We start from the raw sequence: 57,098 nt of genomic DNA, 5'->3' as shown, positions 1-57,098 counted from the left end.
GAGGGCGGTGATCCAGGTCACGCCCAGACCGACCGAACTGGCCATGTCGCCGAAGCCGACGCTCGGACAGTTGCGCTTGGAATCGCAGTTGGTGTCGAACACGTTACCCACGTCCCAGAAGACCGAGGTGCGCAGCGAACGCTGGTCCTTGACGAAGGGCAGCGGGAAGAGCAGTTCGGCGCCGCCCTGGACGAGGACGTTGCCGCCGAAGGCCAGTGGATCCTGGTCTGGGTCTTTGAGCGTTCCGCGATCCTTGTTGCCTTGACTCGGTGTGCTGCGCGGACCCAGCGTATTGTCCTTGAAACCACGCACCGAGTTGAAGCCACCGGCGTAGTAGTTCTCATAGAACGGCAGGCCCGAGGTCGACCCATAACCGTCGCCATACCCCAGCTCGGTATGCAGACGCAGGGTGTAGTTGTTGGTGATCGGCTTGAACACCTGACCACGGTAGTCGAGCTTGTAGAACGACAGGTCGCTGCCGGGAATGGTGGTTTCGAAGGTCAGGCTCTGGGAGTGACCACGCGTCGCCAGCACGCCCTTGTTCAGGGTCGATTCCGACCAGCCGACCGAGGCCTTGAAGTTGGTGAAGTCCTTGCCTTCCTTGTCGAGGAAATCGAAGATCTCCTCCACGGTGTATTTGCCGGTCTTGATCTCGTCCTGCTGCACGCTCAACCCATAGGTCAGGCGCGAGGTCTCGCTGATCGGGTAGCCGATGTTGACACCCATGCCCAGGCTGTCCACCGCGTAGCTGGCCACGTCGACGTCGAGGTCGTCGTAGTCGGTGGTGCGGTAGAAGGCGTTGTACCCCAGGCTCACGCCGTCGGCGGTCCAGTAGGGGTCGACGAAGCCGAAGTTGTAGCGGGTCTGGTATTCGCTGCGGTTCAGGCCGATGGAGACCTTGTTGCCGGTACCGAGGAAGTTGCTCTGGCTGATCGAGCCGCCCAGGATCAGGCCGGCGCTCTGGGCGAAGCCGACGCTGGCGGTGATCGAACCGGAGGCCTGCTCCTCGACGCTGTAGTTCACGTCGACCTGGTCGTCGGTGCCCGGCACCGGCGGCGTCTCGACGTTGGCTTCCTTGAAGAAGCCCAGACGCTCCAGACGGGTCTTGGACTGGTCGATCAGGTAGGTCGAAGCCCAGCCGCCTTCCATCTGGCGCATCTCGCGACGCAGTACCACGTCGTCGGTCTTGGTGTTGCCACGGAAGTTGATGCGGTTGACGTAGGCACGCTTGCCCGGATCCACCACGAAGGTGATGTCGACGGTGTGGTCCTGGTCGTTCGGTTGCGGCACGCCGTTGACGTTGGCGAAGGTGTAGCCTTCGTTGCCCAGGCGGCGGGTGATCAGCTCGGACGTGCTGGTCATCACCTTGCGCGAGAACACCTGGCCCGGCTGCACCAGCAGCAGCGACTTGACCTGGTCTTCGGGCAGCTTGAGGTCGCCCGAGAGCTTCACGTCGCGAACGCTGTACTTCTCGCCTTCGTTGATGTTGACGGTGATGTAGACGTGCTTCTTGTCCGGCGTGATGGACACCTGGGTGGAAGCGATGTCCATGTTGATGTAGCCGCGGTCCAGGTAGTAGGAACGCAGGCGCTCCAGGTCACCGGAGAGCTTTTCACGGGCGTACTTGTCGTCGTTGCGGATGAACGACAGCCAGTTGGTGGTCTTCAGCTCGAACAGGCTGTTCAGCTCGTCGTCATCGAACACGGTGTTGCCGACCACGTTGATGTGCTGGATGGCCGCGACTTCGCCTTCGTTGATCTTGATCTTCAGGCCCACGCGGTTGCGGGGCTCTGGCACGACCTCGGCATTGACCTCGGCCGAGTAGCGGCCCTGGGCCACGTACTGGCGCTGCAGCTCGTTGCGCACGCCTTCGAGCGTGGCACGCTGGAAGATCTCGCCCTCGGCCAGGCCGGACTGCTTGAGCCCTTTCATCAGGTCGTCGGTGCTGATGGCCTTGTTGCCTTCGATCTCGATGCTCGCCACCGACGGGCGCTCGACCACGTTGATGATCAGGACGTTGCCGTCACGGCTGAGTTCGATGTCCTGGAAGAAGCCGGTCCGGAACAGCGAACGGGTCGAGTCCACCAGGCGCCGATCGTCGGCCTGGTCGCCCACGTTCAGGGGCAAGGCGCCGAACACGCTGCCGGCGGACACCCGCTGCAGGCCATTGACACGAATATCGGAGATGGTGAAGGACTCGGCGTGAACTTCAGCGATCATCAATGCGGAAAGCACCGCAGTTAGCAGCAGACGTTTCATGAAGTCCTTTTATTCCAACTGGCAATAAACAACCTGCCGCACGGGGGCGGCAGGTTCGCAATGCGCGTAGCGTTAAAGTCGACCCAGATCGTTGATCAGGGCGAGTAGCATCACCCCCAGGACCAAACTGACTCCGATCTGGACCCCCCAACCTTGCACCCGATCCGAGAGCGGACGACCGCGCGTCCACTCGATCAGGTAGAACAGCAAATGCCCCCCATCCAGCACAGGAATGGGCAGCAGGTTCAGAACTCCCAGGCTTATGCTCAGGTAGGCGAGGAAATTCAGGAAATCACCGACGCCGGACTGGGCTGAAGCGCCCGCCACTTTAGCAATGGTTATCGGTCCACTCAAGTTTTTTACCGAGAGCTCGCCGAACAGCATTTTCTTCAGCGACTCGAGCGTCAGCACGCTCATCGACCAGGTCCTGGACAGCCCTTGACCGACGGCGTCCAGCGGCCCGTAGCGGACTTCGCGCAGCATCTCGGCAGGCCACTGGCCGCCCTTCACACCCGCGCCCAGGTAGCCGGCGGCCGCACTGCCTTCGCCGCGGTGCGTCAGCGTGATGCTGCGCTCGATGACCTGACCGTCGCGCTCCAGACGCAGCTGCACCGTGCTGTCGGCACGCCCGCGGACCGTGTCGACCACCTGCTGCCAGTCGTCGAGCGCCTTGCCGTCCAGCGTCAGCAGTCGATCGCCGGTCTGGAGGCCGGCCTGGGCGGCAGGCCCCTTGGGGTCGAGCTCGGCCAGCACCGGCGCGATGGCCGGCCGCCAGGGGCGAAGCCCCAAGGACTGGATCGGGTCGGGCTCACCCTCCCCCTTGAGCCAGTCCTTCAAGGTGACCGCATGCGACGACTCGGTACTGCTGCCCGGTTCGAGCACACCGACGCGCACGGTGCCGGTTTCGCCGAGGCGCCGGACCAGCTGCAGGTTCACGGCCGACCAGCCGGTCGTCGGCTCGCCATCGACCGACACGATTTCCTGACCGTCGCGCAGGCCGGCCTGCGCTGCCAGGCTGCCCGGCTCGACCGCGCCGATGACCGGGCGAATCTGCTGGCTGCCGAGCATGGCCAGCAACCAGAAGAACACGATGGCCAGCAGGAAGTTGGCGATGGGCCCGGCTGCGACGATGGCGATGCGCTGCCCCACCGACTTGCGGTTGAACGCCTGGTCGAGCTGGGCCTGCGGCACCGCCGCCTCGCGCTCGTCGAGCATCTTCACGTAGCCACCCAGCGGGATGGCGGCGATCACGAACTCGGTGCCCTGGCGATCATGCCAGCGCACCAGGGGCGTGCCGAAGCCGACCGAGAAGCGCAGCACCTTCACCCCGCAGCGGCGGGCCACCCAGAAGTGGCCGAACTCGTGGAACGTGACCAGCACGCCCAGGGCGACCAGGGTACCGACAATCATGTAGAGCGCAGTCATGGGAATCTCCGAAGGCGTTCAGCCAAGGTCAGCGCACGGTGAAGGCCTTATCGGCCCTGCCGCTCCAGCCAGTGCCTCGACAGCTCGCGGGCGCGCCGGTCGGCTTCGAACACGGCCTCCAGCGACGCCACCGGCTCGACGGGCTGCTGCTCGAGGACCTGCGCAATGATACGCGCGATCTCGGGAAAGCGGATACGCCCCTGAAGAAACGCCTCCACGGCGATCTCGTTGGCCGCATTGAGCGTCGCCGGAGCACTGCCACCGGCTTGCGCCGCGTCTCGCGCCAGGCGCAGGCAGGGGAAGCGCTGGTCGTCCGGCGTCTCGAAATCCAGCCGCGCGATGGCGAACAGGTCCAGCGGCGCCACGCCCGAGTCGATTCGCTTGGGCCACGCCAGCGCATGGGCGATGGGCGTGCGCATGTCCGGGTTGCCGAGCTGGGCCAGCACGGACCCATCGACATAGTCGACCAGCGAATGGATGACGCTCTGCGGATGCACCACCACCTCGACCTTCGAGGGCGGCGCGTCGAACAACCAGCAGGCCTCGATCAGTTCCAGGCCCTTGTTCATCATGCTCGCCGAATCCACGGAGATCTTGCGCCCCATGGACCAGTTGGGGTGTGCACAGGCCTGCTCGGGAGTGACGTCGAGCAAGGCCTCGGCCGACAGCGCACGGAACGGTCCGCCCGATGCGGTGAGCAGGATCCGGCGCACACCCACGGCGTCCAGACCGCGGCCGTAGTCCGCAGGCAGGCACTGGAAGATCGCGTTGTGTTCGCTGTCGATCGGCAGCAGGACCGCGCCGCTGCGCTGGACCGCCTGCATGAACAGCGCACCGGACATCACCAGCGCTTCCTTGTTGGCCAGCAGCACCTTCTTGCCCGCCTCGACCGCCGCCAGGGTCGGTCGCAGCCCGGCGGCGCCGACGATGGCCGCCATCACCGTGTCGACCTCCGGTGCCGAGGCCACCTGGCACAGGCCGGCCTCGCCCACCAGCACCTCGACGGCCACACGCGCCGCCGCCAGGCCCTGGCGCAACTGCACGGCTGCCGTGTCGTCCGGCACCACGGCGCAGACGGGACGGTGCCGCACGCACAGGGCGAGCAGTTCGTCGATGCGGGAGAACCCGCTCAGGGCGAAGACCTGATACTGCTCGGGGTGCCGGGCGATCACGTCCAGCGTGCTCAGCCCGATGGAGCCGGTGGCCCCGAGAACGGTGACCCGTTGCGCGCGACTCACATCACACCCCATTCGGCGGCCCACAACAGCACGGCGAACAGCGGAATGGCCGCCGTCAGGCTGTCGATGCGATCGAGCACGCCACCGTGGCCTGGCAGCAGGTTGCTGCTGTCCTTGATGCCGGAGCGACGCTTGAACATGCTTTCGGTCAGGTCACCGATCACCGACGCCATCACCACCAGCGCCCCGCCCAGCACACCGATCAGCAACTGACCCAGGCTCCAGTCCCGGTACAGACCGACTGCCACCACGATCGCCAGGCTCACCGCCAGCCCTCCGTAGACCCCTTCCCAGCTCTTGCCCGGGCTCACCTGGGGCGCCAGCTTGCGCTTGCCGAAGGCCCGGCCGGAGAAGTAGGCGCCGATGTCCGCCGCCCAGACCAGCACCATCACCGAAAGGATCAGCCAGTTGCCCATCGACCAGTGCTTGAGCAGGATCAGCCCCTGCCAGGCAGGCAGCAGCACCAGCACGCCGATCAGCAGGCGGCACGCCGCGCTGGCCCACAGTTCGCTGCTGCGCGGGTAGGTCAGCACCAGCCAGGTGGCCACCCCCCACCAGATCACCGACGCGCCCAGTACCCAGGGTGCCAGGTCCGGCATCAGGTGCAGCACCATCAGCGAGCCGGCGATGACCGCCGCGTAGGCAAGTCGCAGGGGCTGCGCCTCGAGCCCGGCCAGGCGTGCCCACTCCCAGGCGCCCAGGCTCACCACCAGACCGATGAACAAGGCGAAGTCCCCACCCTGCAACAGGAAGAAACCGCCCAGGGCGATCGGCAGCAGGATCAGCGCGGTGATGATGCGTTGTTTAAGCATTAGGCACGAGCTCCAGGTTCGACCTGCTCGCTCGTCTTACCGAAACGACGCTGGCGCGAAGCGAAATCGGCCAGCGCGGTGCGCATGGCGTCGTGTTTGAAATCCGGCCAGTACAGGTCGGAAAAGTACAGCTCGGCATAGGCCAGCTGCCAGAGCAGGAAGTTGCTGATGCGGTGCTCGCCACCGGTGCGGATGCACAGGTCCGGCAACGGCAGGTCGCCGGTGACCAGGCAGGTCTGCAGCAACCCTGGGGTGATGTCTTCCGGGCGCAGGTGCCCGGCCTGGACTTCGCGCGCCAGGCGCTGGGCGGCCTGGGCGATGTCCCACTGGCCACCGTAGTTGGCGGCGACCTGCAAGGTGAACCGGGTGTTGCCCGCCGTCAGCGATTCGGCCTCGCGGATCGCCTGCTGCAGCTCGGGATGAAAGCGCGAGCGATCGCCGATGATGCGCAGGCAGATGCCGTTCTCGTTGAGGCGTCGGGCCTCCCGGCGCAGGGCCGAGAAGAACAGCTCCATCAGCGCCCCCACCTCGTCGGCGGGGCGCTGCCAGTTCTCGCTGGAGAAGGCGAACAGGGTCAGCACCTCGACCCCGGCCTCGGCACAGACTTCGATGACCGCGCGAACGGCGTCGACACCCGCCTTGTGCCCGGCGACGCCTGGCAGCAGGCGGCGCTTGGCCCAGCGGTTGTTGCCGTCCATGATGATCGCGACGTGACGCGGCACCGAGGACGGGGCCGCTGGCTTGGTCTTTTCCATTGAAAAACCCTGGCCTTAAACGGCCATCAGGTCCTTTTCCTTGGCTTTGAAGGCGGCATCGACCTCGGCAACGTACTTGTCGGTCAGCTTCTGGATCTCGTCAGCGGCACGACGCTCTTCGTCTTCGCTGATTTCCTTGTCCTTGGTCAGCTTCTTCAAGTCGGCCAGGGCATCGCGACGCACGTTGCGCACGGCGACCTTGGCATCCTCGGCGACGCCGCTGGCCTGCTTGGTGTAGCCCTTGCGGGTTTCCTCGGTCAGGGCCGGCATCGGCACGCGAATGGTGGTGCCGGCGCTGGACGGGTTCAGGCCCAGGTCGGAGGTCAGGATGGCCTTCTCAATCGCTGCACTGAGGTTCTTGTCGTGGGCGACGATCTTCAGGGTGCGCGCGTCCTCGACGCTGACGGCGGCGACCTGGTTCAGTGGCATCTCGCTCCCCCAGGCCGGGACCTTGACGCTGTCCAGGATGCTGGGGTGGGCACGGCCGGTACGGATGGCCGCCAGGTTGCGACCCAGGGCTTCGAGGGACTTGCCCATGCGGTCCTGGGCGTCTTTCTTGATGTCGTTGATCATGCTTGGCCTTCCTCGATCAGGGTTCCTTCAGCGCCGCCCACCACGATGTTCAGCAGGGCGCCAGGCTTGTTCATGTTGAAGACACGCAGTGGCATCTTGTGGTCGCGGCACAGGCAGATCGCGGTCAGGTCCATGACGCCGAGCTTGCGATCGAGGACCTCGTCGTAGGTCAGGCGATCGAACTTCTCCGCGTGCGGATCCTTGAACGGGTCGGCAGTGTAGACGCCATCGACCTTGGTCGCCTTCAGCACCACGTCGGCATCGATCTCGATGGCACGCAGGCACGCTGCGGAGTCGGTGGTGAAGAACGGGTTGCCCGTACCGGCGGAGAAAATTACCACATCGCCGGACTTGAGTTGACGGTTGGCTTTGCGGCGATCGTAATGATCGGTCACGCCCACCATGGAAATCGCCGACATGACGATGGCCGAGATGTTCGAGCGCTCCAGGGCGTCGCGCATGGCCAGGGCGTTCATGACCGTGGCCAGCATGCCCATGTGGTCACCGGTGACGCGGTCCATGCCGGCGGCACTCAGCGCAGCGCCGCGGAACAGATTACCCCCGCCGATCACCAGGCCGACCTCGACGCCGATGCCGACCAGCTGCCCGACTTCCAGGGCCATGCGGTCCAGGACCTTCGGGTCGATGCCAAACTCTTCCGAACCCATCAGGGCCTCGCCGCTAAGTTTGAGCAAAATGCGTTTATAGCGAGGTTGGCGACCACTCACCTGCTGAGCCATTGCGAGTCTCTCCTGCGGCGTTGTATAGAAAATTCAGGGCGGGCTGGATGCAGCCTGCCAAAGACTGTAGCGCGGCGCTGCTTCAGCGCCAACGCCTGCCGGCAGGGTAAACCGGCGGGCGCTTTGAAAAAGAGGCTGCGCGCGTGAGCGGGCAGCCTCTTGGGGGCGACAGAAAGGTCTGTCTTACTGCTTGGCAGCAGCCACCTGTGCGGCAACTTCGGCAGCGAAGTCGTCGACTGGCTTCTCGATGCCTTCGCCAACCTTGAAGTAGGTGAAGGAAACGATTTCAGCGCCGGCTTTCTTGGCCAGCTCGCCAACCTTGACTTCCGGGTTCATGACGAACGCCTGCTCTTTGAGCGAGGCTTCGGCCTTGAACTTGGTGATGCGGCCGTTGATCATGTTTTCAACGATGTTTTCCGGCTTGCCGGCGATCTTGTCGGCGTTCAGCTGCAGGAAGACACCCTTCTCGCGCTCGATGGCTTCGGCGGAGATTTCCGACGAATCCAGGAACTCGGGGTTCGACGCGGCGACGTGCATGGCGATGTTCTTGGCCAGCTCGACGTCACCGCCGTTCAGAACAACGACAGCACCGATCTTGTTGCCGTGCAGGTAGGCACCGACCACGTCACCTTCAACACGCACCAGACGGCGGATGTTGACGTTTTCGCCGCACTTGGCGACCAGGGCTTCACGAGCAGCTTCGCGCGAGGCGATCAGCGGCGCGGCGTCGGTCAGCTTCTGGGCGAAGGCTTCTTCCAGGCTTTCGGCGACGAATTGCTTGAAGTCGTCTTGCAGGGCCAGGAAGTCGGTCTGCGAGTTCACTTCCAGCAGGACGGCCGACGTGCCGTCGGTCTTGACGGCGATGGCGCCTTCGGCGGCAACGTTGCCAGCCTTCTTGGCGGCCTTGATGGCGCCCGAGGCACGCATGTCATCAATGGCTTTCTCGATGTCGCCGCCAGCCTTTTCCAGGGCTTTCTTGCAATCCATCATGCCTTCGCCGGTACGCTCGCGCAGTTCTTTGACCAGCGCTGCAGTAATTGCTGCCATTTCAAAATCCTCTTGGAAAGTTTTTCAACCATTCCACCCGTCGATGACGGGCGTTCAATACTGCGAATCCGCTGTCTGCGCCTGCATGCCCAGGGAAGGGGACGGCTGCCGACAGCAGGATTTCAAGGTGGCAAAAAGGGGGCATAGCCCCCTTTTCGCGTGCCAAGTCGACGCTAGCGTCTATTACTCGGCAGCAGGTGCAGCCGCTTCTTCAGCGTAGACTTCGGTACCGCCAGCCACGTTGTTGCGGCCACGGATGACGGCGTCAGCCATCGAAGTCATGTACAGCTCGATGGCGCGGATGGCGTCGTCGTTGCCTGGGATGACGTAGTCAACGCCTTCCGGGCTGCTGTTGGTATCGACAACGCCGATGACCGGGATGCCCAGCTTGTTGGCTTCGGTGATGGCGATGCGCTCGTGGTCGACGTCGATCACGAACAGTGCGTCCGGCAGGCCGCCCATGTCCTTGATGCCGCCCAGGCTACGGTCCAGCTTTTCCAGGTCGCGCGAACGCATCAGCGCTTCTTTCTTGGTCAGCTTGGTGAACGTGCCGTCTTCGGCCTGGGTTTCCAGGTCGCGCAGACGCTTGATCGAAGCGCGGATGGTCTTGTAGTTGGTCAGCATGCCGCCCAACCAGCGGTGGTCGACGTACGGCGAACCGCAACGGGCCGCTTGCTCGGCGACGATCTTGCCCGCGGAACGCTTGGTGCCGACGAACATGATCTTGTTCTTGCCCTGGGCCAGGCGCTCGACGAACGACAGGGCGTCGTTGAACAGCGGCAGGGTTTTTTCCAGGTTGATGATGTGGATCTTGTTACGCGCGCCGAAGATGTACTTGCCCATCTTCGGGTTCCAGTAACGGGTCTGGTGGCCGAAGTGCACACCGGCCTTCAGCATATCGCGCATGTTGACTTGGGACATGATTGTTCCTTGATAAGTCGGGTTGGGCCTCCACGCATCCCAATGACCAACCGCGAATCCGAGGATCCGGGGCACCCAGGCCATCGTGCCGACACGTGTGTGGGTTCAGGCTGACGGGGTCGTCCCCGAAAGCGGCGCATGTTATACCACAGCCGACCGGGGAACGGAACCAGAACCTTGCGCCGGGCGCACAGGACGTGGCACGCGGGCGGAAGGTCCAGAAACGGCGCCAGGTCTGCTAGAATCGCGGCTTTCCGTTTGTCAGCGCCCTGGCGGCGCCGTAGAGAGCCTGCAATGACCGTAACCATCAAGACCGCCGAAGACATCGAGAAGATGCGGGTCGCCGGCCGCCTGGCCGCCGACGTGCTCGAAATGATCGAGGCGCACGTCAAGCCCGGCGTGACCACCGAGCACCTCGACCGGCTGTGCCACGACTACATCGTCAACGTGCAGAAGGCCATCCCCGCGCCCCTGAACTACAAAGGCTTTCCCAAGTCGATCTGCACCTCGATCAACCATGTGGTCTGTCACGGCATCCCCGGTGACAAGCCGCTCAAGGACGGCGACACGCTCAACATCGACGTCACCGTGATCAAGGACGGCTACCACGGCGACACCAGCCGCATGTTCCACGTCGGCACCGTCGCGCCCTGGGCCGAGCGCCTGTCCCAGGTCACCCAGGAATGCCTGTACAAGGCCATCGAGCTGGTGCGTCCGGGCTGCCGCCTCGGCGACATCGGCGAGGTGATCCAGAAGCACGCCGAGAAGAACGGCTTCTCCGTGGTACGCGAGTTCTGCGGCCATGGCATCGGCAAGGTGTTCCACGAAGAGCCGCAGGTGGTGCATTACGGCAAGGCCGGCACCGGCATGGCGCTCGAGGAAGGCATGACCTTCACCATCGAGCCGATGATCAACCAGGGCAAGGCCGACACCAAGGTGCTGGGCGACGGTTGGACCGCGATCACCAAGGATCGCAAGCTGTCGGCGCAATGGGAGCACACCCTGCTGGTGACGGCCACCGGCTACGAGATCTTCACCCTGCGCAAGGACGACACCATCCCGCGTACGTCGGCCTGACCCCAGGCCGGCTGCCCAGACAGGAACCCGACGATGCCCCAGGTGGATCCCGAACTGTTCGACCGCGGCCAGTTCCAGGCCGAGCTGGCGCTCAAGGCCAGCCCCATCGCGGCCTTCAAGAAAGTCATGCGCCAGGCCGGCGAGGTGCTCGACCGGCGCTTTCGCGACGGCCGCGACGTGCGTCGGCTGATCGAAGACCGCGCCTGGCTCGTCGACAACCTGCTGCAACAGGCCTGGAACCAGTTCGACTGGGGCGAGCCGGGCGGCATCGCCCTGGTGGCGGTGGGCGGCTATGGCCGTGGCGAGCTGCACCCCTACTCGGACATCGACCTGCTGATCCTGCTGGGCGAGGACGACCATGAGCGCTACCGGGGCGCGATCGAGCAGCTGCTCACCCTGCTGTGGGACATCGGCCTGGAGGTCGGCCAGAGCGTGCGCAGCGTCGCCGACTGTGCCGAGCAGGCGCGCGCCGACATCACGGTCATCACCAACCTCATGGAAAGCCGCACCATCGCCGGCCCCGAGGCCCTGCGCAAGCGCATGCTCGAGGCTACCGGCACCGCGCACATGTGGCCGAGCAAGGCGTTCTTCCTGGCCAAGCGCGCCGAGCTGCAGGCCCGCCACCACAAGTACAACGACACCGAGTACAACCTCGAACCCAACGTCAAGGGCTCGCCCGGCGGGCTGCGCGACATCCAGACCGTGCTCTGGGTCGCCCGGCGCCACTACGGCACGCTGAACCTGCACGCCCTGGCCGGGGAAGGCTTCCTGCTCGAGAGCGAGAACGAACTGCTGGCCTCGTCCCAGTCGTTCCTGTGGAAAGTGCGCTATGCCCTGCACATGCTCGCCGGCCGCGCCGAGGATCGCCTGCTGTTCGACCACCAGCGCAGCGTGGCCACCCTGCTCGGCTACAGCGACGAGAACCCCAAGCGCGCCATCGAGCAGTTCATGCAGCAGTACTACCGGGTGGTGATGAGCATCAGCCAGCTGTGCGACCTGATCATCCAGCACTTCGAAGAGGTGATCCTGGCCGATGACAACGGCACGACCCAGCCCCTGAACCCGCGCTTTCGCCTGCACGATGGCTACCTCGAGGCGGTCAACGCCCAGGTGTTCAAGCGCACCCCGTTCGCCATGCTGGAGATCTTCGTGCTGATGGCCCAGCACCCGGCGATCAAGGGTGTGCGTGCCGACACCGTGCGCCTGCTGCGCGAGCACCGGCACCTGATCGACGACGCGTTTCGCCACGACATCCGCAACACCAGCCTGTTCATCGAGCTGTTCAAGTGCGAGGTGGGCATCCACCGCAACCTGCGGCGCATGAACCGCTACGGCATCCTCGGGCGCTACCTGCCCGAGTTCGGCTTCATCGTCGGGCAGATGCAGCACGACCTGTTCCACATCTACACGGTCGATGCGCACACGCTCAACCTGATCAAGCACCTGCGCAAGCTGCAGTACACGCCCGTGTCGGAGAAATTCCCGCTGGCCAGCAAGCTGATGGGACGCCTGCCCAAGCCGGAGCTGATCTACCTGGCCGGCCTGTACCACGACATCGGCAAGGGCCGTCAGGGCGACCATTCGGAGATCGGGGCCGAAGAGGCCGAAGCGTTCTGCCGGCGCCATCACCTGCCGGCCTGGGACAGCCGCCTGATCGTCTGGCTGGTGCGTCACCACCTGGGCATGTCCACCACGGCCCAGCGCAAGGATCTGTCCGACCCCCAGGTGATCCATGACTTCGCGCTGCTGGTCGGTGACGAGACGCGCCTGGACTACCTCTACGTGCTCACCGTGGCCGACATCAACGCCACCAACCCGAGCCTGTGGAATTCCTGGCGTGCCAGCCTGCTGCGCCAGCTCTACACCGAGACCAAGCGCGCCCTGCGCCGCGGCCTGGAAAACCCGCTGGACCGCGAAGAGCTGATCCGCCAGACCCAGAGCGCCGCGCTGGACATCCTGGTGCGCGAAGGCACCGACCCGGACGACGTCGAGCAGCTCTGGTCGCAGCTGGGCGACGACTACTTCCTGCGCCACACCTCGGCCGACGTCGCCTGGCACACCGACGCCATCCTCCAGCAGCCGGCCGACGGCGGCCCGCTGGTGCTGATCAAGGAAACCACCCAGCGCGAGTTCGAGGGCGGCACGCAGATCTTCATCTACGCGCCCGACCAGCACGACTTCTTCGCCGTGACCGTGGCGGCCATGTCGCAGCTCAACCTGAACATTCACGATGCGCGGATCATCACCTCCAGCAGCCAGTTCACCCTCGACACCTACATCGTGCTGGACACTGACGGCGGCTCGATCGGCGACAACCCACAGCGCGTCCGCCAGATTCGCGAGGGGCTGACCGAGGCGCTGCGCACGCCCGAAGACTACCCGACGATCATCCAGCGACGGGTGCCGCGCCAGCTCAAGCACTTCACCTTCGCCCCTCAGGTGACCATCCACAACGATGCGCAACGGCCGGTGACCGTGCTCGAACTGATCGCCCCCGACCGCCCCGGGCTGCTGGCGCGCATCGGCCGGATCTTCCTGGCGTTCGACCTCTCCCTGCAGAACGCCAAGATCGCCACCCTGGGCGAACGGGTCGAGGACGTGTTCTTCATCACCGATGCCGACAACCAGCCGCTGTCCGATCCGCAGCTGTGCAGCCGCCTGCAAGAGGCGATCGTGCGCCAGTTGCAGGCCGGCCAACAGAGCGATGGCACCCCTACCCGCGTCACCTTTTGACGATTGACGAGACCTTGCGCCGATGAACCATGCCCTGACCCAGCTTCAGCCCTACCCTTTCGAGAAACTTCGCGCCCTGCTCGGCAGCGTGAAGCCGGCGGCGGACAAGCGTCCCATCGCCCTGTCGATCGGAGAGCCGAAGCATGAATCCCCTGCCTTCGTCACCCAGACCCTGGCGGATCATCTCGGGGACTTGGCGGTGTACCCCAGCACCCTCGGCCTGCCTGCGTTGCGCCAGTCGATCGCGCAGTGGTGCGAGCGGCGCTTCGGCGTGCCCAGCGGCTGGCTCGATGCCGAGCGCCACGTGCTGCCGGTCAACGGCACCCGCGAGGCGCTGTTCGCGTTCACCCAGGCCGTGGTCAACCGGGCCGACGAAGGCCTGGTGGTGAGCCCCAATCCGTTCTACCAGATCTACGAAGGCGCCGCGCTGCTGGCCGGTGCCACGCCGCACTACCTGCCCTGCCTCGAGGCCAACGGCTTCAACCCTGACTTCGACGCCGTGCCGGCGCAGGTCTGGCAGCGCTGCCAGATCCTCTTCCTCTGCTCGCCAGGCAACCCGACGGGCGCCCTGGTGCCACTGGAGACCCTGAAGACCCTGATCGGCCTGGCCGACCAGTACGACTTCGTGATCGCCGCCGACGAGTGCTACAGCGAGCTGTACTTCGACGAGGACAGCCCGCCCGCCGGCCTGCTGACGGCCTGTGCCGAACTGGGCCGCCAGGACTTCCACCGTTGCGTGGTGTTCCACAGCCTGTCCAAACGCTCGAACCTGCCAGGCCTGCGCTCGGGCTTCGTCGCGGGCGATGCGCGCATCCTCAAGCCGTTTTTGCTGTACCGCACCTACCACGGATGCGCCATGCCGGTACCGACCCAGCGCGCGAGCATCGCGGCCTGGGGCGACGAGGCGCACGTGCGCGCCAACCGCGACCAGTACCGCGCCAAGTTCGACGCGGTCCTGGACATCCTGCAGCCAGTGCTCGACGTCCAGCGCCCGGACGGCAGCTTCTACCTGTGGGCCAAGGTGCCCGGGGATGACGCCACCTTCGCCCGTGACCTGTTCGAGGCCGAGCACGTGACGGTGGTGCCCGGCTCGTACCTGTCGCGTGAAGTGGACGGGGTCAACCCAGGCGCCGGACGCGTGCGCATGGCCCTGGTCGCCCCGCTGGCCGAGTGCATCGAAGCGGCCGAACGCATTCGCCAGTTCCTGTCGCGCTGATCGCCTGCGGCCCGGTATTCGCCTGCCTCGACACGCCGTGAGCGCCGGGTCGCGCCTTGACCACTCGGTAGTCGGTACCGGCGCGATGCGCCCAGGGTGCTCGGCGCCTCCTGGACATGGCCAGCGTCGAGCGCACCGTCACTTGTTGCGCGCCAGGTTGGCCTCGCTCAGGTCCAGTTCGCCGAGGATCTGCCGGACCACCTCGTTGCCGACCTGGTGCCGGCGGTGCAGCGCGTAGAGTTCCAGGCGCTGGGCACGCAAGGCCTTGAGCCGCAGGTGTCGCTCGAGCTGGTCCATGCGCTCGGCCAGGGCGCGACTTTCGTCACTGTGGTTGTAGCGTTCGAGCTGATCGCGGTATTCGGCCATCAACCGCCCCTTGAGCTCGACCGCGAGCGTGGCCAGGTCGGCGTTCTGCGGCGCGTCGGCCTCGCTCAGGTCTTCCGCCTCCAGGGCATGGATGGCGGCCTCGGCCGTGAGGCGCCAGGCTTCCTGCACTTCCTGGTCCATGCGCTCGTCGGCGCTCTTGTCGATCCCACGCAGCAGCACCGGCAGGGCGATGCAGGCGCTGACCAGCGACAGCAGGATCACCCCGGCGGCGATGAAGATCAGCAGGTCGCGTTCGGGGAAGGCCTGGTCGGCGCCGATCAGGAGCGGCACCGACATGACACCGGCCAAGGTCACCGCCCCGCGCACCCCACCCAGGGTCAGCAGCCAGCAGGAGCGCGCGGTCGGCAGCATCACCAGGGCCGGCTTGCCGCGCCAGTGGCGGACCCGGCCGATGATGCGCCAGACGCTCTGTACCCAGATGAAGCGCAGCAGCACCAGCGTGGCGAAGATCGCCAGCACGTCCAGGCAGCGCCAGGCCAACGTCGGCCAGAGCGAGGTCTCGTGGCTGGCCACGGCCTTGACGATGTCGGGCAACTGCAGGCCCAGCAGCAGGAAGATCAGCCCGTTGAAGGCGAACTCCAGCAACGACCAGACGCTGCGGTTGAGCAGCCGGGTGCTGGTCTGGCGCGGCAGCAGGTCGAGCCAGCTCTGCATCATGCCGGCCGCCACGGCCGAGAGGATGCCCGAGGCACCCAGGCGCTCGGCCAGCACGTAGGCGGCGAACGGCAGCAACAGCATGAACACCACGTGGGTGGCCGGATCGTCCCAGCCGCGCCCGATCATCCACATGCGCAGCCGCCCGATCAGCCAGCTCAGGGCCACGCCTACCGCCAGCCCGCCGAGCGCCACCAGCAGAAAGGTCACACTGGCCTCGGCCAGCGAGAAGGCGCCCGTGATCGCTGCCGCCAGGGCGAACTTGAAGGTCACCAGGCCGGAGGCGTCGTTCATCAACGCCTCGCCCTGGAGCATGTGCATCAACGGCTTGGGCAGGCGATCCTGGGTAATCGCCGAGACCGCTACCGCATCGGTGGGCGAGAGGATCGCCGCCAGGGCGAACGCGGCCGCCAGCGGAATGCTCGGCAGCAGCCAGTGGATGAAGTACCCGGCGCCCACGACGGTGAACAGCACCAGCCCGACCGCCAGCCCCACCACCGGGCCACGCAGCCGCCACAGCGCACGCTTGGGGATGCGCCAGCCGTCGACGAACAGCAATGGCGGCAGGAACAGAAAGAGGAACAGTTCAGGGTCCAGCGCCACGTGCAGCCCCAGGGTCGGCCAGGCCAGCAAGGCCCCGGCGGCGATCTGGATCAACGGCAGCGGCAGCGGAACGACGCGAACCAGCAATTTGGAGAGACTTACCAGCGTCAGCAGGATAAGCACGGTGTAGGCTGACTGCATTGGAGCATGTGTCCTGTGTGAGCGAAGACCAAGGGCGGGCGGCGCCATGGTAAGGGCGAAAGGCCAGGCAGGCCGTGCGACCAACGTCGTAACCCTGCACTCACCCATGTCGCCGGGCGCGACGACCAGCAGTGGACCACGGCACGGGCTTCAGGTGCCGCGCTCATGGCATCCACGCCGTCGATGACGCATAATCGGCCGTCCACTGTTCAAGGAGCACCGAGGCGGCACGCCCAGGCTCGGGCAGGGGTCGGTCGAGTTGCCCTGTACCGTTCGGAGACGGTAGAGCCCGTTGCGGTTCCCTTCCGGTCGGTCAGCCTCCCCGCACCGCTTCCTGCCCGTTCGAACCGCGTATGGCCTCCCTACCCGCGATGACCCCGACTCTCTACGGCATCAAAGCCTGCGACACCATGAAGAAGGCCCGTACCTGGCTCGACGAGCAGGCCATTGCCTACACCTTCCACGACTACAAGACCCAAGGCATCGACCGTGACAGCCTGGTGCGCTGGTGCGACGAGCACGGCTGGCAGACCGTCCTGAACCGTGCCGGCACCACCTTCCGCACGCTCGACGAGACCAGCAAGGCCGATCTCGACCAGGCCCGGGCCATCGAACTGATGCTGGCCCAACCCTCGATGATCAAGCGCCCGGTGCTCGACCTGGGCGAACGCACCCTGGTCGGCTTCGCACCTGATCGGTATGCCGCCGCGTTGACCTGATTTTCGCTTTCCCTTATTCGCAAGAGGTAACCGCATGTCCACTACCCTGTTCAGCCTGGCCTTCGGCGTCGGCACCCAGAACCGCCAGGGCACCTGGCTGGAAGTCTTCTACGCGCAGCCCCTGGTGGCGCCCTCCAGCGCCCTGGTCGAGGCGATCGCTCCGCTGCTCGGCTACGAAGGCGGCAATCAGGCCATCACCTTCAGCACGACCCAGGCCGCCCAACTGGCCGACGCCGTGCGCACGATCGACCCCGCCCAGGCCGCCCTGCTGACGCGCCTGGCGGAAAGCCACAAGCCGCTGGTCGCGACCCTGCTGGCCGAGGACGGCGCGCTGACGTCGACTCCTGAAGCCTACCTGAAGCTGCACCTGCTCTCGCACCGCCTGGTCAAGCCCCATGGTGTGAGCCTGGCCGGCATCTTCCCGCTGCTGCCGAACATCGCCTGGACCAGCCAGGGCGCCATCGACCTGGCCGAGCTGGCCGAGCAGCAGCTCGAGGCGCGACTGCGCGGTGACCTGCTGGAAGTCTTCTCGGTCGACAAGTTCCCGAAGATGACCGACTACGTGGTCCCGGCCGGTGTGCGCATCGCCGACAGCGCGCGGGTCCGCCTGGGCGCCTACATCGGCGAAGGCACCACCATCATGCACGAGGGCTTCGTCAACTTTAACGCGGGCACCGAAGGCCCGGGCATGATCGAAGGTCGCGTCTCGGCCGGCGTGTTCGTCGGCAAGGGCTCGGACCTGGGGGGCGGCTGCTCGACCATGGGCACCCTCTCCGGTGGCGGCAACATCGTCATCACCGTCGGCGAAGGCTGCCTGATCGGCGCCAACGCCGGGATCGGCATCCCGTTGGGCGACCGCAACACCGTCGAGGCGGGCCTGTACATCACCGCCGGTACCAAGGTGCAGTTGCTGGACGAGCAGAACCAGCTGGTCAAGGTGGTCAAGGCGCGCGACCTGGCGGGCCAGACCGACCTGCTGTTCCGCCGCAACTCCGTCAGCGGCGCCGTCGAGTGCAAGACCCACAAGTCGGCCATCGAGCTGAACGAGGCCCTGCACGCCCACAACTGAGGCCTGCAACGACCTGAAGTGATAAGATCGGGCCTGGCTTCTTGCCAGGCCCGTTTCTTTTCCAGGTCCACCATCATGTTCCAGCCCTCCCCCTGGCGCGCCGACTTCCCCGCCGTCGCCGCCCTGCACCGCCAGCACCAGACCTACCTGGACAGCGCGGCCACCACCCAGAAGCCCCAGGTCATGCTGGACGCCCTCAATCGTTACTACGGGGGTGGCGCCGCCAACGTGCACCGGGCCCAGCACGTGCCGGGCGCCCTGGCGACCCAGGCGTTCGAGGCGACCCGCAGTGCGCTGGCTGCCTGGACAGGCGGCGGCGAGGCCCAGCAGTTCATCTTCACCCACGGGGCCACCTCGGCGCTCAACCTGCTTGCCTATGGCCTGGAACATGGCTTCGAGGCCGGCGACGAAATCGCCGTCAGTGCCCTGGAGCACCATGCCAACCTGCTGCCCTGGCAACAGTTGGCGCGACGCCGTGGCCTGCGCCTGGTGATCCTGCCGATTGATGAACGCGGCCAGATCGACCTGGAGCAGGCGTTGCAGTTGATCGGACCGCGCACCCGTCTGCTGGCGGTCAGCCAACTGTCCAATGTGCTGGGCACCTGGCAGCCCCTGGCGCCCCTGCTGGCGCATGCCCGGGCCCAGGGGGCGCTGAGCGTGGTCGACGGCGCCCAAGGGGTGGTGCACGGGCGTCCCGACCTGAGCCAGCTGGGGTGCGACTTCTACGTGTTCTCCAGCCACAAGCTGTACGGGCCGGACGGCGTGGGCGTGCTCTACGGTCGCCAGCCGGCGCTGTCGCGCCTGAGGCATTGGCAGTTCGGCGGCGAGATGGTGCACCTGGCCGGCTATCACGACGCGAGCTTTCGCCCTGCGCCCCTGGGTTTCGAGGCAGGCACGCCGCCGGTGGCCGGGGTGATCGGACTGGGAGCGACCCTGGCATACCTGAACGGCCTGGATCCGTCGGCCGTGGCGGCGCACGAGGCCGCGCTGCACCGCATGCTGTGCGAAGGCCTGGTCGCGCGCGAAGGCGTGCGCCTGTTGGGCGACCCTCAGGGGGCGCTGGCCAGTTTCGTGGTGGACGGGGTGCACAATGCCGACATCGCCCACCTGCTGACCGAACAAGGCATCGCCGTGCGCGTGGGGCACCATTGCGCCATGCCGCTGTTCGAGCGACTGGGCCTGGAGGGCGCGATTCGCGTGTCGCTGGGCCTGTACAACGATGGCGACGACCTGGTGCGGTTCTTCGACGCCTTCGATCAGGCCCTGGAGCTGTTGCGATGACGCTGCCGACCGCGGCCCGCGAGGCTTTGCAGGGGTTCGAACAGGCCCAGGGCTGGGAACAGCGGGCACGCCTGCTGATGCAGTGGGGCCAACGGCTGCCGCCCCTGGCGCAGGCCGACAAGGTCGAGGCCAACCGGGTGCATGGCTGCGAAAGCGTGGTCTGGCTGACCGCGCAGGCCCTCGACGGACGCTGGCAGTTTCAGGCCGACAGCGAGGCGCGGCTGCTCAAGGGGCTGCTGGCGGTGTTGCTGGTGCGCGTGCAGGGGCTCGAGCGGGACGAGCTGGGCCGCGTCGACCTGGCCGACTGGTTCGCCCAGCTGGGCCTGGCGCGCCAGCTCACTCCCTCACGCAGCAACGGCCTGCACGCCGTGCTGCAACGCATGGCTCAACTGGCCGCAGGCACCTGAGCCACGGCGCGCTCCGAAGGGCGGCGCGCCCCACCGACCAGTTTTTCCACCAGCTTGCTGGCGGCGACCATGCCGAAGGTGGCGGTGACCATCATCACTGCGCCAAAACCGCCCGAGCAGTCCAGGCGCACGCCTTCGCCCACGAAGCTTTTCTGCAGGCAGACGCTGCCATCGCCTTTCGGGTAGCGCAGCTGTTCGCTGGAGAACACGCACGGCACGCCATAATTGCGGCTGACGTTGCGGGAGAACTGGTAGTCGCGACGCAACGTCGAGCGCACGCGCGAGGCCAGCGGGTCGTTGAAGGTCTTGTTGAGGTCGCCGACCTGAACCTGGGTCGGGTCGATCTGCCCACCGGCACCGCCCGTGGTGACGATGGCGATCTTGCGCCGCCGGCACCAGGCGATCAACGCGGCCTTGGCGTTGACGCTGTCGATGCAGTCGACCACACCGTCGAAGCCTTCGTGGATGTACTCGACCATCGTGTCGCGCGTCACGAAATCGGCCACCGCGTGCACCATGCAGGCCGGGTTGATCGCACGCAGCCGCTCGGCCATGACCTCGACCTTGGCACGCCCGACCTGGCCTTCGAGCGCGTGGGCCTGCCGGTTGGTGTTGCTGACGCAGACATCGTCGAGGTCGAACAGGGTGATCTCCCCCACGCCGCTGCGCGCCAAGGCCTCGGCCACCCAGGAGCCGACCCCGCCGATGCCGACCACGCCGACGTGGGCGCGGCGCAGGCGCTCGAGGCCCTCGTCGCCATACAGCCGGGCGATGCCGGCGAAGCGTGGATCTTCTGTGCTCATGTCGCCCAACCCTGGAAAAAACCGGCGCGCAGTATAAAGCAGTTGGCCGGATGACGAACCACCGGCGGGCCGACTGCGTGCCGCTCGCCCCCCGGAAGCGCGCCGGTCAAGGGGATTAATCCGCATAACCCTGCTTTAATAGGTCGTTACCTACAAGGACATGTCCGTGCTCCGGGCAGGACGGAACCCTCACCTTCGCACAGCCGCCCATGCCCTCGCCGGCCAGGGCGTTGGAATCTCACACGCTTATGTCGTCACGCAAATTCGGCCTCAACCTGGTCGTGGTGCTGGTCATCGCCGCCCTGTTCACCGGCTTCTGGGCCCTGGTCAATCGGCCGGTGTCCGCCCCCGCCTGGCCCGAGCAGATCTCGGGCTTCTCGTACTCGCCGTTTCGCCTGAACGAAAGCCCGCAACGGGGTCAGTACCCCAGCGAGCAAGAACTGCGCGAGGACCTGGCGCAGCTGAGCACGCTGACCGACAGCCTCCGGATCTACACCGTCGAGGGCAGTCAGGCGCAGATTCCCCGGCTGGCCGAGGAGATGGGCCTGCGGGTGACCCTGGGCATCTGGATCAGCCCGGACCTGGAGCGCAACGAACGCGAGATCGCCCGGGCCATCGAGCTGGCCAACACCTCGCGCAGCGTGATCCGTGTGGTGGTCGGCAACGAGGCACTGTTCCGCGAGGAGGTCACCCCTGAAGGGCTGATCGCCTACCTGGACCGGGTGCGCGCCGCCGTCAAGGTCCCGGTCACCACCAGCGAACAGTGGCACATCTGGAAGGCGCATCCCGAGCTGGCACGGCATGTGGACCTGATCGCCGCGCACATCCTGCCGTACTGGGAATTCGTGCCGGTGAACGACTCGGTGCAGTTCGTGCTCGACCGCGCCCGCGAACTCAAGCAGCAGTTCCCGCGCAAGCCGCTGCTGCTGTCCGAGGTCGGCTGGCCGAGCAACGGGCGCATGCGCGGCGGTGCCGACGCCACCCAGGCCGACCAGGCCATCTACCTGCGCACCCTGGTCAACACGCTCAACCGACGCGGCTACAACTATTTCGTGATCGAAGCCTACGACCAGCCCTGGAAGGCCAGCGACGAAGGCTCGGTAGGCGCGTACTGGGGCGTGTTCAACGCCGCGCGGCAGCAGAAATTCAACTTCGAAGGGCCGGTGGTGGCGATCCCGCAGTGGCGCGCCCTGGCGGTAGCCTCGGTGGTGCTGGCGCTGCTGGCCCTGGCCCTGCTGCTGATCGATGGCTCGACCCTGCGCCAGCGTGGGCGCACCTTCCTGACCTTCATCGCCTTTCTGTGCGGTTCGGTGCTGGTGTGGATCGCCTATGACTACAGCCAGCAGTACAGCACCTGGTTCAGTCTGACCGTGGGCGTGCTGCTGGGGCTGGGGGCGCTGGGCGTGTTCATCGTGCTGCTGACCGAGGCCCACGAGCTGGCCGAGGCGGTCTGGATCCACAAGCGCCGCCGGGAATTTTTGCCGGTGCACACCGACAGCGCCTACCGGCCCAAGGTGTCGGTGCACGTGCCGTGCTACAACGAGCCGCCGGAGATGGTCAAGCAGACCCTCGATGCCCTGGCCGCGCTGGACTACCCCGACTTCGAAGTGCTGGTGATCGACAACAACACCAAGGATCCGGCCGTCTGGGAACCGCTCAAGGCGCATTGCGAACGGCTCGGCGAACGCTTCAGGTTCTTCCACGTGTCGCCGCTGGCGGGGTTCAAGGGCGGCGCGCTGAACTACCTGCTGCCGCACACCGCCCCGGATGCCGAGGTGATCGCGGTGATCGACTCGGACTACTGCGTCGACCGCAACTGGCTCAAGCACATGGTGCCGCACTTCGCCGACCCGAAGATCGCCGTGGTGCAGTCGCCCCAGGACTACCGCGACCAGCACGAGAGCCTGTTCAAGACGCTCTGCTACAGCGAGTACAAGGGCTTCTTCCACATCGGCATGGTCACCCGCAACGAGCGCAACGCGATCATCCAGCACGGCACCATGACCATGACGCGCCGCTCGGTGCTCGACGAGCTGGGCTGGGCCGACTGGTGCATCTGCGAGGATGCCGAACTGGGCCTGCGGGTGTTCGAGCGCGGTTATTCGGCCGCCTACGCCCACGACAGCTACGGCAAGGGGTTGATGCCGGACACCTTCATCGACTTCAAGAAGCAGCGCTTCCGCTGGGCCTACGGCGCCATCCAGATCATCAAGCACCACGCCGGCGCCCTGCTGCGCGGCCGTGGCAGCGAGCTGACCCGCGGGCAGCGCTACCACTTTTTGGCCGGCTGGCTGCCGTGGGTCGCCGACGGCATGAACATCTTCTTCACCGTCGGCGCGCTGCTCTGGTCGGCGGCGATGATCATCGTCCCGCAGCGGGTCGACCCGCCGCTGCTGATGTTCGCCATCCCGCCACTGGCGCTGTTCGGCTTCAAGGTCGGCAAGATCCTCTTCCTCTACCGCCGTGCGGTGGGCGTCGACCTGAAGGATGCCTTCGCCGCTGCGCTCGCGGGCCTGGCGCTGTCGCACACGATCGCCAAGGCGGTGCTGTACGGGTTCTTCACCCGCAGCATGCCGTTCATCCGCACCCCTAAGCATGCCGACAGCCATGGCGTGCTGGTGGCCATCGCCGAAGCCCGCGAGGAGCTGTTCATCCTGCTGCTGTTGTGGAGCGCAGCGGCGGGGATCTGCCTGGTCCAGGGCCTGCCCAATGCGGACATGCGCTTCTGGGTGGTGATGCTGCTGGTGCAGTCGCTGCCGTACCTGGCAGCGTTGGTGATGGCGTTCCTGTCATCGCTACCCCGGCGCGACACGTTGGCGGAACGCTCTGCCGTCGAATGAGGGGCTGCATGCGTGCGCCGGGACGGGCAAAATCCGGCGCGTTCAAAGACCGCTGCGCAGTCGCGTCGTACGTGCCCTCGGCGTGGCTTTGATATAAGATAACGGGCTTTATGCGTGGCCTCGGTGCATCAGGGTCTGACCGATCCTGGGACCGCTGTACGGTCCATTGCGGCGCAGGGGCCGCTCCTACAGGTCGACCGCATGGTCTGAACCGGGGGCGGTCCTGTCGCTGCGAACGGCCGCCTGACGACGCCGACCACCCTGCCTCTCGCCCTGCCCCTGGAGTGACCCATGACGGCCTCAGCCGACCTCTCGCCTACCCTTCAACTGGCCTGCGACCTGATCCGCCGTCCGTCCGTGACCCCCGTCGATGCCGATTGCCAGGCGCAGATGATGCGCCGCCTGGCGCAGGTCGGCTTCTCGCTCGAGCCGATGCGCATCGAGGACGTCGACAACTTCTGGGCGACCCATGGTCACCAGGACGGCCCGGTGCTGTGCTTTGCCGGGCATACCGACGTGGTGCCCACCGGCCCGCTTCAGGCCTGGACGCACCAGCCGTTCGAGGCGCTGATCGACGACCAGGGCATGCTGTGTGGACGGGGCGCTGCCGACATGAAGGGCAGCCTGGCGTCGATGGTGGTGGCCAGCGAGCGCTTCGTGCAGGACTACCCCGACCACCGTGGGCAGATCGCCTTCCTGATCACCAGTGACGAGGAAGGCCCGGCCGACCATGGCACCAAGGCCGTGGTCGAGCGCCTGCGCGCCCGTCAGCAGCGCCTGGACTGGTGCATCGTCGGCGAGCCGTCCAGCACCACGCTGCTCGGTGACGTGGTCAAGAACGGCCGCCGTGGCTCGCTCGGTGCGACCCTGACGGTACGTGGCAAGCAAGGCCATGTGGCCTACCCGCACCTGGCGCGCAACCCGATCCACCTGGCCGCGCCCGCGTTGGCCGAACTGGCGGCCGAGCACTGGGATGCCGGCAATGCGTTCTTCCCGCCGACCAGCTTCCAGATCTCCAACCTCAATGCCGGAACGGGCGCCACCAACGTGGTACCGGGCGAGCTGACGGCGCTGTTCAACTTCCGCTTCTCCACCGAATCGACGGTCGAAGGCCTGCAACAGCGCGTCGCGGCGATCCTCGATGCGCACCAGCTGGACTGGTCGATCGACTGGTCGCTCTCCGGTCTGCCGTTCCTGACCGAGCCGGGTGACCTGCTCGATGCGGTCGCCGCCAGCATCCAGGCGGTGACCGGCCGTCAGACCCAGCCGTCCACCAGCGGCGGGACGTCGGACGGACGCTTCATCGCCACGCTCGGCACCCAGGTGGTCGAGCTGGGGCCGGTCAATGCCACGATCCATCAGGTCGACGAGCGTATCCTGGCCAGCGACCTCGACCTGCTGACCGAGATCTACTACCAGACCCTGGTGAGGTTGCTCGCCTGATGCTTGCCTGTCCGCTGTGCCATGCGCCGTTGTCGCGCCTCGACAACGGCGTGGCCTGTGCGGCCGGTCATCGCTTCGACCGCGCGCGCCAAGGCTACCTGAACCTGCTGCCGGTGCAGCACAAGAACAGCCGCGACCCTGGTGACAACCAGGCGATGGTCGACGCCCGTCGCGGCTTCCTGGAGGCCGGCCACTATGCCCCGGTGGCCCGGCGTCTGGCCGCACTGGCCGCCGAGCGTCACCCGACCAGCTGGCTGGACATCGGCTGCGGCGAAGGCTACTACACGGCGCAGATCGCCCAGGCCCTGCCTGAAGCCGACGGCTATGCCCTGGACATCTCGCGCGAAGCGGTCAAGCGCGCCTGCCGCCGTGCCGCCGAGGTGACCTGGCTGGTCGCGAGCATGGCGCGCGTGCCCCTGGCCGACGCCAGTTGCCAGTTCATCGCCAGCGTCTTCAGCCCCCTCGACTGGCAGGAGGCCCTGCGCCTGCTGAGCCCTGGCGGCGGCCTGATGCGCGTGGGCCCGACCCGCGACCACTTGATGGAATTGCGCCAGGTGCTGTACGACGAGGTCCGCCCGTATGCCGACGACAAGCACCTGGCACTGGTGCCAGCGTCGATGCAGCATGCCCATAGCGAGACCTTGACGTTCCGCCTGTCGCTGGCCGACCCTCAGGCGCGTGCCGACCTGCTGGCGATGACGCCCCATGGCTGGCGCGCCAGCGCCGAACGGCGCGCGCAGGTGATCGACCAGCCCGAACCGTTCGACGTCACCGTTTCCATGCGCTATGACTATTTCGTGCGCCAAGACTGAGCACACCTGGAGCCTTTTGATGCGCCAACCCGATATCGAGATCTACCTCAAGGACAGCGACGTGTCCCGCCATCAGGTGACCACCTGGCTGGAGCAGGCGCTGGGTCAGTGCTCGCCCTGGCAGCAGCAGGGCCAGACCTGGAAGTGCCGCGCCGGTAACATTCCGGTCACCTGGGTACCCAACGCTGTAGGGAAATGGAACAGCCTGTTGCTGGAAAGCGACCAGACCCCGTGGGAGGACGACATCGCCTGCGCACACGCCGTGTATGCCGCGCTGCAGGTGGAGGTGCGTTGCGCACCGGGCAGCTGGGTGGAGGAGGAAGGCGAGGAAGACGCCGATCGCTGGGTACGCATCAGCGCCGATGGCGAACAGGAAATCACCTGGCGGACCTGACCACGTCCGGCGTACCGGCCTGACCGAGCGCGTCTCGGTGGCCGGTGCCCTGCGCATCGGGCCGCGCCTTGTCCGGCGCGGCCTGGCGGCCGTTCACAAGCCCAGGACGTCCTCGGCTTGAAGGCCCTTCTGGCCTTCGACCAAGGCGTATTCCACACGTTGGCCTTCGAGCAGCGTACGGTGCCCCTCACCCCGAATCGCCCGGAAATGAACGAAGACGTCCGCGCCGCCCTCCCGCTGAATGAAGCCGTAGCCCTTGGCATCGTTGAACCACTTCACGTTTCCAGTTTCACGAGACGACATCTGTACCACTCCTGATCTTTTGTTTTGACGAGCGTCGCAGCCTGGCCACTCATGCAAGGCTTACACGACTCGAAGAAGTTTCCTGCAAGCTACGGACCGGATTTCAAATTCGGCTTCCAAAAAACCATGCCCAGGGCTTTTGCCGAACGCCAGCGGATGCGGCAGACTGGCGGCTTGCGCGTCACTTCATACCGTCCAGCCAGAGCCCTGCCCCCCGATGACCCGTTCCCCTCTGCGTCGCCTGATGTTCGGTGCCCTGCGCCGCCTGCTGTATCTGTGGGTGCGCTCCGAAACCATCAATCCGTCGTCGCCGGGGCTCAAGCTCGACCGTACGTGCCCGGTGATCTACGCCCTGCCTTCGCCCTCGGCCACCGACCTGGCAGTGCTGGACCACGAGTGCGTCAAGGCCGGCCTGCCGCGACCGGTGGTGTCCGTGGCCGTGGGCGGTCGCCAGGAGCCTGCGGCGTTCTTCTACCTGACGCCGGAAGCCGACTGGCTCGGACGGCGCGACAAGCGCGGCGCGCCACCGGCCCTGCGGCGTATCGTCGACACGGTGAGCGAGCAGGTGGAAACGGACGTGCAGATCATCCCGGTCAGCGTGTTCTGGGGTCAGTCACCTGACAGCGAATCGAGCCCTTGGAAACTGCTGTTCGCCGACAGCTGGGCAGTGACCGGACGCCTGCGCCGGTTGCTGACCGTCCTGGTGCTGGGACGCAAGACCCGGGTGCAGTTCTCCGACCCTTTGCGCGTGCGCCCGCTGGTGGCGCAGGGCAAAGGCCCCGAGCGCACCGTGCGCATGGCGCAGCGCCTGCTGCGGGTGCACCTGCGCAACCTCAAGACAGCGGTGATCGGCCCCGACATTTCGCATCGCCGCCACCTGGTCAAGGGGCTGCTGCACGCCGAGCTGGTACGTCAGGCGATCGCCGAGCAGGCCACGCGCGACGCCATCCCGCTGGCCAAGGCCGAAGCCCAGGCCCTGCGCTACGCCAACGAGATCGCCTCGGACTACACCTACACCGTCATCCGCTTCCTGGAGGTGGTACTCAGCTGGTTCTGGAACAAGATCTACGACGGCATCAAGGTCAACCACATCGAGCAGGTCCAGGACCTGGCGCCGGGTCATGAAATCATCTATGTCCCCTGCCACCGTAGCCACATCGACTACCTGCTGCTGTCCTACCTGCTGTTCCGCAATGGTCTGACGCCCCCGCACATCGCCGCCGGCATCAACCTGAACATGCCGGTGGTCGGCAACCTGCTGCGCCGTGGCGGCGCCTTCTTCATGCGCCGTACGTTCAAGGGCAACCCCCTGTATGCCGCCGTGTTCAACGAGTACCTGCACACGCTGTTCAGCAAGGGCTTCCCGGTCGAATATTTCGTCGAGGGAGGCCGCTCGCGCACCGGCCGGATGCTGCAACCGCGTCCCGGCATGCTGGCCATCACCCTGCGCAGCTTCCTGCGCTCGTCACGCACGCCGATCGTCTTCGTGCCGGTGTACATCGGCTACGAGCGCGTGCTCGAAGGGCGGACCTACCTGGGCGAGCTGCGCGGGGCGCACAAGAAGAAGGAGTCGATCTTCGACATCTTCAAGGTCATTGGCGCGCTCAGGCAACGCTATGGCCAAGTCGCAGTCAACTTCGGCGAGCCGGTCCGGCTGGCCGAGTTTCTCGACCAGCACCATCCCGACTGGCGAACGCACAGCGACGCACCCGATGCCCGCCCGGCCTGGCTCAACACGGTGACCACCCGCCTGGGCGACACCGTGGCCCAGCACCTGAACGAGGCCGCCGCGGTCAATCCGGTCAACCTGGTGGCGCTGGCGCTGCTCTCCACCAGCCGTCTGGCCCTCGACGAACGCGCCCTTCGACGCGTGCTCGACACGTACCTGGCGTTGCTGCGGCAGGTGCCCTACTCCGCCCATTCGACACTGCCCGAGGGCGATGGCCTGGCCTTGATCGAACACGTCAAGGGCATGGGCCTGCTGTCGGAGCAGAGCGACGCGCTGGGCCGCATTCTCTACCTGGAAGAAACCAACGCGGTGCTGATGACCTGGTACCGCAACAACATCCTGCACATCTTCGCGCTGCCAGCGCTGCTGGCGAGCTTCTTCATGAGCAGCTCGCGCATGAACCGGCAGCAGATCGGCACCTACGCCAGCGCCCTGTATCCCTACCTGCAGGCCGAGCTGTTCCTGCGCTGGTCGCCCGACCAGCTCGAGGCCGTCATCGACCAGTGGCTCGAGGCCCTGGTCGCGCAGGGCATGCTGCGCCAGGAGAACGGCGTGTACCTGCGCCCGGCGCCCAGTTCGCGCCAGTTCGTCCTGCTGACCTTGTTGGCACGGGCGATCACGCAGACCTTGCAGCGCTTCTACATGGCCACCTCGTTGCTGCTGGACAACGGCCAACGCAACCTGACCGCCGAAGCGCTGGAAGGCCTGTGCGTGATGATGGCCCAGCGCCTGTCGATCCTGCACGGGCTGAACGCACCGGAGTTCTTCGACAAGACCCTGTTCCGGCACTTCATCCAGACCCTGTTGCGCGAGGGGGTGGTACGCGCCGACGCACAGGGCCGCTTGAGCTACCCCAGTCGGTTGGGTGAACTGGCCGAAGGCGTGGCCAAGCGCGTCCTGTCGGCCGAGCTGCGGCTGTCGATCCGGCAGGTCACCCTGAACGCGGAGGTGTCGGCGGACGTCGACGCGGGGTAACGCTTCAGGCTTCATCCAGACCGCCCTGCCGGGACAGGATCAATGGGCGACATCGATCCTCAATCCCCTTGTCTGGAGTCGACCATGACGTTATCGCTTACCGGTACGCTCACCACCCCCGTGCTACCTCATCTCGAAGAAGGCGCGCCACGCCTGTCGGTCTCGCTGATCGGCCATCTAGCCGATGCGCAGCAGGTGCTGGCCACCTGCAGCAGCCAGTGCACGGGCGTTCCCATGCCTTTCACCCTGACACTCGATACCACGGCCGCGCAGCGTTTCATGGCGTTCACTGTGGAAGCCCTGTGCACCGTCGGCCTGGGTGAGGATGCGATCATCGCCCAGCACCGCGAAACACTCGAATTCGATCAGTTGCCCCCAGCGCAGCCATTGAATCTGGTTCTCAAGGCCACGGGCATGGCCCCGACGGAGGGCACCCCGCATCCTGGCACCTTCACCCTGCTTGGCGGACAGGTGTCGATCCCTGCCGAACTGCGCCAGCCGCACGCCTACCTGGACTGCGCCTTGCTGGTGATCCAGGAAGACGGCTACAGCAACCGTTACGCCAGCAACATCGCCGAGCACTCCCTGTACCTGGAGGGTGACACTGCACCCTTCACCTTGTCGGTAGATACCGCCGCCTTGCCGCCGAACAGCCGGTGCAAGCTGCACATCGGTCTCTACAGCCTGGATCGGACACGCCTCCATGCAGGCAATGTCATCAGGCACATCGACCTGAACGCGCTGCCCGACCTGTCTGCCGTGTCGTTACGCAAACCTCGGCGCTGAGCCGAGCGTGTCCCTGGCCGTGGGCCTGCCTGCTCCAGGCACAGGCCTGCGGCGTCTATCCGAACGAGGCATTTCCATGGAAGACACATTCAGGCAGCTGACCCTCCGCCCGACTCCTCCATGGCCGATACGCCTGCCCCGCAGCACCGTCATGACGGTTGCCCTCGACGCCAGCGCATGCAGGGGTGCCGCACCCGTCGCGCTCGCCCGTCAGCCACTCCGTGGTGCGGGCACGCTACCGCCTTCGCTCGTCCTGCGTAACCGGATGCAGGAACGCAGCACCTGATGCGGTGTGGCCTGTCGACCTGACGCCTGGCGGCTGGCCGCTTCCCTTCGTCGGTCGGACAGGCCACTCGCACCCTGTTACCTGCCCCTCCTTGCTGTGCGGACGCGTGCCGATCCGGTACGCTGAGCCCGCTCATTGATCCTCGCAAGGAACATCCCATGCTTCGCGCCCCTCTCCGTCTTGCCCTTTTCTGCACCAGCTTGCTGCTCACTGCCAACGCCATGGCGCTGTCGCTTGGCGACCTGACCCAGGCTGACGCCTCTGGCGGCCTCAAAGATGCCTTGATCCAGGGCGCACAGGTCGCCGTCAAGCAACTGGGAACGCCCGGCGGCTTCGCCAATGACCCCGAGGTGCGCATCGAACTCCCTGGCAAGCTGGGCAAGGCTGCCAAGGCGATGAAGATGCTCGGCCAGGGCGCCCAGGTGCAAGCCCTGGAGAACAGCCTGAACCAGGCTGCCGAGGCGGCCGTGCCCCAGGCCCAGGTGATCCTGGTGGACGCCGTGAAGAAGATGAGCGTCGCCGATGCCAAGGGCATTCTGGCCGGCGGTCAGGACTCGGCGACCCAGTACCTGGACAAGAGCAGCCGTGAAGCGATTCGCGCCAAGTTCCTGCCGATCGTCAAGGCGGCGACCGACAAGGTCGGTGTGGTGCAGAAATACAACAGCTTCGCGGGTCAGGCGGCCGCCCTGGGCATGGTCGATACCAAGAATGCCAACGTCGAACAGTACGTGACCGAGCAAGCGCTCGATGGCCTGTTCAAGCGGATCGCCCAGCAGGAGCAGAGCATTCGCCAGAACCCGGCCGAGGCGGCGACACGTCTGGCGAAGAAGGTTTTTGGGGTCCTCTGAAGGCTCACCACGGCGAGCGCCAGCAGGCCAGCGCTCGCCTCACGGTTCAGGCTGCCTCGTCGAGCGGCGCACGCGCTCGGTGCAACGTCAGCGTCCTTCGGCCTTGAGGGCCCGGCGCGGATAGATGTCATACCGACTCGACTTGCCCTCCAGACCATGGCTGGGCTTCGGTCCGTCGATGATCGGCGCCTTGCGCGGCCGCTTGACCACCACCCGGTGGCTGGCCAGCGCGAGGGCCGCCTCGAGCAGGGCTGGGGCATCCAGGTCATCGCCCACCAATGGGCGGAACACCCGCATCTCCTTCTTCACCAGCGCGCTCTTGTCGCGATGCGGGAACATGGGGTCGAGGTAGATCACCTGTGGCACCTCCCCTTCCCAGGTGCGCATGCGTTCGATGGCGTTGCCGGTCAACAGGCGCATGCGCGCGATGATCGGCCCGACCTCCTCGTCCGCCAGTCCTCGCGCCATGCCATCCTCCAGCAAGGCGGCAATCAGCGGCTGACGCTCGATCAGGGTCATCTGGCAACCCAGGCTGGCCAGCACGAAAGCATCCTTGCCCAGGCCTGCGGTGGCATCCAGGACCGAGGGGCGCACGCCCTGGGCGATACCGACCGCCTTGGCGATCATCTGCCCGTTGCCACCGCCGAACTGACGCCGGTGCGCGGCCTGGCCTTCGACGAAATCCACCCGCACCGGCCCTGGGGCCTGTGGGCCCAACTGCTGGATCTGCAGGCCATCGGCGCCCACTTGCACGGCAAACCCTGCTGCGGCGTCGTGCCGGGGCAGATCGAGGCGCTCGGCCCAGGCCACCGCCTGTGCCTCGAACGCTGCCGACAGGGCCTCGACCCTGATCCCCGTGTCGCCGTGTGAATCGCTCATCTGTGCCCGTACTCGAATAGATTAATGAAACCCCGGCCAAGGCCGATACAACAGTATCGCCCATTCTGCCAGACCACTTCACGCGCGGCTGCCCATGTCCGACACCCTTGCCATTGGCCTGACCTACCTGTCGCCCGTCGACCACTACGGTCGACACAACACCCAAGCGCTCGGCGGCGTCAGTCACCTGTGGTCGGATTTCTTCGCCCGGGCGCTGAGCGAGCAGCAAGGCGGTCAGACGCTCGACGACGTGCCGCCTCAGGCGGCCGTGGACCCGCGCACGGGCGAGCCGGTGGCCGGCAGCGATACCCTGGCCCTGATCAGGACGCAACGCGACTGCAAGATCGGCGACCGTGACGTGCGTCCGCCCGAACCCCTGTTCCTGCCCAAGGCCGAACTGGAAGCCGACCTGCTCGAACCCGCCGCCGAGCCCTTCAGTGCCGCCGAGCTGATCGCCCAGCAGCGTCATCTGGAGGTCGAGACCCAGTGGCAGCGCCCGACCGTGATGCGTCAAGGGCATCCCCTGCCCGCGCCAGGCGATGGACCAGCGCCACGCCCGCTGCACCTGCCGATCGCCGAGTTCGATTGGTCATTGCTGGACGAGGCGCCTGTTCCGTTCGACGAGTCCACCTTGGCCGAGCAGACGACAGACCTGGCGTTCGACCTGCACTGGGCGCGCCCGGTGGTGCTGAACAACGTGCGCCTCACGGCCTGAGATCAGCGGCAGACCTGCCAACGCCCCATGTCGAGGTGAAAGTGATTGCGGTGGGCCGCATTGTAGTCCGGCCCCAGCACGGTGTTGAAGTGCTCACAGGCGGCCTGGCGCACCTGTTTCAGGAACTCGGCCTCAGGCCCCGTCCCGTGCCAGTCGCGCAGCAGGACCAGGCGCCGGCCATCCTTGAGCCGAAAACCGCTGATGTCCAGGGCATTGGCTGTCGCGTGCTGGCTCAGGGGGGCCTGCTGCCGGTGATAGATGTTCCGACAGGCGAAACTGCCCAGGTGATCGACCTGGGTCACCGGTTGGCCCAGCACCCGTTGGGCGATGGGCTGCAACCCATGCATCTCGAACATCGCATAGGCCACCGCCAACGGGCAGCTGGCGAGGAAGCTGCTGCTCAACCGCGCCTGGCCGCCTTCGATGCGCCAGACGTTGTGCAAGGGGCAGCGCGCACCGCCGGGGCTGTCGGCCTGGGCCCGGTAACGCAAGGTCGAGGTGGCCAGTGCCTGGCGACACAAGGCAGGGTCATCGCGCAGCCGGGCCAGCTTGTAGGGCGTCAGCAGGTTGGGCGGATCCCGGACATCGAGCGTGGCCCACGGGTCCCACTGCGAGGGCAGGCGCCAGCCGGGCTGCCAGGTCACTGCCCCGAACGCCACCAGCAGCCATGACACCCGCAGCAGAAGGCGCACGTCAGATCAGCCCCAGCTGTTCGACCTCGGGGGCACGCGGCCACTCATCCAACGGCGGCAGCCCGGGCAACCGGAGGCTCAACTGTTGGTGAAAGCGCTGGGCCAGCGCTGCGGCCATGCGGTTGTCGGCGGTATGCAGGAACACATAGGGCGTGCGCCCTTCCTCGATCCACGCAGCCACCTTGTCCAGCCAAGGCACCAGAAACGCATCGTTGGTCTCCAGGTGCGGATGACCGATGAAGCGTACTTGTGGAAACGCGGTGAATGCCGCCGGGCGCGGTGGGACGCGAGGCTTCTTGGCCTGGGCATGCCGGATGCTCGGCTCGCGAGGGTCGCCGCTGAACAAGGCACGCGGGTCCAGGCAGATACGCTCGACCCCGCGGCCGTGCAACAGCCGATTGAGCCGACGCTCGTCTTCGCCACGGGTGAAGAACGCATCGTTGCGCACCTCCACGGCCACGTGCGCCTCGAGCCCGTCGAGAAAGGCGGCCAGTTCACCGAGACGCGATGGGCCGAACGCAGCGGGCAACTGCAGCCAGGCAGGCGACACGCGCTGCCCCAGGGGCGACAGCAGTTGGAGAAAGTCCCGGGCTGCGTCGATCTGGTCGCGCAAGTCGCCCTGGTGGCTGATGTCGCCGGGGAACTTGGCCGTGAAGCGAAAGTGTGCGGGCATGATCTGCGCCCAGCGCGCGATGGTCGCTGCGGCCGGACGCGCATAGAACGTGGTATTGCCTTCGACGGCATTGAACACATGGCAGTACAGCGCCAGGAAGTCGGTAGAGCGTGCGTCGGCCGGGTACAGGTAGTCGCGCCAGACCGGATCGCTCCACGAGGGGCAACCCAAGTGATAGGGAAGCGTTGCGATCATCGGTCAGATGTACAGGTCGAGACCCAGGACGTCCATGTCCCAGTCATTCAGCGTGGCCGTGCTCAGGTAGCTGGCCAGGGCGGCGGCCGTGCGCCGGTCACGTGCGCGCGGGTAGATCATGTCCTGCTGGCGCGCAGGCAGCCCGGCGTTGCGGCGCATGGCACGCTGCGGCGGGACCGGCGTGTCCTCGACCAGCTCGGCGTCCTCGGCCACGTCGTCGCGCGGCGCAGGCTTTCGCGGCGTGCGCTTGACCGGGTAGGACTGGGGTGAAAAACCGTCGATACGCATGGATCATCTACTCGGGGAGCAATGAAGGCAATCCCACAGTATCGGGTTCCCTCGCCGATGCCTGCTTATGACTGGACCACGCAGAGCGCCGAAGGTTTTATCGTCGTGCGTTCAGCGTGCCTTGGGTGTAGCGACATTATCACGTAAGTACACCGGTTGCGCCTGTTCGGCGACGACTGCCTCGCCGCGTGCCCAAGCGCCGGAGGCCAGGTGCAGGATATCCAGCGCATCGGGCAGTTGTGCAGGGTCGCACGCCGTGACCGTGGCCGCGATACGCTCGCGCAGGCTCCAGCCGGTGCCGGCGCCGTACCACTGGCCCTCACTGCCCGGGGCGAGCACGGCACGCTCCGGCGCCAGCACCTGCTCGTGGCCGAGCAGACGCATCTCGCCGTCCTGGGCCTGGTAGCAGCCCCAGTACACCTCGTCCATACGCGCATCGATGGCCGCCGCGACCTGCTGCACCCCATGATGACGCAGTGCCCCCTGGGCCAGCGCGGCCAGGTTGGACACCGGCAACACGGGACGCTCGAGGGCGAAGGCCAGGCCCTGGACCACGCCGATGGCGATGCGCACGCCGGTAAAGGCGCCCGGACCGCGACCGAAGGCGATCGCGTCCACCGCGCTCAGGCTCACGCCGGCATCGGCCAGCAGACGCTGGATCATGGGCAGCAGTTTCTGCGCATGCAGGCGCGGTATCACCTCGTGATGGCCGGTCACGCGACCGTCGTGCAGCAGGGCGACGGAACAGGCTTCAGTGGCGGTATCCAGGGCCAGCAAGGTGGTCATCGAACGGGTTTCCAGAGGCAGAAGACAAAGGCGGCAGTATAAACGACAACGGCCCGCAAGCGGGCCGTCGATACCAGGCGATGTCGATCAGGACAGCGCGGCCATGACCTTGGCGGTGATGGCCTCGACCGAACCCACACCCTCGATATGGCTGCACTTGGGCTTGCCCTGCTGGGCCTCGAGGTTCTGGTAGAACGCCACCAGCGGCTTGGTCTGCTGGTGGTAGACGCTCAGGCGATGGCGCACGGTCTCTTCGGTGTCGTCCTTGCGCTGCACCAGTGGCTCGCCGCTCGCATCGTCCAGGCCTTCGACCTTCGGCGGGTTGTAGACCACATGGTAGACGCGGCCCGAGCCTTCGTGCACACGACGGCCGGCGATGCGCTGGACGATCTCCTCGTCCTCGACGGCGATCTCGACCACGGCATCCAGTTCGATACCGGCCGTCACCAGGGCTTCAGCCTGGGGAATGGTGCGCGGGAAGCCGTCGAACAGGAAGCCCTTGGCGCAATCGGGCTGGGCGATGCGGTCCTTGACCAGGTTGATGATCAGGTCGTCGGAGACCAGCTGGCCGGCGTCCATGATCGCCTTGGCCTCGAGGCCCAGCGGCGTGCCGGCCTTGACCGCAGCGCGGAGCATGTCGCCGGTGGAGATCTGGGGAATGCCGAATTTCTCGGTGATGAATTTTGCCTGAGTACCTTTACCGGCCCCGGGAGCTCCCAGCAGGATTACGCGCATCTTGTGCTCCTCATGTTTTTTTATGCAGATCTGTGGAGTCGGCGCTCAGGGCCAATTCCGGACAATCGGATCGTGGCCATGAATCGGCCAAAAGGCTGCTCAAGATACACAGCGCCCGGCAGGCAGACAAGCATCCCAACGTCGCGAAAGGGGACGCTCGCAGGCCCTCGGGCGCCCAGGTTGCGCAGGGTGCAACCCCTTGCGCGCGGCCTGCGATGAAGCGCGTGCCGAAGGCTCCAGCGCAGCCCTTCGCCTCAGCCGGTGTTGCGCAAGCCGGCGGCGATACCGGCGATGGTCACCAGCAACGCCTGCTGTAGCGGGCCGTCTAGCACGCTGTCCTGCGCGCGCACACGGGCCAGCAGCTCGGCCTGCAGGTGGTGCAAGGGGTCAAGGTAGGTGTTGCGCAGGCGGATGAATTCCAGTGTCTGCGGACTGTGCGCGAGCAGCTCCGGCTGACCGGTCAACTGCAGCACGACCTGGCACGACTGCGACAATAGGTCGCGTAGATGCGCACCCAATTCCAGCAGCTCGGGTTGCACCAGACGTTCGTCGTAGGCCCGGGCGATGTCGGCATCGGATTTGGCCAGGACCATCTCCAGCATGTCGATGCGCGTGCGGAAGAACGGCCACCGTTCACGCATCTGCGCCAGTCGCTCGCCCTGCCCGTTCGCCAGCGCATTGCGCAGCGCCGTCTCCCACCCCAGCCACGCAGGCAGCATCAGCCGCGTCTGGGTCCAGCCGAAGATCCAGGGGATCGCCCGCAGGCTTTCGATGCCGCCGGCACGACGCTTCGCCGGGCGGCTGCCCAGGGGCAGACGGCCCAGCTCCTGCTCGGGCGTAGCCTGGCGGAAGTAGTCGACGAAATCGGGATGCTCGCGCACGACGTGGCGGTAAGCCTGGACCCCGTCGCTGGCCAGCTGGTCCATCAGTGCACGCCAGTCGGCCTGGGGCGGCGGCGGTGGCAGCAAGGTCGCCTCGAGCACAGCGGCCAGGTAGAGGTTGAGGTTCTGTTCGGCGATGCCCGGCAGGCCGAACTTGAAGCGGATCATCTCGCCCTGCTCGGTGGTGCGCAAGCGCCCGGCCACCGACCCTGGCGGCTGGGAAAGGATCGCCGCGTGCGCCGGACCGCCGCCACGCCCGACGGTGCCGCCGCGGCCGTGGAACAGCAGCAACGCCACGTCGCGCTCGCGGCAGATGTCCACCAGGGCTTCCTGGGCCCGGTACTGCGCCCAGGCAGCCGCCGTGGTGCCGGCGTCCTTGGCCGAGTCCGAGTAGCCGATCATCACCTCCTGCGGGCCTGCCAGGCTGGCGCGGTAGTCCGGCAAGTCGAGCAGGCGCTGCATGACCGGGCCGGCATGATCCAGGTCATCGAGGGTCTCGAACAACGGCACGACCCGCATCGGCCGTGTCAGGCCGGCTTCCTTGAGCAGCAGCTGCACGGCCAGCACGTCCGAGGCGGCACCGGCCATCGAGATCACGTAGGAACCCAGCGAGGCAGCCGGCGCCGCGGCCACTTCGCGGCAGGTCGCCAGGACCTCGGCGGTGTCCGGCTCGGGCTGGAAACAGGACGGCAGCAGGGGCCGACGGTTCTTGAGCTCCTGCTGCAGGAAGGCGATGCGCTGCTCCTCGTCCCAGTCCTGATAGTCGCCCAGTTCCAGGTAGCGGGTGATCTCGGACAGCGCCGCGGCATGCCGCGCCGCGTCCTGTCGCACATCCAAGCGCACCAGGAACAGGCCGAAGGTGTGGGCACGGCGCAGGCTGTCGAGCAAGGCGCCGTCGGCGATCACGCCCATGCCGCAGGCCTGCAGCGAGGCATGGCAGGCGTGCAGCGGCGCGATCAGGTCCTGATTGTCGACCAGTACCGCCGGATCCCTGGGCTGCGGCCCTTGCAGCGAGGCCTGGGCCCACGCGCGCGTCGCCCGCAGCCGCTCGCGCAGGCGCTTGAGCACCTCGCGGTAAGGTTCGGCGCTGTCGCCGGCCTGTGCCCGCAGCGCCGCGTCGGCCTGCTGCATGGACAGCTCGGCGGCCAGATGGTCCACGTCGCGCAGAAACAGGTCGGCCGCCATCCAGCGCGCCAGCAGCAGGACCTCGCGCGTGACGGCGGCCGTGACGTTCGGGTTGCCGTCGCGATCGCCGCCCATCCAGGAGGCGAAGCGGATGGGCGCGGCGTCCAGCGGCAGGTGCTGACCGGTGGCCTCGAACAGTGCCTGGTCGATGTGGCGCAGGTGCGCCGGGACGGCGTGCCACAAGGAATGCTCGATCACCGCGAAGCCCCACTTGGCTTCGTCCACGGGGGTCGGCCGTTCGCGGCGGATCTCTTCGGTGTGCCAGGCTTCGGCGATCAGGCGGTGCAGGCGCTCGCGCACCCGCGCATGCTCGGCCGTGCTCAGGTCGCGGTGGTCCTGCACCGCCAGCTGCGCCGCGATGGCGTCGTACTTCTGGATCAAGGTGCGCCGGGTCACTTCGGTCGGGTGCGCGGTCAGCACCAACTCGATGTCCAGGCTCGCCAGTTGCCGTGCCAGTTCGGCCGGGGCGTGACCGGCGTCGCTCAGGCGCGCGAGCAGTTCGGGCAGCACGCGGTGTTCGAAGGGCGGCGCCTGGCCGGCCTCCGGACGGCGGATCAATTGGTACTGCTCGGCGATGTTGGCCAGGTTGAGGAACTGATTGAAGGCCCGTGCCACGGGTAACAGGTCGTCCTCGGCCAGGTCGTCCAGGGTAGTGCGCAGTTGCTCCACCGCCCCGCTCCGGTCGGCCTTGGCACTGTGGCGAATGGCTTCGATCTTCTGCAGGAAGGCATCGCCATGTTGCTGGCGAATGGTCTCGCCCAGCAACTCGCCCAACAGGTGCACATCCTCTCGCAAACGCAGATCGATATCGGTCATCGGGCCTCTCCAGTCCAGGGAAACAGCACAGGCTTCAGAGTGCCGCCTGTGCAGACGCCTTACAAGGCCCCAGGTCGCGGGCAACTAACCCGAGGTCCGACCGTCTCACACAGTAATCCAACCACGTTCGCCGGAGACTGCCATGAAGATTCGTGAACTTGCCCAGCACTGGGAGCAGGATGCCAACGGCCTGCTCAGCCCGACCGAGCATGTGCTGCACCTGGATATCGAGGCCGAGGCCCGCCTGGCCGCGCTCGCCGAGATGTACCCCCGGCGCACGGTCGACGCGCTGCTGGGCGAGCTGGTCGGCGCCGCGCTCGAAGAGCTGGAAGCGAGCTTCCCCTACGTCAAGGGTGAACACGTCATCTCGACCGACGAGGAAGGGGATCCGCTGTACGAAGACGTGGGCGCCACGCCTCGCTTCCTGGCACTTGCACGGCATCACCTGCACCGCTTGGAGACCCCCAGAAGCGGCGATACCACCGCTGATGAAACAGTCCTCAAGCGCTAGTCACAAGGCAGGTACAACCACGCTGAAACGTGAAAGTTCCGGGCGAAAAAACGCTGACTGGACAGTCAGGAAAAATAATATCCGTCGCGCAAATTTCTGTGAACTATTCAAAAAACGACCCGGTCACAGCCAGTAGCCATTACGGTAAAACCCTGTAAACACGGGCGGTCCGCGGTTTTCGATCCGCGCTCGTACTGTCAGGGTGTCACCGATGGACTGCTACGGACATCGTCGTTCATCAGGAGTGTTCCAATGGAGTTGACCACCATGAAGACCCGCATCGCAAAGAACCCGACCACTCACCTGCGCGGGCTCAAGCTGGCCGCGCTGGCCCTGGGCAGCAGCCTGGTCCTGGCAGGTTGCGCCGGCAACCCGCCCACCGAGCAATATGCCGTGGCTCAATCGGCGGTCAATTCCGCTGTGAGCGCCGGGGGCACCGAGTTCGCTGCCGTCGAGATGAAGTCGGCGCAGGACAAGTTCAAGAAGGCGGAAATCGCCATGCACGACAAGAAGTACGAAGAGGCCAAGCGCCTGGCCGAGCAGGCTGAGTGGGACGCCCGCGTTGCCGAGCGCAAGGCGCAGGCCGCCAAGGCCCAGAAAGCCGTCCAGGACGCTCGTCAGGGCGTAGAGGAACTGCGTGAGGAAGGTATGCGCAGCGCTAAATAAGCCTGTTGCCGACCCATGCACTCGTTATCGATCAAAGGATGAACCACTATGCGTAAACATGTCATGATCCCCGCCCTGCTGGCCCTGAGCGTCGGTCTGGCTGCCTGCTCCCACCAGCCCAACCCGAACCTGGAAGCGGCCCGCAGCAACTTCTCGACGCTGCAGAGCGATCCACAGGCCAGCAAGATCGCTGCCCTGGAAACCAAGGACGCGCAGGACTGGCTGAACAAGGCCGACAAGGCCTACCTCGACCGTGACGACGACAAGAAAGTCGATCAGCTGGCCTACCTGGCCAACCAGCGCGTCGAAGTGGCGAAAGAAACCATCGCCCTGCGCACCGCCGAAGGCAACCTGAAGAACGCCGCCGCCCAGCGTGCCCAGGCTCGCCTGGACGCTCGCGACGCCGAGATCAAGAAGCTGCAGGACAGCCTGAACGCCAAGCAGACCGACCGTGGCACCCTGGTGACCTTCGGCGACGTGCTGTTCGACTTCAACAAGGCCGAGCTCAAGAGCACTGCCTTCCCGAACATCACCAAGCTGGCTCAGTTCCTTCAAGAGAACCCAGAGCGCAAGGTGATCGTCGAAGGCTACACCGACAGCGTCGGTTCGGCGTCGTACAACCAGAGCCTGTCCGAGCGTCGTGCTGGCAGCGTGCGCATGGCCCTGGTCCGCGCCGGTGTCGATCCAGCCCGCATCGTGTCGCAGGGTTATGGCAAGGAATACCCCGTCGCTGACAACTCCAGCAACTCGGGCCGTGCCCAGAACCGTCGCGTGGAAGTGACCATTTCCAACGACAACCAGCCTGTCGCACCGCGCACTCACTGAGTGAGCGTGCTCGACCGATAGCCTGAGCGGTTGGCGTCTTGGCGCCAGGCTCAGGCATCAGGCAGGTCTCATCGCCGGCCAGCCGGTTTTCATACCCATCGTGATAGCGAGGGATATGAGAGCCGACTGGTCGGCGATGTGCGTTTGGGCACACCGATAGGCAGGGTGGCGCTTTTCAAAGTGGGCCCTGCGGGCCCAATCGCGGCACAGGGGCCGCTCCTACATCCGTAGCTACATCATGGCGTTGCAGGCTATCGCGGTCACCTGTGGGAGCGGCCCCTGTGCCGCGATTGAGCCCGCAGGGCTCATGAAATCCGCCGAGGTGGTCGTGCATGGATCAGGACTGGAAAGCCACGCGCGTCTGCAAGCTCCAACGCAGAACCGCGTTGTCTGCAAGTTTGCTGCCCACGATCAGCGTTCCTCACCCATCGCTCGACGCCCCCTGAATCAATCCCCTGCCCCTTTCGCCCCCTGCGGCTTTTCAGGGTAATTCGGCACCTCGCCCAATCGACGCAATCCATCGAATCGGGTCGGATCTTCGAGGAACCGTAGCATCACCTGCCGCCAGGTCGGGTCGGCGAACGTCTGCACATGAACACCTCGCGTCAGCTGGAAGACCCGAGGCGGTGGTGCCTGCTTGTACAGCGCCAGACCGTTTTCCAACGGCACCAAGGTGTCGTCGAGGCTATGGAAGAACAGCTTGGGCGGCCCTTGCAGACGGCCCATGGAACGGATCGGGCTATCGGCGTCAGGCACCGCCCAGGACAGCGGCACCTGCAGCGGCCAGCTCAGCCAGGAGGTGCTCAGGGCATACTGCCCCACCTGGCGGTAGCTGGCCGGCACGCTGTCGAGCACCAGTGCGGTGAAGCGTCGGGCCTGCTCAGGGTGCGCGGCGAGGTAATGAATGGCCAATGCACCGCCCAGGCTTTGCCCCAGCAGCACCAGCGGCTTGCCCTGCACCTCCGGCGCCTGCCCCAGCCAGTCCATGGCCGCCTGCAGGTCCTGGTACACCTCGGGCAGACGAGGCCGCCCTTCGGACAGCCCATACCCCCGATAGTCGATCATCAGCACCTGGTAGCCCTGCTCCGGCAGCCAGTAGCTGCCTCCCAGGTGCCAGGCCATGTTGCCGCCGTTACCATGCAAGTGCAGGACGGTCCCCTTGACCGGTACGCCAGCCTTGGCCGGTAGCCACCAGCCATGCAGGCGCGTACCGTCCTCGGCCGTCAGGGTCAGCTCGCGGAACGCCAGCTTCGCGTAGGCGGGGGTGAAGGGCTGCCCGGGTTCCGGGTAGAACAACAGGCTGCTGCACCCACCGAGCCCCACCAGCGTGAGCCCCAGCAGCCAGCGGCGGGCGCACCTAGAGAATGTTCGAGTAGTCGGCTTCAATGCGATCGAGGCTCAAATGGTTGAGGAAGTTGGAGAAGCACATCCAGGCCGACAGCGCGTTCAGGTCGCGGAACTGCTCGGGCAGGTAGCGTGGCGGCTCCACCAGCCCCTCGTCGACCAGCTGGCGCAGGGTACGCATGTCTTCCAGGGTGGTCTTGCCACAGAACAGCAAGGGGATCTGCTCCAGCTTGCCTTTGCGCACGGCGAGCTGGATATAGTTGTAGACCATGATGAAGCCCTTGAGGTAGGACAGGTCCTTGGTGAACGGCAGGCCGTCCGGCACCGACCCGCGGAACACACGGCTGGCATTGCCATAGCTGTCCGCCATCTCGAAGCCCTGGTCGCGGAAGAACTCGTACACCTGCATGAAGTCCGCGCCCTCCTCCACCATGTGGATGGCGCGTGTGCGGTTGGTCAGCTTGCGCAAACGGCTGGGGTAGGAGGCGAAGGCGATGACTTCCATGAGGATGGCCAGCCCTTCCTGGGTCACGGTCGACGACGGTGGGCCTTTGGACAGAAACGTGCAGATGGGCTGGCTCAAGCCGTTGAGGGTAGTACCGACATGCACCAGCCCTTCGTGCACTTCGAGCGCGCGAACGTCGCGCGTGTTGAACATGGCGTCGGCGCGCACCTTGATGTAGTCGGCACCGGCAGCGGCATCGGCGACGATGCCATCAGACTCGAACACACGGATGGTGCCTTCGGTCTCGCCGAACACCTTGTTCAGGCGTGCCTGCAGGATCTCCACGGCCTGGGTGGCCGTGAGGTTCTTCGGCTCGTCCTTCAGGTCACCGCGACCGTCGATGTTGTTCAGGTAGTCCGAGAGCATCAGGCCCAGGTCGGCGAGCGTCGGGTCGCCCGCGTGGAACGCATCGGAGGCGGCGCCGTACAGCTCCTGGGAAATCAGCCCGAAGTCTTCGGTGCCGCGTGCCTCGAGCATGCGCACCACCATGCGGTACTCGCGACACATCCGCCGCATGATCTGCCCGACCGGGCTGAACTGGCCGAGCCGACGGGTCACGTCACGCTCGATGCTCTGGAACTCGGCCTTGACCGCGCTGGCGTCGAACGACAACGGTCGCGACTGGTAGTAGGTCTTGTCGATCGCAGGCGGCTCACGGCCTTTGCCTTCGATGAAGCCCTGGCGAATGCTCTCGTCCCATTTCACTGCATCGAGTACGCGGATCGGTGTCTGCGCGGCCACGATGCGATCGGACAGCGCGCGTATGGTCTGTTGGTAGTCGTCCACCCTGTACTCCTTGGGTTGGGTCGTTAGCGAGCGACGCGCTGTAGCCGTGCGGCCTCGACGAACACGTCCGAATTGGCAGGGTCGTCGAGGTAGGCCATGACCCGCTCGGCCGGGCTGTCGATGTGGGCGCCGGGGACCTCGTCCTGGCCAACGGTGGTGGTGCGGCCGGACAGCTCCTGATGGGTGATCGCCTGGCGCAACAGCTCGACGTCCAGGGTGTAGATCACCAGCTGCCGGTTTTCGATCAATTCGAATCCACCGATCAGCGCCCCTCGGGCATCGGGCTGCACGCTCGAGGCGTACCAGCGCCTGCCATGGCGAGAAGCGGTGAAGGTATAGCTGTGGGCGGGCTTGCCGTGCAAGCGGACCTTCGCCCGGTAGACGTCGTTCGGGAGGGCGCTGATTACCAGGTCGACCGGTTCACCCCAGCCGTCCTTGCTGCTCCAGTGGCCCAGCAGCGCCTTGGGTGCGGGCTGAGTGCCCGGCAAGGGTTGCTCGAATGTCGCCAGGCAGCCGCCCAGCAGCAGGAAGGACAGGATCAACAGCTTGCGCCAGACGCTCATGAAGCACTCCTTGGAAGGTGCGGTGGCCGGTCTGGGCGTCTGAGCAGGAAAGGTCAGTGGCCGAGACCGCGAGCCTTTGCCTGGTACAGGTGCAGACGTGCAGCCTTGGCAGGTTTCGATCTTCTAGCTGAGCGGTCGGGGGGCGTCAACCTGAAAGAGGGTGGGTGTCGCGAGAAGCATCGAGCCTATGTGGATGAGCGCGCGTCTGCAGTGCTGATCTGACAGGGAGGAATGGCGGATTTCACGGGCCCTGTGGGCCCGATCGCGGCACGGGGGCCGCTCCCACACGGACCGCGATGGCCTGCCATGCCGCGGTGGGGCTACGGGTGTAGGAGCGGCCCCTGTGCCGCGATTGGGCCCGCCAGGGCCCACATCAGCACTTGGCAGAAACCATAGAATCTCCCACAGGGGATCGCGATAGTCTGCAACACTGCAACGCAGCTACGGATGGCGCGGCCCCTGCCGGGGCACCGGACCGGCCGCGGATCCAAGCCAGCTGCTTGCCCAGCGTTGATCGCGACGCTGACGCGTCAGAGCACGGCTGTGCCTTTGTAAGCCACAGCCGCCTTTTACGCCTGCGGGCGCATGTGCGGGAACAGGATCACGTCGCGAATCGACGGCGAGTTGGTCAGCAGCATCACCAGACGGTCGATGCCGATGCCCTCGCCGGCCGTTGGCGGCATGCCGTATTCCAGCGCGCGAACGAAGTCGGCGTCGTAGTGCATGGCTTCGTCGTCACCCGCGTCCTTCTCGGCCACCTGGGCCAGGAAGCGCTCGGCCTGGTCTTCGGCATCGTTGAGCTCGGAGTAGGCGTTGGCGATCTCGCGGCCACCGATGAACAGCTCGAAGCGATCGGTGACGTTCGGGTTCTCGTCGTTGCGACGGGCCAGCGGCGAGACCTCGAAGGGATACTCAGTGATGAAGTGCGGCTGCTCCAGCTTGTGCTCGACCAGCTCTTCGAAAATCATCACCTGCAGCTTGCCCAGGCCTTCGTGGCCCAACACCTTGGCCCCGGCCCGCTTGGCGATGTCGCGCGCGCGATCCACGTCCTGCAGGTCCGCTGCCGTGAGTTCGGGGTTGTACTTGAGGATCGAATCGAACACCGACAGGCGCACGAACGGCTCACCGAAGTGGAACACCTTGTCGCCGTAAGGCACGTCGGTGCTGCCCAGGACCAGCTGCGCCAGTTCGCGGAACAGTTCCTCGGTCAGGTCCATGTTGTCGCGGTAGTCGGCGTAGGCCTGGTAGAACTCGAGCATGGTGAACTCGGGGTTGTGCCGGGTCGAGACGCCTTCGTTGCGGAAGTTGCGGTTGATCTCGAAGACCTTCTCGAAGCCACCGACCACCAGGCGCTTGAGGTAGAGCTCCGGCGCGATGCGCAGGAACATCGCCATGTCCAGCGCGTTGTGGTGCGTCTCGAAGGGCTTGGCCGCCGCGCCGCCCGGAATGGTCTGCAGCATCGGCGTCTCGACTTCCAGGAAGTCGCGCTTGGCCAGGAAGCTGCGGATGTGCGAAATGACCTGCGAGCGCACGCGGAAGGTGTGACGCGTGTCCTCGTTGACCATCAGGTCGACGTAGCGCTGACGGTAGCGCTGTTCGGTGTCGGTCAGGCCATGGTGCTTGTCCGGCAGCGGGCGCAGCGACTTGGTCAGCAGGCGCACGTCGGTCATCTCGACGTACAGGTCGCCCTTGCCCGAACGGGCCAGGGTGCCTTCGGCGCTGATGATGTCGCCCAGGTCCCAGGTCTTGACCGCCGCCAGCGTTTCGGCCGGCAAGGTCTTGCGGTTGACGTAGACCTGAATGCGACCAGTCATGTCCTGGATGACCATGAAAGCGCCACGGTTGAGCATGATGCGGCCTGCCACCTTGACCGGAATCGCTGCGGCTTCCAGTTCTTCCTTGGTCTTGTCGACGTACTGCTGCTGCAGGTCGTTGCAGTAGCTGTCGCGGCGGAAGTCATTGGGGAAGGCCTGGCCCTTGGCACGCTCGGCGGCAAGCTTTTCCTTGCGCAGGGCGATCAGGGTGTTCTCTTCCTGTTGCAGGTCTTGCGATTCGGTCTTCAGGTCGCTCATGTCGTCATCGTTTCCATCAGGTATTCATTGCCCTCGCGGGTGAGGGATCGCGCTGGCAGGCGCGCCGACACGGGCCTGCCACGGACGGGAGGGTTACAGCCCCTGCTTGAGGCTGGCTTCCAGGTACTGGTCGATATCACCGTCCAGCACCTTGTTGCAGTCGCTGCGCTCGACGCCGGTACGCAGGTCCTTGATGCGCGAGTCGTCGAGCACGTAGGAACGGATCTGGTGGCCCCAGCCGATGTCCGACTTGCTGTCCTCCAGCGCCTGGGAGGCGGCGTTGCGCTTCTGCATCTCCAGCTCGTACAACTTGGCCCGCAGCATCTTCATGGCGGTGTCCTTGTTGGCGTGCTGGGAACGTTCGTTCTGGCAGGCCACGACCGTGTTGGTCGGCACGTGGGTGATCCGCACCGCCGAGTCGGTGGTGTTGACGTGCTGACCACCGGCCCCGGAGGAGCGGTAGGTGTCGATGCGCAGGTCGGACGGGTTGATCTCGATCTCGACCTTGTCGTCGATCTCGGGCGAGACGAACACCGCCGAGAACGACGTGTGGCGGCGCGCGCCGGAGTCGAACGGGCTCTTGCGCACCAGGCGGTGCACGCCGATCTCGGTGCGCAGCCAGCCGAAGGCGTACTCGCCCTTGATGTGCACGGTGGCGCCCTTGATGCCGGCGACTTCGCCTTCGGACAGTTCGATGATGGTGGCGTCGAAGCCCCGCTTGTCAGCCCAGCGCAGGTACATGCGCAGCAGGATGTTGGCCCAGTCCTGGGCCTCGGTGCCACCGGAGCCGGCCTGGATATCCAGGTAGGCGTTGTTCATGTCCATCTCGCCGCTGAACATGCGACGGAACTCGAGCTGGGCCAGGGATTCGTCCAGGGCCTGCAACTCGGTCTCGACGTCGCCCACGGTGCCTTCGTCGTCTTCCTCGACGGCCATGTCGAGCAGGTCCTTGCAGTCGGCCAGGCCGTTGGCCAGCTTGTCGAGGGTCTCGACCACCTGGGCCAGCATGGCGCGCTCGCGACCGAGGGCCTGGGCGTACTCGGGCTTGTTCCAGACGTTGGGGTCTTCCAGCTCGCGGTTGACTTCGGTCAGACGATCATGTTTGTGATCGTAGTCAAAGATACCCCCGAATGGACTGGGAGCGCTCGGTGAGGTCCTTGATGGTGTTCAGGATCGGTTGGATTTCCATGGTCGGCGGCTCTCGTCGGTAAACAGTGAAAAGCCGAGGAGTATACCTCAAGCCCCGCAGGGCGCGGCAACCGGGAAGCGATGAGACGCTGGGTGGTTCGCGGCGTGTGTCGAGCGACAAGCGAAAGCCGGTTGCTGGCGGGCAGGCGGCAAGCGTGAGCGTGCTCAGGCGCTGCACGCCCTGATCGCTGGCAAACCAGCTCCCATACATCTCGATTCCGCCCACGCACCAGCATGACGAGCGCCCTCCCGTGGGAGCGGGCTTGCCCGCGATTGGGCCGCGCTGCGGCCCTTCTCTGCCCTGCCGACATGGCGTCCTTCACTCGCGCCGCAGACCTGCTTTTACTTGCCGCCTGTCGCTTGCCACTCGCCCCTGCCCCAGACCTAGACGACACACACCTGATTACGCCCCGAAGCCTTGGCCTGGTACAACCCCTTGTCCGCCGCCAGAATCAATTGCCGGCACTGGGTACCGATGCTCGGGACCTGGGTGGCCAGGCCGATGCTCACGGTCAGGCACGCGTTGGCGTGGGGCGAAGTGTGCGCGATGTTCAGCGCCACGACGTTCTGCCGCAGTTTCTCGGCCACCAGCCGGGCGCCACCGGGGGACGTGTTGGGCAGCACCAGGGCGAACTCTTCACCGCCGTACCGCGCCGGCAAGTCGCTGGGCCGACCGCACGAGCCGCGAATGGCCGTCGCGACCTTGTGCAGAGCTTCATCGCCGGCCAGGTGCCCGAAGGTGTCGTTGAACGCCTTGAAGTAATCCACGTCGATCATCAGCAGCGACAATTGCTGCTGCTCGCGCATGGCGCGGCGCCACTCCAGCTCCAGATACTCGTCGAAATGCCGTCGGTTGGACAGCCCGGTCAGGCCGTCGGAGTTCATCAGCCGCTGCAGCACCAGGTTGGTGTCGAGCAACTGCTGCTGGCTGACCCGCAAGGCACGGTACGCCTCGTCGCGCTGCAGCAAGGTCAGGTAGGAGCGCGAGTGGTAGCGGATGCGCGCCACCAGTTCGATGGTGTCGGGCAGCTTGACCAGATAGTCGTTGGCCCCCGCGGCGAAGGCGGCGCTCTTGACCAGCGCGTCCTCCTTGCTCGACAGCACGATGATCGGGATGTCCTGCGTGGCCGGGCTGGCGCGGTACTCGCGCACCAGGCTCAAGCCGTCGAGCCCCGGCATGACCAGGTCCTGGAGAATGACCGTCGGCTTGAGCTCGATGGCCTGCTCCAGTGCCCGGCGCGGGTCGGCACAGAAATGGAAATCGATGTTGTCTTCGTGCGCCAGGCTGCGACGCACCGCTTCGCCGATCATGGCCTGGTCGTCGACCAGCAGGACCATCGCCGACTGTGCGTCGGTGTGCATCAAGCCCTCCAGCGAAAGTTCGCTCATCGAGTGATCACTCGGCGGGCAGCGAGAGCGGCAGGCGTGTCATTGCAGGTTTTCATGTTGGGAAACTGTCCGTCAAACGTTGAGCGATGCAGTCCAATGGACGAATCTCCACTGCCGCGTCGATGGCCGCAGCGGCCTTGGGCATGCCATACACTGCACTGCTGTGCTGGTCCTGGGCAATGGTCAGAAAGTCGCGTTGGCGCATGGCCTTCAACCCCTGGGCACCATCGCGCCCCATACCGGTGAGCAAGACGCCGACCGCGTCCCCGGTCCAGAACCGCGCGACGCTATCGAAGAACACATCGATGGAAGGACGATAGATCTCGTCCACTGGGTCGGCTGTATAAGCCAAATGGCCACTACTGAGCAAGCGAAGATGGTGATTGGTGCCGGCCAGCAGCACCTGACCCGGCTGAGGCGGTTCGCCTTCACGGGCCAGGCGGACCGGCAAGGTGGAGACGCTGTTCAGCCAGTCGGCCATGCCACCGGCGAAGACCTGATCGACGTGCTGCACCAGTACGATCGCGGCGGGAAAGTGTCTGGGCAGGGCCCGCAGGACGACCTCCAGTGCAGCAGGCCCGCCGGCGGACGAGCCGATGGCCACCAGCTTCTGCCGTTGCACGCTCGGCCGAGGCATCGCAGGCAGACTGCGCACCGCCTCGCTGCGCTGCTGGCCGATCAGCCAGCCGATGTTGAAGATCTTGCGCAGCAGGGGCGCCGCCGCCTCGCGTGGATCACCGGCGCCCAACGCCGGCGTGTCCACGACGTCCAGCGCACCGTGCCCCATCGCCTCGAACACCCGGTGCACGTTCTGCTTGCGGTCGACGGTGACGATGACGATGGCGCAGGGGGTGTCGGCCATGATCTGGCGCGTGGCCTCCACCCCGTCCATCACCGGCATGATCAGGTCCATCAGGATCAGGTCGGGTGTCTGCTCGGCGCAACGCCGGACGGCTTCGGCGCCGTTGCTGGCCACCCAGACCACCTGGTGCGCCGGTTCGAAGGCCAATGCGCGGCGCAGGGCTTCCAGCGCCATGGGCATATCGTTGACAAGAGCAATCTTCATCCTTGCGCCACTCCGATCAAGTCGACCACGGCATCCAGCAACGCATCGTCATGGAAACTGGCCTTGGCCAGATAATAGTCGGCGCCAGCGTCCAGACCACGCCGCCGGTCTTCTTCACGATCCTTGTAGGACACCACCATCACCGGCAGTGACTGCAACCGCTGGTCACGCCGCACCAACGTGACCAGTTCGATGCCGTCCATGCGCGGCATGTCGATGTCGGTAATCAGCAGGTCGTAGGCCTCGCCACGCAGGGCATTCCAGCCATCCATGCCGTCCACGGCCACGGCCACCTCGTAGCCTCGGTGCGTCAGCAGCTTGCGCTGCAGCTCGCGTACGGTCAGCGAGTCGTCCACCACCAGGATGCGCTTGCGCGGCAGGCCCGCGACCGTGCCGGCGCCAGGCTCGATGCGCTCCAGCCGCCCGGTGCCAAGCAGCTTGTCCACCGAGCGCAGCAGGTCCTCGACGTCCACGATCAGCACCACGCGACCATCGTCCAGCAGCGCGCCGGCCGAAATGTCCTGCACCTTGCCCAACCGAGGGTCGAGCGGCATCACCACCAGCACGCGCTCGCCCAGCAGGCGGTCGACCGCCACCCCGTACAGGCGCTCCTGCTCACGAACGATCACCACGGGCATGTCCTGGGCCTGCCCGGTGTCCCTGGGCCGGTCGAGCAGCTGACTGGCGGCGACCAGGCCGACCAGTTGCCCTTCGTACCAGAAATGCTGACGCCCTTCGGCCTGCACCACCGACGCGCTCGGCACCCGTACCGTGCGCTCGATGTGCGCCAGGGGGAATGCGTAGGCCTCGCCGCTGACCTCGACCACCAGGCTGCGCACCACCGACAGGGTCAGGGGTACTTCGAGGTGGAAGCGACAGCCCTGGCCGGCCACCTGGGTCAGGCGAATCGCCCCGTGCAGCTCGCGCACCATGTGCTGCACGGCGTCCAGCCCGACGCCACGCCCGGACACTTCGGTCACGGTGTCACGCAGGCTGAAGCCTGGCAGGAACAGAAAGCTGAGCAACTCCTCTTCGCTCATGTCGGCCACCGTCTCGGCCGGCGACAGGCCGCGCTGGACGATGCTGCGGCTCAGGGCATGCAGATCGACCCCGGCACCGTCGTCGCTCAGCTCGAGCACCAACAGGCCGGCCTGGTGCGAGGCGCGCAGACGAATCGTGCCCTGCTCGGGCTTGCCGGCCAGCGCTCGTTGCGCAGGCAGCTCGAGGCCATGGTCCACCGCGTTGCGCAACAGGTGGGTCAAGGGCGCGTCGAGCTTCTCCAGCACGTCGCGATCGACCTGGGTCTTGTCGCCCTCGATGTGCAGCCGGGCCTGTTTGCCCAGCGACCGTCCCAGGTCGCGCACCATGCGGCCCTGCCCGGTCAACACGTCGGCGATCGGCCGCATGCGACAGGCCAGTGCGGTGTCGTAGAGCGACTGCGCACGCTGGCCGGCCTGCCAGCCAAATTCGTCCAGCTCGGCGGCCTGTTGCTGCAGCACTTCACGGGTCTGCACGAGCAGGCGCTGGGTCTGCGCCAGCGCGTCGATCACCTCGACATCGTGGGTCTTGCCTTCGATCTGGGTGCGCAGATCGTCGAGTGCGCGCATGCCCTGGTCGTGCAGGCGCCTGAGCCGCTGCAGGGTAGTCAGCAATGGCTTGAGCCGCTGCGTCTCGACCAAGGCCTTGCTGGACAGGTCCAGCAGGCTGTCGAGCCGATCGGCGGTGACGCGCAGTACCCGTTCGGTGCCCTCCCCGGCCCGCCTGGAGGCTGGCGAGGCGACCGGTTCTGCGACGACCGGCAGGGGGCTCGGCGGTGCGGGCGGCGACTCGGGGGCAGGCGGCTCTGCCGTGCGCCCGGGGCTGGCGTGCGGGGTCAGCAGCGCAGCGACGCGGGCCAGGAAGCCCGGCACATCGTGAGGGGCCTGGGTATCGCTCGGCGTGGCGATGCGCATCAGCAGATCGGTGCCCTGCAGCAGCGCATCGATGTGTTCGGCGCGCAGGCGCAGTTGCCCCTGCTGGGCGGCGACCAGGCAGTCCTCCATGACGTGGGCGACCTGCACCCCGACGTCGAGGCCGACGATGCGTGCCGCCCCCTTGAGCGAGTGCGCCGCGCGCATGCATGCCTCGAGCTGATCGGCCTGGCGCGGGTCGCGCTCCAGCGACAGCAGGCCGAGGTTGAGCACCTGCGTCTGGGCCTCGGCCTCCAGGGCGAACAGTTCCAGCAGCGAGGCATCGCGCATCTGGTCGGGGGTCATGACAGGCTCCGGTTCACGGCGGCCACTACTTGCTGCTGGTCGAGCACGCGCACGGTGCGGTCGCGCCAGCGCACCAACGCGGTGGTGAACGGAGCGGCCTGCCCTTCGTTCGCCTGCGCGTCGTCCTCCAGCCGGTGGATGCCGTCGACTTCGTCCACGGGCAGCACCACCGGCCCCTGGGGGGTGGTGAGCGTCAGCATCCGGGGTACGCAGCGCCGGGCCATGGCAGGCGACGGTCCGGGGTCGATCTGCAACAGCGCAGCCAGCGACAGGCACGGCACCAGGGCACCCCGCACGTTGGCCACGCCCTGCAAGGCTTGTGAGCGTTGATGGGGCAACGAATGAATGGCCTGCATCGGTGCGATCTCCACCAGGCAGGCCGTGGCCAAGGCCAGCCACTCCTGCCCCAGGCGAAACAGCAAGAGCGGACGAGCGCTGGCAGATACTGGCGAGACCGGCACCGCCTGCTCGGCCTCGGCCTCCTGGCGAACCAGCGCATAGCGGTCGAGCAGGCGCGTCGCCGCCTCGGCATGCACCTCGCAGTTGCGGCAGTGCACGTACTCGGCCAGCCGCGCGCAGCTGCGGTCGCCTTGCACACCGATGCGGTTCCAGCAATCGTCGATGCGGTCAGCATCCTCGGCGATCAAGGGGATCCGTGGCGCGTCCATCATTCAACCTCCCCGCGTGCACGTGCCGCGCGCGCCAGCAGGCGTCGTGCGCCTGGCGCATCGCCACTGGCCGTCAGCAAGGCGGCCAGTTGCGCCAACGCCTCGGCATGCTGGGGCTCCAGGTACAGCGCCTTGCGGTATAGCTGCTGGGCCTGCGCGGTATCGCCGGCAGTATCACTGAGCAGGCCCAGCCAGTAGAACACCTGCGCGCGTGGTTCGAACTGTTGCAGGTAGCGCTGGCAGGTTCGGCGCGCTTCGTCGCTGTCCCCGGCGTTGGCCTGGGCACGAATCTGCGCCAGCATCTCGGCTTCGCCGTCGCGACGAACCGGCGCGGCGACCGGGGTCGATGCGGGCATCATCGGGCGCAACGGGCGAGACGGTGCAGGCATGGGCCGAGGCGCCGGTGGAGAAGAAAACGCTCGAGGCTGGCTCGTCGGCGCGCGGGGCGCCGGTGACGGCGCCTGGCGGACGTAGGCGAACGACTGCGGGACGCCCAGCGGGCGCATGCCCAGGCGCGCTAGCAGACTGCCCTCGGCCGGGCCGATGAACAGGACACCGTCCGCGTGCGTCATCAACGTCAGCACCTTGAAGGCGCGCTGCTGCGTCGGGGTGTCGAAATAGATCAGCAGGTTGCGACAGAACACGAAATCGTAATGCCCGGCGCGGGCTTCGAGCCGCGGGTCGAGCAGGTTGCCGGGGCACAGGTCGACCTGACGTCGGACCCGCTCATCGAGCCGGTGCCCCTCGGCATCGGCCTGGAAATAGCGGTCGCGAAACCCCAGGTCGGTGCCGCGAAAGGCATTGCGCCCATACACGCCACGCTCGGCCTTGGCGATCGAGTCCGGACTGATGTCCATGGCGTCGATCCTGAACGCGCTGCCCGGCACGCCGGCATCGAGCAGGGCCATGGCGATCGAATACGGCTCCTCGCCCGTGGAACAGGGCAGGCTCAGGAGGCGCAGGGGTCGGCTGTCGTGGAGCGCGGCCAGGCGTGCACGGGCCAGGGCCGCCAGCGCGTTGAACGACTCGGGGTAGCGGAAGAACCAGGTTTCCGGAACGATGACCGCTTCGATCAGTGCCTGCTGCTCCTGCGTCGAATGCTGCAGGCGGAGCCAGTAGGCGTCCAGACCGCTCAGCCCCAGCGCGTCGCAGCGCTGACGCAAGGCGCGTTGGACCATGGTTTCGCCGACCGAGGCGACATCCAGCCCGATCCGCTCGTGAAGGAAGTCGAAGAACCGCCGCTCGATCATGATGGTTTCGCCTCGATCGGCGCGGGGAACAGCACGGCACGCACATCGTCAGGCAACAACTGCGGGACCTCGATGCGCTGCAACAGGCCCTGCGCATCCTCGAGCACCGGCCCCAGGTAGCGCGCCTGGCCTGTGTCCAGCCCGTAGGGCTTGAACGCCTCGCGCGGGCGACGCACGGTGTCGGTGGCCCGCTCCAGCACCAGCCCCAATGGCTGGGGCGGCGCGACCGTGTCGGGCCGGTAATGCACCAGCACCAGGCGCGTGCTGGTGCGCCGTTGTGCCGGCCGGCCGACGCTGCGCACCGACAGGTCGAGGACCGGAACCAGCCGTCCGCGGTGAGCCAGGATGCCGACGACCCACTCCGGCGCTTCGGCGATCGGCTTGAGCGGGCGATAAGGCAGCACTTCGATCACGTCGCGCACGTCCAGGGCAAAGCGCTGCTCGCCCAGCGTGAACTGCAGGTACAGCGTGCCCTTGGCATGGGTCGAGGACGAAGGCGCGGACGTCGACAGGCTCACCGGGCTCACACCTTGAAGCGCGACACGCCGCCGCGCAATCCGACCGCGACCTGGCTCAGCTCATCGATCGCCGAACTGGCCTGGCGCAGCGATTCGACGGTCTGGGTACTGGCGTCGCTGAGCTGGGCCAGGGCCTGGTTGATCTGTTCGGCGCCGGTGGCCTGGGCCTGCATGCCGTCGTTGACCATCAGCACACGAGGGGCCAGGGCCTGGACCTGGTGGATGATCTGGGTCAGCTGCTCGCCCACTTGCTGCACTTCGAACATGCCCCGGCGTACTTCCTCGGAGAACTTGTCCATGCCCATCACCCCTGCCGACACCGCGGACTGGATCTCGCGCACCATCTGCTCGATGTCGTAGGTGGCCACGGCGGTCTGGTCGGCAAGGCGACGCACCTCGGTGGCGACCACGGCGAAGCCTCGGCCGTACTCGCCCGCTTTCTCGGCTTCGATGGCGGCGTTGAGCGACAGCAGGTTGGTCTGGTCGGCGACCTTGACGATGGTCACCACGACCTGGTTGATGTTGCCGGCCTTCTCGTTGAGGATCGCCAGCTTGGCGTTGACCAGGTCGGCGGCGCCCATCACCTGGTGCATGGTCTCTTCCATGCGCGCCAGCCCCTGCTGGCCGGAACCGGCGAGCACCGAAGCCTGGTCCGCCGCCGAGGTCACCTCGGTCATGGTGCGCACCAGGTCACGCGAGGTCGCCGCGATTTCCCGGGAGGTAGCGCCGATCTCGGTGGTGGTCGCGGCCGTCTCGGTGGCAGTCGCCTGCTGTTCGCGCGAGGTGGCGGCGATCTCGGTGACCGAGGTGGTGACCTGTACCGACGAGCGCTGGGCCTGGGAAACCAGGGTCGCGAGCGATTCGGCCATGTCGTTGAAGCCGGTCTGCACGGCGTCGAACTCATCCTTGCGGTCCAGGTTCAGGCGCATGCTCAGGTCGCCGGAGCGCAGGCGGTCGAGGGCTTCGACCATGGCGCGCATGGGCGTGGTGATGGCGCGCAGCAGGAGCAAGCCACACACCCCGGCGGCGATGATCGCCAGCGCCAGGGACACGATCATGCTGCCCTTGGCCGTGGCCACGGCGACGACGATCGCATCGCTGGCCTGGTCGGCGGCCTCGCGGTTGCGCTCGATGACCGTGTTGAGGTGCTTGCGCCCCTCCATCCAGACCGGCGTCAATTGCTCGGTGATCAACCGTTCGGCCTCGACATAGTTACGCTGCCGGTAGGCCGCCAGCACCTGGCCGATCAACGTCAGGTAGTCCTGTTGCAGCTTGACGAAGACGTCGAAGCTGGCCTGGTCGTCCGGGGTGCGGATGGTGCCCTGGTAGCTGGCCATGTGTTGCTGGAGGCGGTCCTCGAAGTTCTTGTAGAGCTCCAGGTCCGTCGAATTGATCTCGCGATGGCCGCTGAGGCCGACCAGCTGTTGGCTGGTGACGTAGCTGTCGACCCACGCGCTGCGGATCATCGAACTGTAGTAGACGCCCGGGATGCTGTCCGAGCCGACGGCTTCTTCGCTGGCTTCGATGGCCACCAGCCTGGAATAGGCCGCCACGATCATCAGCAGCATGATGGCGATGATCACGGCAAAGCTTGCCAGGATGCGGTGGCGCAGTGTCCAGTTCTTCACGGTCAGCCCTCAGCGATACAACGAGCGGAAAAATCGCCGAAGTATAGCGCACGCGTCTCATGCGTTGCGGCTGATCTGGTAACGAACGGGGGCGTCCTTGCCCAGGGCGACGTCAGGGCTGTGGGGTGGCCTCTGCAGCTGCCTTGGCCTGGTCTTCGAGCGCCTGGCGCAGGGCTGGCTCCAGCTTCAGCTGGCGAGCCAGCTCATCGAGGTAGGCGCGCTCCATGAAGCTTTCCTGATCGACCACCATGACGCTGGCCAGGTACATCTCGGCGGCCATCTCCGGTGTCTGCGCAGCACGCGCGACCTCGGCCGGGTCCAGGGGGCGCTCGAGCTGCTGGCGCAGCCAGTGTTTCATCTCTGGATCGTTGTCCAGCTTGACGAACTCACCTTCGATGGCGGCGCGCTCCTGCTCATCCACATGCCCGTCGGCCTTGGCCGCGGCCACCAGGGCCGTGAGAATGGCCTGGCTGTGCTGCTCGGCCTGATCGGCCGGCAGACGGTCGATGGTCTGCGGCTCGGCAGCACTGGCCTGGCCCTGCTGTGCCTGCCAGTTGCCCAACGCCTTGTAGGCCAGCACGCCCAGGGCAGCCAGGCCACCATAGGTGAGCGCCTTGCCACCATACTTGCGGGCCTTCTTGCTGCCCATCAGCACGCCCAGGGCACTGGCGGCCATGGCGCCGCCCCCGGCCCCTGACAGCAGGCCACCCAGCCCGCCCGACTGACCTTTGGCGCCTCCGAGC

At 66.3% G+C, this 57,098-nt stretch carries 50 protein-coding genes (1 of these 50 running past the window's edge); 18 read left to right on the top strand and 32 right to left on the bottom strand.

Annotation, left to right across the window (positions count from 1 at the left end):
• The 9 genes from bamA to rpsB all read right to left on the bottom strand — a co-directional run.
• A protein-coding gene (gene bamA / locus G7Z99_RS11640) for an outer membrane protein assembly factor BamA (protein ID WP_181093950.1) crosses the window boundary here: on the bottom strand, nucleotides 1–2,259 show its 5' portion. It extends 93 nt beyond the left edge of the window; 2,259 of the gene's 2,352 nt are visible here — the first part of the coding sequence; its start codon is at nucleotides 2,257–2,259; its stop codon lies beyond the left edge, outside the window.
• Between the two features lie 72 nt (nucleotides 2,260–2,331).
• On the bottom strand, nucleotides 2,332–3,684 hold the full coding sequence (rseP, locus tag G7Z99_RS11635; RefSeq protein ID WP_181093948.1) for a sigma E protease regulator RseP: 1,353 nt from the start codon (nucleotides 3,682–3,684) through the stop codon (nucleotides 2,332–2,334).
• Between the two features lie 47 nt (nucleotides 3,685–3,731).
• Complete coding sequence (gene ispC, locus G7Z99_RS11630) at nucleotides 3,732–4,922, bottom strand: 1-deoxy-D-xylulose-5-phosphate reductoisomerase (RefSeq protein WP_181093946.1); 1,191 nt, start codon at nucleotides 4,920–4,922, stop codon at nucleotides 3,732–3,734.
• Nucleotides 4,919–5,734, bottom strand: a complete 816-nt coding sequence (locus tag G7Z99_RS11625; RefSeq protein ID WP_181093944.1) for a phosphatidate cytidylyltransferase — start codon at nucleotides 5,732–5,734, stop codon at nucleotides 4,919–4,921. Before G7Z99_RS11625 ends, ispC begins: the two co-directional genes overlap by 4 nt.
• Nucleotides 5,734–6,489, bottom strand: a complete 756-nt coding sequence (gene uppS, locus G7Z99_RS11620) for a polyprenyl diphosphate synthase (RefSeq protein ID WP_181093942.1) — start codon at nucleotides 6,487–6,489, stop codon at nucleotides 5,734–5,736. The genes G7Z99_RS11625 and uppS overlap by 1 nt, the downstream gene beginning before the upstream one ends.
• Before the next feature lie 15 nt (nucleotides 6,490–6,504).
• On the bottom strand, nucleotides 6,505–7,062 hold the full coding sequence (frr, locus tag G7Z99_RS11615) for a ribosome recycling factor (RefSeq protein ID WP_181093940.1): 558 nt from the start codon (nucleotides 7,060–7,062) through the stop codon (nucleotides 6,505–6,507).
• Nucleotides 7,059–7,802 (bottom strand): UMP kinase, encoded by a 744-nt coding sequence (pyrH, locus tag G7Z99_RS11610; RefSeq protein WP_060392842.1) that lies wholly within the window; start codon nucleotides 7,800–7,802, stop codon nucleotides 7,059–7,061. The genes frr and pyrH overlap by 4 nt, the downstream gene beginning before the upstream one ends.
• A 183-nt stretch (nucleotides 7,803–7,985) precedes the next feature.
• Nucleotides 7,986–8,849, bottom strand: a complete 864-nt coding sequence (gene tsf, locus G7Z99_RS11605; protein WP_181093938.1) for a translation elongation factor Ts — start codon at nucleotides 8,847–8,849, stop codon at nucleotides 7,986–7,988.
• 183 nt (nucleotides 8,850–9,032) lie between these two features.
• A complete protein-coding gene (rpsB, locus tag G7Z99_RS11600; RefSeq protein WP_181093936.1) occupies nucleotides 9,033–9,770 on the bottom strand; it encodes a 30S ribosomal protein S2 in 738 nt (245 codons plus the stop codon).
• A 294-nt stretch (nucleotides 9,771–10,064) separates the two neighbouring features.
• On the opposite strand from rpsB, the gene map reads away from it, so the two are divergent.
• From map to dapC, 3 genes are read left to right on the top strand one after another with little or no spacing between them, the layout of a single operon-like run.
• Nucleotides 10,065–10,847, top strand: coding sequence for a type I methionyl aminopeptidase (map, locus tag G7Z99_RS11595; protein ID WP_181093934.1), 783 nt, complete (start codon nucleotides 10,065–10,067; stop codon nucleotides 10,845–10,847).
• Nucleotides 10,848–10,880: 33 nt separating this feature from the next.
• Nucleotides 10,881–13,580 carry a [protein-PII] uridylyltransferase gene (locus G7Z99_RS11590; protein WP_181093932.1) on the top strand — a complete coding sequence of 900 codons (2,700 nt, stop codon included), beginning with the start codon at nucleotides 10,881–10,883 and terminating at the stop codon, nucleotides 13,578–13,580.
• 22 nt (nucleotides 13,581–13,602) lie between these two features.
• Nucleotides 13,603–14,796, top strand: a complete 1,194-nt coding sequence (gene dapC / locus G7Z99_RS11585; RefSeq protein WP_181093930.1) for a succinyldiaminopimelate transaminase — start codon at nucleotides 13,603–13,605, stop codon at nucleotides 14,794–14,796.
• A gap of 138 nt (nucleotides 14,797–14,934) precedes the next feature.
• Here dapC and G7Z99_RS11580 read toward each other — a convergent pair whose 3' ends face one another.
• The gene (locus G7Z99_RS11580) at nucleotides 14,935–16,581 is read right to left on the bottom strand and encodes a Na+/H+ antiporter (protein ID WP_181093928.1); all 1,647 of its coding nucleotides are present in this window, start codon (nucleotides 16,579–16,581) and stop codon (nucleotides 14,935–14,937) included.
• 371 nt (nucleotides 16,582–16,952) lie between these two features.
• Between G7Z99_RS11580 and G7Z99_RS11575 the strand changes: the two genes are divergently transcribed.
• The 4 genes from G7Z99_RS11575 to G7Z99_RS11560 all read left to right on the top strand — a co-directional run bounded on the left by G7Z99_RS11575 (nucleotide 16,953) and on the right by G7Z99_RS11560 (nucleotide 20,057).
• Entirely contained in the window at nucleotides 16,953–17,300 is a 348-nt protein-coding gene (locus G7Z99_RS11575; protein WP_181094085.1) for an ArsC family reductase, read from the top strand.
• Between the two features lie 34 nt (nucleotides 17,301–17,334).
• Nucleotides 17,335–18,369 carry a 2,3,4,5-tetrahydropyridine-2,6-dicarboxylate N-succinyltransferase gene (dapD, locus tag G7Z99_RS11570; protein ID WP_181093926.1) on the top strand — a complete coding sequence of 345 codons (1,035 nt, stop codon included), beginning with the start codon at nucleotides 17,335–17,337 and terminating at the stop codon, nucleotides 18,367–18,369.
• A 75-nt stretch (nucleotides 18,370–18,444) separates the two neighbouring features.
• Nucleotides 18,445–19,650, top strand: coding sequence for an aminotransferase class V-fold PLP-dependent enzyme (locus tag G7Z99_RS11565; protein WP_181093924.1), 1,206 nt, complete (start codon nucleotides 18,445–18,447; stop codon nucleotides 19,648–19,650).
• Nucleotides 19,647–20,057: a SufE family protein gene (locus tag G7Z99_RS11560; protein ID WP_181093922.1), complete on the top strand. Its 411-nt coding sequence runs from the start codon at nucleotides 19,647–19,649 to the stop codon at nucleotides 20,055–20,057. The genes G7Z99_RS11565 and G7Z99_RS11560 overlap by 4 nt, the downstream gene beginning before the upstream one ends.
• On the opposite strand, the gene tcdA is transcribed toward G7Z99_RS11560, so the two are convergent.
• Nucleotides 20,036–20,860, bottom strand: a complete 825-nt coding sequence (gene tcdA / locus G7Z99_RS11555) for a tRNA cyclic N6-threonylcarbamoyladenosine(37) synthase TcdA (RefSeq protein WP_181093920.1) — start codon at nucleotides 20,858–20,860, stop codon at nucleotides 20,036–20,038. The genes G7Z99_RS11560 and tcdA overlap by 22 nt on opposite strands.
• Before the next feature lie 248 nt (nucleotides 20,861–21,108).
• Between tcdA and G7Z99_RS11550 the strand changes: the two genes are divergently transcribed.
• The 4 genes from G7Z99_RS11550 (at nucleotide 21,109) to G7Z99_RS11535 (ending at nucleotide 26,349) form a co-directional block, all read left to right on the top strand.
• Nucleotides 21,109–23,700, top strand: coding sequence for a glycosyltransferase (locus G7Z99_RS11550; RefSeq protein ID WP_181093918.1), 2,592 nt, complete (start codon nucleotides 21,109–21,111; stop codon nucleotides 23,698–23,700).
• Between the two features lie 291 nt (nucleotides 23,701–23,991).
• Nucleotides 23,992–25,143 (top strand): succinyl-diaminopimelate desuccinylase, encoded by a 1,152-nt coding sequence (dapE, locus tag G7Z99_RS11545; RefSeq protein WP_181093916.1) that lies wholly within the window; start codon nucleotides 23,992–23,994, stop codon nucleotides 25,141–25,143.
• Nucleotides 25,143–25,955, top strand: a complete 813-nt coding sequence (locus G7Z99_RS11540; protein WP_181093914.1) for a putative RNA methyltransferase — start codon at nucleotides 25,143–25,145, stop codon at nucleotides 25,953–25,955. Before dapE ends, G7Z99_RS11540 begins: the two co-directional genes overlap by 1 nt.
• Nucleotides 25,956–25,974: 19 nt before the next feature.
• Entirely contained in the window at nucleotides 25,975–26,349 is a 375-nt protein-coding gene (locus G7Z99_RS11535; protein ID WP_181093913.1) for a hypothetical protein, read from the top strand.
• A 93-nt stretch (nucleotides 26,350–26,442) separates the two neighbouring features.
• Here G7Z99_RS11535 and G7Z99_RS11530 read toward each other — a convergent pair whose 3' ends face one another.
• Nucleotides 26,443–26,652 carry a cold-shock protein gene (locus G7Z99_RS11530; protein ID WP_181093911.1) on the bottom strand — a complete coding sequence of 70 codons (210 nt, stop codon included), beginning with the start codon at nucleotides 26,650–26,652 and terminating at the stop codon, nucleotides 26,443–26,445.
• A gap of 217 nt (nucleotides 26,653–26,869) precedes the next feature.
• Between G7Z99_RS11530 and plsB the strand changes: the two genes are divergently transcribed.
• From plsB to G7Z99_RS11515, 3 genes are all read left to right on the top strand, one after another.
• A complete protein-coding gene (gene plsB, locus G7Z99_RS11525) occupies nucleotides 26,870–29,356 on the top strand; it encodes a glycerol-3-phosphate 1-O-acyltransferase PlsB (protein WP_181093909.1) in 2,487 nt (828 codons plus the stop codon).
• 84 nt (nucleotides 29,357–29,440) lie between these two features.
• On the top strand, nucleotides 29,441–30,142 hold the full coding sequence (locus G7Z99_RS11520) for a hypothetical protein (RefSeq protein WP_181093907.1): 702 nt from the start codon (nucleotides 29,441–29,443) through the stop codon (nucleotides 30,140–30,142).
• 444 nt (nucleotides 30,143–30,586) lie between these two features.
• Nucleotides 30,587–31,276 carry a DUF4197 domain-containing protein gene (locus tag G7Z99_RS11515; RefSeq protein WP_181093905.1) on the top strand — a complete coding sequence of 230 codons (690 nt, stop codon included), beginning with the start codon at nucleotides 30,587–30,589 and terminating at the stop codon, nucleotides 31,274–31,276.
• 87 nt (nucleotides 31,277–31,363) lie between these two features.
• Here G7Z99_RS11515 and G7Z99_RS11510 read toward each other — a convergent pair whose 3' ends face one another.
• Nucleotides 31,364–32,155 (bottom strand): class I SAM-dependent methyltransferase, encoded by a 792-nt coding sequence (locus G7Z99_RS11510; RefSeq protein ID WP_181093903.1) that lies wholly within the window; start codon nucleotides 32,153–32,155, stop codon nucleotides 31,364–31,366.
• A 94-nt stretch (nucleotides 32,156–32,249) separates the two neighbouring features.
• On the opposite strand from G7Z99_RS11510, the gene G7Z99_RS11505 reads away from it, so the two are divergent.
• A complete protein-coding gene (locus tag G7Z99_RS11505; protein WP_181093901.1) occupies nucleotides 32,250–32,870 on the top strand; it encodes an energy transducer TonB in 621 nt (206 codons plus the stop codon).
• A gap of 2 nt (nucleotides 32,871–32,872) precedes the next feature.
• On the opposite strand, the gene G7Z99_RS11500 is transcribed toward G7Z99_RS11505, so the two are convergent.
• From G7Z99_RS11500 to ppc, 6 genes are all read right to left on the bottom strand, one after another.
• On the bottom strand, nucleotides 32,873–33,553 hold the full coding sequence (locus G7Z99_RS11500; RefSeq protein WP_219854188.1) for an extensin-like domain-containing protein: 681 nt from the start codon (nucleotides 33,551–33,553) through the stop codon (nucleotides 32,873–32,875).
• A 10-nt stretch (nucleotides 33,554–33,563) separates the two neighbouring features.
• Complete coding sequence (locus G7Z99_RS11495) at nucleotides 33,564–34,430, bottom strand: DUF72 domain-containing protein (protein ID WP_181093897.1); 867 nt, start codon at nucleotides 34,428–34,430, stop codon at nucleotides 33,564–33,566.
• Between the two features lie 3 nt (nucleotides 34,431–34,433).
• The gene (locus tag G7Z99_RS11490; RefSeq protein WP_181093895.1) at nucleotides 34,434–34,718 is read right to left on the bottom strand and encodes a hypothetical protein; all 285 of its coding nucleotides are present in this window, start codon (nucleotides 34,716–34,718) and stop codon (nucleotides 34,434–34,436) included.
• 111 nt (nucleotides 34,719–34,829) lie between these two features.
• On the bottom strand, nucleotides 34,830–35,504 hold the full coding sequence (gene tsaB / locus G7Z99_RS11485; RefSeq protein WP_181093893.1) for a tRNA (adenosine(37)-N6)-threonylcarbamoyltransferase complex dimerization subunit type 1 TsaB: 675 nt from the start codon (nucleotides 35,502–35,504) through the stop codon (nucleotides 34,830–34,832).
• Nucleotides 35,505–35,591: 87 nt separating this feature from the next.
• The gene (gene adk / locus G7Z99_RS11480; RefSeq protein WP_181093891.1) at nucleotides 35,592–36,239 is read right to left on the bottom strand and encodes an adenylate kinase; all 648 of its coding nucleotides are present in this window, start codon (nucleotides 36,237–36,239) and stop codon (nucleotides 35,592–35,594) included.
• Between the two features lie 254 nt (nucleotides 36,240–36,493).
• Nucleotides 36,494–39,121 (bottom strand): phosphoenolpyruvate carboxylase, encoded by a 2,628-nt coding sequence (gene ppc, locus G7Z99_RS11475; RefSeq protein WP_181093889.1) that lies wholly within the window; start codon nucleotides 39,119–39,121, stop codon nucleotides 36,494–36,496.
• Nucleotides 39,122–39,263: 142 nt separating this feature from the next.
• Between ppc and G7Z99_RS11470 the strand changes: the two genes are divergently transcribed.
• The 3 genes from G7Z99_RS11470 to G7Z99_RS11460 all read left to right on the top strand — a co-directional run bounded on the left by G7Z99_RS11470 (nucleotide 39,264) and on the right by G7Z99_RS11460 (nucleotide 41,123).
• On the top strand, nucleotides 39,264–39,632 hold the full coding sequence (locus G7Z99_RS11470; RefSeq protein ID WP_181093887.1) for a pilin assembly protein: 369 nt from the start codon (nucleotides 39,264–39,266) through the stop codon (nucleotides 39,630–39,632).
• Between the two features lie 252 nt (nucleotides 39,633–39,884).
• Nucleotides 39,885–40,298 carry a DUF4398 domain-containing protein gene (locus G7Z99_RS11465; RefSeq protein ID WP_181093885.1) on the top strand — a complete coding sequence of 138 codons (414 nt, stop codon included), beginning with the start codon at nucleotides 39,885–39,887 and terminating at the stop codon, nucleotides 40,296–40,298.
• A 48-nt stretch (nucleotides 40,299–40,346) separates the two neighbouring features.
• Nucleotides 40,347–41,123: an OmpA family protein gene (locus tag G7Z99_RS11460; protein WP_060392810.1), complete on the top strand. Its 777-nt coding sequence runs from the start codon at nucleotides 40,347–40,349 to the stop codon at nucleotides 41,121–41,123.
• 447 nt (nucleotides 41,124–41,570) lie between these two features.
• Here the strand turns inward: G7Z99_RS11460 and G7Z99_RS11455 are convergent, their stop codons facing one another.
• The 13 genes from G7Z99_RS11455 to G7Z99_RS11395 form a co-directional block, all read right to left on the bottom strand.
• A complete protein-coding gene (locus tag G7Z99_RS11455) occupies nucleotides 41,571–42,509 on the bottom strand; it encodes an alpha/beta hydrolase (RefSeq protein WP_181093883.1) in 939 nt (312 codons plus the stop codon).
• Complete coding sequence (locus tag G7Z99_RS11450; RefSeq protein WP_181093881.1) at nucleotides 42,481–43,758, bottom strand: flavohemoglobin expression-modulating QEGLA motif protein; 1,278 nt, start codon at nucleotides 43,756–43,758, stop codon at nucleotides 42,481–42,483. The genes G7Z99_RS11455 and G7Z99_RS11450 overlap by 29 nt, the downstream gene beginning before the upstream one ends.
• Before the next feature lie 23 nt (nucleotides 43,759–43,781).
• Nucleotides 43,782–44,321 carry a hypothetical protein gene (locus G7Z99_RS11445; protein ID WP_181093879.1) on the bottom strand — a complete coding sequence of 180 codons (540 nt, stop codon included), beginning with the start codon at nucleotides 44,319–44,321 and terminating at the stop codon, nucleotides 43,782–43,784.
• Nucleotides 44,322–44,890: 569 nt separating this feature from the next.
• Nucleotides 44,891–46,393, bottom strand: a complete 1,503-nt coding sequence (gene lysS / locus G7Z99_RS11440) for a lysine--tRNA ligase (protein WP_181093877.1) — start codon at nucleotides 46,391–46,393, stop codon at nucleotides 44,891–44,893.
• A gap of 93 nt (nucleotides 46,394–46,486) precedes the next feature.
• Nucleotides 46,487–47,582, bottom strand: a protein-coding gene (gene prfB, locus G7Z99_RS11435) for a peptide chain release factor 2 (RefSeq protein ID WP_181093874.1) whose coding sequence is annotated in 2 segments (ribosomal slippage) — nucleotides 46,487–47,509 and nucleotides 47,511–47,582 — 1,095 coding nt in all. Because the reading frame shifts where the segments join, the coding sequence is not laid out codon by codon here.
• A 383-nt stretch (nucleotides 47,583–47,965) separates the two neighbouring features.
• Complete coding sequence (locus G7Z99_RS11430) at nucleotides 47,966–48,970, bottom strand: response regulator (protein WP_181093872.1); 1,005 nt, start codon at nucleotides 48,968–48,970, stop codon at nucleotides 47,966–47,968.
• A gap of 52 nt (nucleotides 48,971–49,022) precedes the next feature.
• Nucleotides 49,023–50,036: a chemotaxis response regulator protein-glutamate methylesterase gene (locus G7Z99_RS11425; RefSeq protein WP_181093870.1), complete on the bottom strand. Its 1,014-nt coding sequence runs from the start codon at nucleotides 50,034–50,036 to the stop codon at nucleotides 49,023–49,025.
• Nucleotides 50,033–52,291, bottom strand: a complete 2,259-nt coding sequence (locus G7Z99_RS11420) for a hybrid sensor histidine kinase/response regulator (RefSeq protein ID WP_181093868.1) — start codon at nucleotides 52,289–52,291, stop codon at nucleotides 50,033–50,035. The genes G7Z99_RS11425 and G7Z99_RS11420 overlap by 4 nt, the downstream gene beginning before the upstream one ends.
• Entirely contained in the window at nucleotides 52,288–52,962 is a 675-nt protein-coding gene (locus G7Z99_RS11415) for a chemotaxis protein CheW (protein WP_181093866.1), read from the bottom strand. Before G7Z99_RS11415 ends, G7Z99_RS11420 begins: the two co-directional genes overlap by 4 nt.
• Complete coding sequence (locus tag G7Z99_RS11410) at nucleotides 52,959–54,209, bottom strand: CheR family methyltransferase (protein ID WP_181093864.1); 1,251 nt, start codon at nucleotides 54,207–54,209, stop codon at nucleotides 52,959–52,961. The genes G7Z99_RS11415 and G7Z99_RS11410 overlap by 4 nt, the downstream gene beginning before the upstream one ends.
• Nucleotides 54,206–54,727, bottom strand: coding sequence for a chemotaxis protein CheW (locus tag G7Z99_RS11405; protein WP_181093862.1), 522 nt, complete (start codon nucleotides 54,725–54,727; stop codon nucleotides 54,206–54,208). Before G7Z99_RS11405 ends, G7Z99_RS11410 begins: the two co-directional genes overlap by 4 nt.
• A 5-nt stretch (nucleotides 54,728–54,732) precedes the next feature.
• On the bottom strand, nucleotides 54,733–56,355 hold the full coding sequence (locus tag G7Z99_RS11400; RefSeq protein ID WP_181093860.1) for a methyl-accepting chemotaxis protein: 1,623 nt from the start codon (nucleotides 56,353–56,355) through the stop codon (nucleotides 54,733–54,735).
• 112 nt (nucleotides 56,356–56,467) lie between these two features.
• A partial coding sequence (locus tag G7Z99_RS11395) for a tellurite resistance TerB family protein (protein ID WP_181093858.1) occupies nucleotides 56,468–57,098 on the bottom strand: 631 nt, incomplete at its 5' end.

This window comes from Pseudomonas entomophila (assembly GCF_013523165.1).
Classification (GTDB): domain Bacteria; phylum Pseudomonadota; class Gammaproteobacteria; order Pseudomonadales; family Pseudomonadaceae; genus Aquipseudomonas; species Aquipseudomonas entomophila_A.
The sequence above is the reverse complement of the archived record's forward strand: the minus strand, read 5'-3'. Positions and strand labels throughout refer to the sequence as shown.

Coding starts and splice junctions, on each gene's coding strand:
- G7Z99_RS11465 (WP_181093885.1), top strand. CDS start 39,885: ATGGAGTTGACCACCATGAAGACCCGCATCGCAAAGAACCCGACCACT.
- ppc (WP_181093889.1), bottom strand. CDS start 39,121: ATGACCGATATCGATCTGCGTTTGCGAGAGGATGTGCACCTGTTGGGC.
- G7Z99_RS11560 (WP_181093922.1), top strand. CDS start 19,647: ATGACGCTGCCGACCGCGGCCCGCGAGGCTTTGCAGGGGTTCGAACAG.
- G7Z99_RS11425 (WP_181093870.1), bottom strand. CDS start 50,036: ATGAAGATTGCTCTTGTCAACGATATGCCCATGGCGCTGGAAGCCCTG.
- G7Z99_RS11575 (WP_181094085.1), top strand. CDS start 16,953: ATGACCCCGACTCTCTACGGCATCAAAGCCTGCGACACCATGAAGAAG.
- G7Z99_RS11460 (WP_060392810.1), top strand. CDS start 40,347: ATGCGTAAACATGTCATGATCCCCGCCCTGCTGGCCCTGAGCGTCGGT.
- rpsB (WP_181093936.1), bottom strand. CDS start 9,770: ATGTCCCAAGTCAACATGCGCGATATGCTGAAGGCCGGTGTGCACTTC.
- plsB (WP_181093909.1), top strand. CDS start 26,870: ATGACCCGTTCCCCTCTGCGTCGCCTGATGTTCGGTGCCCTGCGCCGC.
- dapE (WP_181093916.1), top strand. CDS start 23,992: ATGACGGCCTCAGCCGACCTCTCGCCTACCCTTCAACTGGCCTGCGAC.
- G7Z99_RS11535 (WP_181093913.1), top strand. CDS start 25,975: ATGCGCCAACCCGATATCGAGATCTACCTCAAGGACAGCGACGTGTCC.
- tsf (WP_181093938.1), bottom strand. CDS start 8,849: ATGGCAGCAATTACTGCAGCGCTGGTCAAAGAACTGCGCGAGCGTACC.
- rseP (WP_181093948.1), bottom strand. CDS start 3,684: ATGACTGCGCTCTACATGATTGTCGGTACCCTGGTCGCCCTGGGCGTG.
- pyrH (WP_060392842.1), bottom strand. CDS start 7,802: ATGGCTCAGCAGGTGAGTGGTCGCCAACCTCGCTATAAACGCATTTTG.
- map (WP_181093934.1), top strand. CDS start 10,065: ATGACCGTAACCATCAAGACCGCCGAAGACATCGAGAAGATGCGGGTC.
- G7Z99_RS11495 (WP_181093897.1), bottom strand. CDS start 34,430: ATGATCGCAACGCTTCCCTATCACTTGGGTTGCCCCTCGTGGAGCGAT.
- G7Z99_RS11445 (WP_181093879.1), bottom strand. CDS start 44,321: ATGAGCGTCTGGCGCAAGCTGTTGATCCTGTCCTTCCTGCTGCTGGGC.
- G7Z99_RS11520 (WP_181093907.1), top strand. CDS start 29,441: ATGACGTTATCGCTTACCGGTACGCTCACCACCCCCGTGCTACCTCAT.
- lysS (WP_181093877.1), bottom strand. CDS start 46,393: ATGAGCGACCTGAAGACCGAATCGCAAGACCTGCAACAGGAAGAGAAC.
- G7Z99_RS11540 (WP_181093914.1), top strand. CDS start 25,143: ATGCTTGCCTGTCCGCTGTGCCATGCGCCGTTGTCGCGCCTCGACAAC.
- dapD (WP_181093926.1), top strand. CDS start 17,335: ATGTCCACTACCCTGTTCAGCCTGGCCTTCGGCGTCGGCACCCAGAAC.
- G7Z99_RS11430 (WP_181093872.1), bottom strand. CDS start 48,970: ATGAGCGAACTTTCGCTGGAGGGCTTGATGCACACCGACGCACAGTCG.
- G7Z99_RS11505 (WP_181093901.1), top strand. CDS start 32,250: ATGTCCGACACCCTTGCCATTGGCCTGACCTACCTGTCGCCCGTCGAC.
- dapC (WP_181093930.1), top strand. CDS start 13,603: ATGAACCATGCCCTGACCCAGCTTCAGCCCTACCCTTTCGAGAAACTT.
- G7Z99_RS11565 (WP_181093924.1), top strand. CDS start 18,445: ATGTTCCAGCCCTCCCCCTGGCGCGCCGACTTCCCCGCCGTCGCCGCC.
- G7Z99_RS11420 (WP_181093868.1), bottom strand. CDS start 52,291: ATGACCCCCGACCAGATGCGCGATGCCTCGCTGCTGGAACTGTTCGCC.
- G7Z99_RS11490 (WP_181093895.1), bottom strand. CDS start 34,718: ATGCGTATCGACGGTTTTTCACCCCAGTCCTACCCGGTCAAGCGCACG.
- G7Z99_RS11510 (WP_181093903.1), bottom strand. CDS start 32,155: ATGAGCGATTCACACGGCGACACGGGGATCAGGGTCGAGGCCCTGTCG.
- G7Z99_RS11470 (WP_181093887.1), top strand. CDS start 39,264: ATGAAGATTCGTGAACTTGCCCAGCACTGGGAGCAGGATGCCAACGGC.
- G7Z99_RS11580 (WP_181093928.1), bottom strand. CDS start 16,581: ATGCAGTCAGCCTACACCGTGCTTATCCTGCTGACGCTGGTAAGTCTC.
- G7Z99_RS11410 (WP_181093864.1), bottom strand. CDS start 54,209: ATGATCGAGCGGCGGTTCTTCGACTTCCTTCACGAGCGGATCGGGCTG.
- G7Z99_RS11515 (WP_181093905.1), top strand. CDS start 30,587: ATGCTTCGCGCCCCTCTCCGTCTTGCCCTTTTCTGCACCAGCTTGCTG.
- adk (WP_181093891.1), bottom strand. CDS start 36,239: ATGCGCGTAATCCTGCTGGGAGCTCCCGGGGCCGGTAAAGGTACTCAG.
- tsaB (WP_181093893.1), bottom strand. CDS start 35,504: ATGACCACCTTGCTGGCCCTGGATACCGCCACTGAAGCCTGTTCCGTC.
- G7Z99_RS11550 (WP_181093918.1), top strand. CDS start 21,109: ATGTCGTCACGCAAATTCGGCCTCAACCTGGTCGTGGTGCTGGTCATC.
- uppS (WP_181093942.1), bottom strand. CDS start 6,489: ATGGAAAAGACCAAGCCAGCGGCCCCGTCCTCGGTGCCGCGTCACGTC.
- frr (WP_181093940.1), bottom strand. CDS start 7,062: ATGATCAACGACATCAAGAAAGACGCCCAGGACCGCATGGGCAAGTCC.
- tcdA (WP_181093920.1), bottom strand. CDS start 20,860: ATGAGCACAGAAGATCCACGCTTCGCCGGCATCGCCCGGCTGTATGGC.
- G7Z99_RS11415 (WP_181093866.1), bottom strand. CDS start 52,962: ATGATGGACGCGCCACGGATCCCCTTGATCGCCGAGGATGCTGACCGC.
- G7Z99_RS11530 (WP_181093911.1), bottom strand. CDS start 26,652: ATGTCGTCTCGTGAAACTGGAAACGTGAAGTGGTTCAACGATGCCAAG.
- G7Z99_RS11625 (WP_181093944.1), bottom strand. CDS start 5,734: ATGCTTAAACAACGCATCATCACCGCGCTGATCCTGCTGCCGATCGCC.
- G7Z99_RS11590 (WP_181093932.1), top strand. CDS start 10,881: ATGCCCCAGGTGGATCCCGAACTGTTCGACCGCGGCCAGTTCCAGGCC.